General features: G+C 67.0%; 57 protein-coding genes (2 of these 57 running past the window's edge). 15 read left to right on the top strand and 42 right to left on the bottom strand.

Features of this window, described 5'->3' with window-relative positions:
• The 4 genes in view from AC1G9C_RS00825 to AC1G9C_RS00810 are tightly spaced (at most 20 nt apart) and all read right to left on the bottom strand, a layout consistent with a single transcriptional unit that may run on beyond the window.
• Positions 1-55, bottom strand: partial view of a FliG C-terminal domain-containing protein gene (locus AC1G9C_RS00825; RefSeq protein ID WP_480409199.1) — the 5' end (the start) only. Its footprint begins 1,010 nt before the window's first position; the window shows 55 of its 1,065 coding nt (coding positions 1-55); its start codon is at positions 53-55; its stop codon lies beyond the left edge, outside the window.
• On the bottom strand, positions 30-1,709 hold the full coding sequence (gene fliF / locus AC1G9C_RS00820) for a flagellar basal-body MS-ring/collar protein FliF (RefSeq protein ID WP_480409198.1): 1,680 nt from the start codon (positions 1,707-1,709) through the stop codon (positions 30-32). Before fliF ends, AC1G9C_RS00825 begins: the two co-directional genes overlap by 26 nt.
• Positions 1,710-1,729: 20 nt before the next feature.
• A complete protein-coding gene (gene fliE, locus AC1G9C_RS00815; RefSeq protein WP_021445085.1) occupies positions 1,730-2,065 on the bottom strand; it encodes a flagellar hook-basal body complex protein FliE in 336 nt (111 codons plus the stop codon).
• 11 nt (positions 2,066-2,076) lie between these two features.
• Positions 2,077-3,486 carry a sigma-54 dependent transcriptional regulator gene (locus tag AC1G9C_RS00810; RefSeq protein WP_480409197.1) on the bottom strand — a complete coding sequence of 470 codons (1,410 nt, stop codon included), beginning with the start codon at positions 3,484-3,486 and terminating at the stop codon, positions 2,077-2,079.
• A gap of 475 nt (positions 3,487-3,961) precedes the next feature.
• Here AC1G9C_RS00810 and AC1G9C_RS00805 point away from each other — a divergent pair, with 475 nt between their 5' ends.
• The 7 genes from AC1G9C_RS00805 to AC1G9C_RS00775 are packed head-to-tail and all read left to right on the top strand — an operon-like array spanning position 3,962 to position 10,237.
• Entirely contained in the window at positions 3,962-4,801 is an 840-nt protein-coding gene (locus AC1G9C_RS00805; protein ID WP_480409196.1) for a FliM/FliN family flagellar motor switch protein, read from the top strand.
• Complete coding sequence (gene fliN, locus AC1G9C_RS00800) at positions 4,798-5,169, top strand: flagellar motor switch protein FliN (protein ID WP_480409195.1); 372 nt, start codon at positions 4,798-4,800, stop codon at positions 5,167-5,169. The genes AC1G9C_RS00805 and fliN overlap by 4 nt, the downstream gene beginning before the upstream one ends.
• Entirely contained in the window at positions 5,169-5,921 is a 753-nt protein-coding gene (gene fliP / locus AC1G9C_RS00795) for a flagellar type III secretion system pore protein FliP (RefSeq protein WP_480409194.1), read from the top strand. The genes fliN and fliP overlap by 1 nt, the downstream gene beginning before the upstream one ends.
• 11 nt (positions 5,922-5,932) lie before the next feature.
• Positions 5,933-6,205, top strand: a complete 273-nt coding sequence (locus AC1G9C_RS00790; protein ID WP_021441812.1) for a flagellar biosynthetic protein FliQ — start codon at positions 5,933-5,935, stop codon at positions 6,203-6,205.
• Positions 6,206-6,210: 5 nt separating this feature from the next.
• Complete coding sequence (gene fliR, locus AC1G9C_RS00785; RefSeq protein ID WP_031302524.1) at positions 6,211-7,011, top strand: flagellar biosynthetic protein FliR; 801 nt, start codon at positions 6,211-6,213, stop codon at positions 7,009-7,011.
• Complete coding sequence (gene flhB / locus AC1G9C_RS00780) at positions 7,004-8,137, top strand: flagellar biosynthesis protein FlhB (RefSeq protein ID WP_021441814.1); 1,134 nt, start codon at positions 7,004-7,006, stop codon at positions 8,135-8,137. The genes fliR and flhB overlap by 8 nt, the downstream gene beginning before the upstream one ends.
• A gap of 3 nt (positions 8,138-8,140) precedes the next feature.
• Entirely contained in the window at positions 8,141-10,237 is a 2,097-nt protein-coding gene (locus AC1G9C_RS00775) for a flagellar biosynthesis protein FlhA (protein ID WP_021441815.1), read from the top strand.
• 94 nt (positions 10,238-10,331) lie between these two features.
• Here the strand turns inward: AC1G9C_RS00775 and AC1G9C_RS00770 are convergent, their stop codons facing one another.
• From AC1G9C_RS00770 to flgB, 13 genes are all read right to left on the bottom strand, one after another.
• A complete protein-coding gene (locus tag AC1G9C_RS00770; protein WP_480409193.1) occupies positions 10,332-10,673 on the bottom strand; it encodes a PilZ domain-containing protein in 342 nt (113 codons plus the stop codon).
• A 45-nt stretch (positions 10,674-10,718) separates the two neighbouring features.
• Positions 10,719-11,744 (bottom strand): hypothetical protein, encoded by a 1,026-nt coding sequence (locus AC1G9C_RS00765; protein ID WP_480410445.1) that lies wholly within the window; start codon positions 11,742-11,744, stop codon positions 10,719-10,721.
• Positions 11,745-11,759: 15 nt separating this feature from the next.
• A complete protein-coding gene (gene flgL / locus AC1G9C_RS00760; RefSeq protein ID WP_480410444.1) occupies positions 11,760-12,674 on the bottom strand; it encodes a flagellar hook-associated protein FlgL in 915 nt (304 codons plus the stop codon).
• A gap of 27 nt (positions 12,675-12,701) precedes the next feature.
• Positions 12,702-14,069 (bottom strand): flagellar hook-associated protein FlgK, encoded by a 1,368-nt coding sequence (flgK, locus tag AC1G9C_RS00755; protein WP_480409192.1) that lies wholly within the window; start codon positions 14,067-14,069, stop codon positions 12,702-12,704.
• Between the two features lie 3 nt (positions 14,070-14,072).
• Positions 14,073-15,197 carry a lytic transglycosylase domain-containing protein gene (locus AC1G9C_RS00750; RefSeq protein WP_480409191.1) on the bottom strand — a complete coding sequence of 375 codons (1,125 nt, stop codon included), beginning with the start codon at positions 15,195-15,197 and terminating at the stop codon, positions 14,073-14,075.
• Positions 15,198-15,200: 3 nt separating this feature from the next.
• Positions 15,201-16,295 carry a flagellar basal body P-ring protein FlgI gene (locus AC1G9C_RS00745; RefSeq protein WP_480409190.1) on the bottom strand — a complete coding sequence of 365 codons (1,095 nt, stop codon included), beginning with the start codon at positions 16,293-16,295 and terminating at the stop codon, positions 15,201-15,203.
• A gap of 9 nt (positions 16,296-16,304) precedes the next feature.
• The gene (gene flgH, locus AC1G9C_RS00740) at positions 16,305-16,967 is read right to left on the bottom strand and encodes a flagellar basal body L-ring protein FlgH (RefSeq protein ID WP_480409189.1); all 663 of its coding nucleotides are present in this window, start codon (positions 16,965-16,967) and stop codon (positions 16,305-16,307) included.
• A gap of 5 nt (positions 16,968-16,972) precedes the next feature.
• The gene (flgG, locus tag AC1G9C_RS00735) at positions 16,973-17,758 is read right to left on the bottom strand and encodes a flagellar basal-body rod protein FlgG (protein ID WP_021444229.1); all 786 of its coding nucleotides are present in this window, start codon (positions 17,756-17,758) and stop codon (positions 16,973-16,975) included.
• 78 nt (positions 17,759-17,836) lie between these two features.
• The gene (locus tag AC1G9C_RS00730; protein ID WP_021444230.1) at positions 17,837-18,568 is read right to left on the bottom strand and encodes a flagellar basal body rod protein FlgF; all 732 of its coding nucleotides are present in this window, start codon (positions 18,566-18,568) and stop codon (positions 17,837-17,839) included.
• A 9-nt stretch (positions 18,569-18,577) separates the two neighbouring features.
• The gene (flgE, locus tag AC1G9C_RS00725; RefSeq protein WP_480409188.1) at positions 18,578-19,765 is read right to left on the bottom strand and encodes a flagellar hook protein FlgE; all 1,188 of its coding nucleotides are present in this window, start codon (positions 19,763-19,765) and stop codon (positions 18,578-18,580) included.
• A gap of 36 nt (positions 19,766-19,801) precedes the next feature.
• Complete coding sequence (flgD, locus tag AC1G9C_RS00720; RefSeq protein ID WP_480409187.1) at positions 19,802-20,479, bottom strand: flagellar hook assembly protein FlgD; 678 nt, start codon at positions 20,477-20,479, stop codon at positions 19,802-19,804.
• Positions 20,479-20,907 (bottom strand): flagellar basal body rod protein FlgC, encoded by a 429-nt coding sequence (gene flgC, locus AC1G9C_RS00715; protein WP_021443573.1) that lies wholly within the window; start codon positions 20,905-20,907, stop codon positions 20,479-20,481. Before flgC ends, flgD begins: the two co-directional genes overlap by 1 nt.
• Positions 20,908-20,909: 2 nt before the next feature.
• Positions 20,910-21,263 carry a flagellar basal body rod protein FlgB gene (flgB, locus tag AC1G9C_RS00710; protein ID WP_031302991.1) on the bottom strand — a complete coding sequence of 118 codons (354 nt, stop codon included), beginning with the start codon at positions 21,261-21,263 and terminating at the stop codon, positions 20,910-20,912.
• Between the two features lie 105 nt (positions 21,264-21,368).
• Here flgB and flgA point away from each other — a divergent pair, with 105 nt between their 5' ends.
• The 4 genes from flgA (at position 21,369) to AC1G9C_RS00690 (ending at position 24,909) form a co-directional block, all read left to right on the top strand.
• A complete protein-coding gene (gene flgA, locus AC1G9C_RS00705; protein WP_480409186.1) occupies positions 21,369-22,160 on the top strand; it encodes a flagellar basal body P-ring formation chaperone FlgA in 792 nt (263 codons plus the stop codon).
• 249 nt (positions 22,161-22,409) lie between these two features.
• Positions 22,410-23,246: a lateral flagellin LafA gene (gene lafA, locus AC1G9C_RS00700; protein WP_021443576.1), complete on the top strand. Its 837-nt coding sequence runs from the start codon at positions 22,410-22,412 to the stop codon at positions 23,244-23,246.
• Between the two features lie 353 nt (positions 23,247-23,599).
• Positions 23,600-24,436 carry a winged helix-turn-helix domain-containing protein gene (locus tag AC1G9C_RS00695; RefSeq protein ID WP_480409185.1) on the top strand — a complete coding sequence of 279 codons (837 nt, stop codon included), beginning with the start codon at positions 23,600-23,602 and terminating at the stop codon, positions 24,434-24,436.
• Complete coding sequence (locus tag AC1G9C_RS00690; protein WP_021443578.1) at positions 24,433-24,909, top strand: hypothetical protein; 477 nt, start codon at positions 24,433-24,435, stop codon at positions 24,907-24,909. Before AC1G9C_RS00695 ends, AC1G9C_RS00690 begins: the two co-directional genes overlap by 4 nt.
• A 104-nt stretch (positions 24,910-25,013) precedes the next feature.
• On the opposite strand, the gene AC1G9C_RS00685 is transcribed toward AC1G9C_RS00690, so the two are convergent.
• The 17 genes from AC1G9C_RS00685 to AC1G9C_RS00605 form a co-directional block, all read right to left on the bottom strand.
• The gene (locus tag AC1G9C_RS00685; RefSeq protein ID WP_480409184.1) at positions 25,014-25,955 is read right to left on the bottom strand and encodes a flagellar motor protein MotB; all 942 of its coding nucleotides are present in this window, start codon (positions 25,953-25,955) and stop codon (positions 25,014-25,016) included.
• Positions 25,952-26,824 carry a flagellar motor stator protein MotA gene (gene motA, locus AC1G9C_RS00680; RefSeq protein WP_031303377.1) on the bottom strand — a complete coding sequence of 291 codons (873 nt, stop codon included), beginning with the start codon at positions 26,822-26,824 and terminating at the stop codon, positions 25,952-25,954. The genes AC1G9C_RS00685 and motA overlap by 4 nt, the downstream gene beginning before the upstream one ends.
• A 1-nt stretch (position 26,825) precedes the next feature.
• A complete protein-coding gene (locus AC1G9C_RS00675) occupies positions 26,826-27,560 on the bottom strand; it encodes a FliA/WhiG family RNA polymerase sigma factor (protein WP_021444860.1) in 735 nt (244 codons plus the stop codon).
• Positions 27,561-27,576: 16 nt separating this feature from the next.
• On the bottom strand, positions 27,577-28,053 hold the full coding sequence (locus tag AC1G9C_RS00670) for a flagellar basal body-associated FliL family protein (protein WP_480409183.1): 477 nt from the start codon (positions 28,051-28,053) through the stop codon (positions 27,577-27,579).
• Between the two features lie 24 nt (positions 28,054-28,077).
• On the bottom strand, positions 28,078-29,277 hold the full coding sequence (locus tag AC1G9C_RS00665; RefSeq protein WP_480409182.1) for a flagellar hook-length control protein FliK: 1,200 nt from the start codon (positions 29,275-29,277) through the stop codon (positions 28,078-28,080).
• A 3-nt stretch (positions 29,278-29,280) separates the two neighbouring features.
• Positions 29,281-29,598, bottom strand: coding sequence for a hypothetical protein (locus AC1G9C_RS00660; protein WP_480409181.1), 318 nt, complete (start codon positions 29,596-29,598; stop codon positions 29,281-29,283).
• Complete coding sequence (gene fliS, locus AC1G9C_RS00655) at positions 29,582-29,980, bottom strand: flagellar export chaperone FliS (RefSeq protein ID WP_021444414.1); 399 nt, start codon at positions 29,978-29,980, stop codon at positions 29,582-29,584. The genes AC1G9C_RS00660 and fliS overlap by 17 nt, the downstream gene beginning before the upstream one ends.
• Positions 29,980-31,275 (bottom strand): flagellar filament capping protein FliD, encoded by a 1,296-nt coding sequence (gene fliD / locus AC1G9C_RS00650; RefSeq protein WP_031303223.1) that lies wholly within the window; start codon positions 31,273-31,275, stop codon positions 29,980-29,982. Before fliD ends, fliS begins: the two co-directional genes overlap by 1 nt.
• Positions 31,276-31,542: 267 nt before the next feature.
• Positions 31,543-32,439 (bottom strand): peptidoglycan DD-metalloendopeptidase family protein, encoded by an 897-nt coding sequence (locus AC1G9C_RS00645; protein WP_480409180.1) that lies wholly within the window; start codon positions 32,437-32,439, stop codon positions 31,543-31,545.
• A gap of 185 nt (positions 32,440-32,624) precedes the next feature.
• Positions 32,625-33,527, bottom strand: a complete 903-nt coding sequence (locus AC1G9C_RS00640) for a response regulator (protein WP_397498041.1) — start codon at positions 33,525-33,527, stop codon at positions 32,625-32,627.
• 126 nt (positions 33,528-33,653) lie between these two features.
• Complete coding sequence (phoU, locus tag AC1G9C_RS00635) at positions 33,654-34,382, bottom strand: phosphate signaling complex protein PhoU (RefSeq protein ID WP_021443569.1); 729 nt, start codon at positions 34,380-34,382, stop codon at positions 33,654-33,656.
• A gap of 169 nt (positions 34,383-34,551) precedes the next feature.
• The gene (pstB, locus tag AC1G9C_RS00630; protein ID WP_021443568.1) at positions 34,552-35,385 is read right to left on the bottom strand and encodes a phosphate ABC transporter ATP-binding protein PstB; all 834 of its coding nucleotides are present in this window, start codon (positions 35,383-35,385) and stop codon (positions 34,552-34,554) included.
• An 89-nt stretch (positions 35,386-35,474) separates the two neighbouring features.
• Positions 35,475-37,151, bottom strand: coding sequence for a phosphate ABC transporter permease PstA (gene pstA / locus AC1G9C_RS00625; RefSeq protein WP_480409179.1), 1,677 nt, complete (start codon positions 37,149-37,151; stop codon positions 35,475-35,477).
• A 15-nt stretch (positions 37,152-37,166) separates the two neighbouring features.
• On the bottom strand, positions 37,167-39,467 hold the full coding sequence (locus AC1G9C_RS00620; RefSeq protein WP_122109484.1) for an ABC transporter permease subunit: 2,301 nt from the start codon (positions 39,465-39,467) through the stop codon (positions 37,167-37,169).
• A gap of 166 nt (positions 39,468-39,633) precedes the next feature.
• Positions 39,634-40,602, bottom strand: coding sequence for a PstS family phosphate ABC transporter substrate-binding protein (locus AC1G9C_RS00615; RefSeq protein WP_021444184.1), 969 nt, complete (start codon positions 40,600-40,602; stop codon positions 39,634-39,636).
• A gap of 176 nt (positions 40,603-40,778) precedes the next feature.
• Entirely contained in the window at positions 40,779-41,213 is a 435-nt protein-coding gene (locus AC1G9C_RS00610) for a ferritin-like domain-containing protein (RefSeq protein ID WP_021444183.1), read from the bottom strand.
• A 46-nt stretch (positions 41,214-41,259) separates the two neighbouring features.
• Positions 41,260-42,090 (bottom strand): BON domain-containing protein, encoded by an 831-nt coding sequence (locus tag AC1G9C_RS00605; protein WP_480409178.1) that lies wholly within the window; start codon positions 42,088-42,090, stop codon positions 41,260-41,262.
• A gap of 213 nt (positions 42,091-42,303) precedes the next feature.
• On the opposite strand from AC1G9C_RS00605, the gene algB reads away from it, so the two are divergent.
• Positions 42,304-43,647: a sigma-54-dependent response regulator transcription factor AlgB gene (gene algB, locus AC1G9C_RS00600; protein WP_457788361.1), complete on the top strand. Its 1,344-nt coding sequence runs from the start codon at positions 42,304-42,306 to the stop codon at positions 43,645-43,647.
• A complete protein-coding gene (locus tag AC1G9C_RS00595; protein ID WP_480409177.1) occupies positions 43,644-45,419 on the top strand; it encodes an ATP-binding protein in 1,776 nt (591 codons plus the stop codon). The genes algB and AC1G9C_RS00595 overlap by 4 nt, the downstream gene beginning before the upstream one ends.
• Positions 45,420-45,474: 55 nt before the next feature.
• Here AC1G9C_RS00595 and AC1G9C_RS00590 read toward each other — a convergent pair whose 3' ends face one another.
• Positions 45,475-46,257, bottom strand: a complete 783-nt coding sequence (locus AC1G9C_RS00590) for an N-acetylmuramoyl-L-alanine amidase (protein WP_457788363.1) — start codon at positions 46,255-46,257, stop codon at positions 45,475-45,477.
• Positions 46,254-46,844 carry a MarC family protein gene (locus tag AC1G9C_RS00585; protein WP_480409176.1) on the bottom strand — a complete coding sequence of 197 codons (591 nt, stop codon included), beginning with the start codon at positions 46,842-46,844 and terminating at the stop codon, positions 46,254-46,256. The genes AC1G9C_RS00590 and AC1G9C_RS00585 overlap by 4 nt, the downstream gene beginning before the upstream one ends.
• 229 nt (positions 46,845-47,073) lie before the next feature.
• On the opposite strand from AC1G9C_RS00585, the gene AC1G9C_RS00580 reads away from it, so the two are divergent.
• Complete coding sequence (locus AC1G9C_RS00580) at positions 47,074-48,600, top strand: nucleobase:cation symporter-2 family protein (RefSeq protein WP_457788364.1); 1,527 nt, start codon at positions 47,074-47,076, stop codon at positions 48,598-48,600.
• A gap of 13 nt (positions 48,601-48,613) precedes the next feature.
• On the opposite strand, the gene AC1G9C_RS00575 is transcribed toward AC1G9C_RS00580, so the two are convergent.
• The 5 genes from AC1G9C_RS00575 to AC1G9C_RS00555 all read right to left on the bottom strand — a co-directional run bounded on the left by AC1G9C_RS00575 (position 48,614) and on the right by AC1G9C_RS00555 (position 53,017).
• Positions 48,614-50,389 carry a diguanylate cyclase gene (locus AC1G9C_RS00575; protein ID WP_480409175.1) on the bottom strand — a complete coding sequence of 592 codons (1,776 nt, stop codon included), beginning with the start codon at positions 50,387-50,389 and terminating at the stop codon, positions 48,614-48,616.
• A gap of 9 nt (positions 50,390-50,398) precedes the next feature.
• Positions 50,399-51,271 (bottom strand): endonuclease/exonuclease/phosphatase family protein, encoded by an 873-nt coding sequence (locus AC1G9C_RS00570; protein ID WP_480409174.1) that lies wholly within the window; start codon positions 51,269-51,271, stop codon positions 50,399-50,401.
• A 19-nt stretch (positions 51,272-51,290) separates the two neighbouring features.
• Positions 51,291-51,917: a thiol:disulfide interchange protein DsbA/DsbL gene (locus AC1G9C_RS00565; protein ID WP_480409173.1), complete on the bottom strand. Its 627-nt coding sequence runs from the start codon at positions 51,915-51,917 to the stop codon at positions 51,291-51,293.
• Positions 51,918-52,069: 152 nt separating this feature from the next.
• Positions 52,070-52,675, bottom strand: coding sequence for a c-type cytochrome (locus tag AC1G9C_RS00560; protein WP_021443641.1), 606 nt, complete (start codon positions 52,673-52,675; stop codon positions 52,070-52,072).
• 51 nt (positions 52,676-52,726) lie between these two features.
• Positions 52,727-53,017, bottom strand: a complete 291-nt coding sequence (locus tag AC1G9C_RS00555) for a c-type cytochrome (protein WP_021443640.1) — start codon at positions 53,015-53,017, stop codon at positions 52,727-52,729.
• Between the two features lie 245 nt (positions 53,018-53,262).
• On the opposite strand from AC1G9C_RS00555, the gene yihA reads away from it, so the two are divergent.
• Entirely contained in the window at positions 53,263-53,913 is a 651-nt protein-coding gene (yihA, locus tag AC1G9C_RS00550; RefSeq protein WP_021443639.1) for a ribosome biogenesis GTP-binding protein YihA/YsxC, read from the top strand.
• Positions 53,914-54,368: 455 nt separating this feature from the next.
• Here the strand turns inward: yihA and polA are convergent, their stop codons facing one another.
• On the bottom strand, positions 54,369-54,549 hold the final stretch of the coding sequence (gene polA / locus AC1G9C_RS00545; RefSeq protein ID WP_480409172.1) for a DNA polymerase I. It continues 2,615 nt past the right edge of the window; 181 of the gene's 2,796 nt are visible here — the last part of the coding sequence; its start codon lies beyond the right edge, outside the window — the gene reads right to left on this strand; its stop codon occupies positions 54,369-54,371.

Genomic DNA, 54,549 nt, shown 5'->3' with positions numbered 1-54,549 from the left:
TTTCCTTGGCGGTGGAACCACCGCGGCCGTCAGGCTGGGTTGAGGTCTCGTTCATTGCGCCCTATCCATTGTTTGATGACTTCCGAGACGCGCTCGGGATCGTTCTTGGCCAGCATCTGCAGATGCTCGATCTGCAGTTCCAGGCCCGAGCCGGGCGCCGGCAGGCGAATTTCCGACAGCGGATTGAGCTCGCCGAGCACCGTGGCGCCACCGTGCGGCGCGTCGCCGACGCGAGCCAGCAGGCGTTCGGCGGCGCGCTCGGCGTGCAGGGCCAGCGGCTCGTCGCCGTCGACCGGCACCGCGCTCGGCTGGCTGCGCTGGCTCAGGCCGCGCACAGCAGGGCGTACCACCAGCAGCAACAGCAGCAGGCTGATCAGGGTAAACACGCCGAGCTTGGCCAGCTCGTGCACCTTGGAGTTTTCCCACCAGGGCAACGGCTCGCCCTGCGCCGCATCGGCGCTGGCGGTGGTGAAGGGGAAGACGCTGAGGGTCAGCAGGTCGCCGCGCGCCTGGTTGAAGCCCACCGCGCTCTTGACCATGGCCGCCAGCTCGGCGCGTGCCTCGTCCGTCCAGCCGCCTTCCGGCGCCGCCGCAGCATTGAGCACCACGGCGATGCTCTGCTGACGCAGGCTGAACGGCGCATGCCTGACGTGGGTGACGCTCTGGTCGTAATCGAGCTGGCGGTTGGACTCCTTGCGCAGCGAGGTGGCGGCCTGGCTGGCCGCCTCGCCTTCGGCCGGCGGCTGCTCTTCGGCCGGCTCGGGCGCAGGCTGCGGCGGACGGTTGGCCAGCGAGCCAGGCACGCCGAGGGCCAGCTGATCGAGCACGCTCTCGTCGCGCAGCACTTCGTTGCGCAGCCGTGGCGTCTCGCCGTAGGCCTGGAAGGTTTCTTCCTTCTGGCTGAAATCGATATCGGCGGCCACGCTGATGCGGAAGTTGCCACCGCCGAGCACCGGCGCCAGCACCGCCTCGGCATTGGCCACCGCCTTGTGCTGGTAGTCGTCGACCACCTGCCAGTTCTGCGCCGGCCCGCCCCAGCCGTCGAGGCCGCGCGACAGCAGCGCGCCGTACTGGTCGACCACCTGCACGTTGGCGGCATCGAGCTGCGGCACGCTGCCGGCCACCAGGTTGACGATGGCGCTGACCTGCTCCGGCGCCAGCTTGTAACCGGGCGCCAGCTGCAGCATCACCGAGGCCTTGCCCGGTTCGCGCTTGCCGACCACGAAACTGCTGCTCTCCTGCAGCGCCAGGTGCACGCGGGCACCCTCGACGCCCTTGAGCGCCATCACCGTGCGCGCCAGCTCGCCCTCAAGGCTGCGTTTGAGGCGCACGTCCTGGACGAACTGGCTGGTGCCCAGCGGCTCGTCCTTGTCGAACAGCTCGTAGCCGGCCGGCACCTTGACCTGCACGCCCTTGGCCGCCAGCAACATGCGCGCGCGGCCGAGCTGATCCTCGCGCACCAGCACCTGGCCGCTCTGCGGATGCAGCCGGTAGGCGATGGCGTCGCCGTCGAGCACCTGCATCACCTCGGCGGCCGGATAGGCCTCGCCGGCGCCGTAGAGCGGGCGGAAGGCGCCCTGGTCGCGCCACAGGTAATACACCACGCCAACGGCCAGCAGCGCGGCGACCAGCGCCAGGGCGGCCAGGCTCAGGCGCGGGTCGAGTTTCAGGCCGCCTTCGGGCAGCTTGCTTTTCAGGGTCTGCAGCACGCGTCAGGCTCCCGGTCCGCTTACAGCGGCATCTTCATGATGTCGTCGAAGGCCGTGGCCAGCTTGTTGCGCACCTGCAGCAGGGCGCTGAAGGACACGCTGGCCTTCTGGCTCTCGATCATGGCGCCGACCAGATCGTCGCTCTGGCCGCTGTCGACCGCGGCCATGGCGGCGCCGGAGTGGTGCTGCTGGGCGTCCACCGCGCGTATCGCGTCGTCGAAGGCGGCGGCGAAACCGGCCTCGCCGGGCTGTCCGGCGAAGACCTGCGCCGGCTGGATCGGCGCGGCTTCGCCGAGGTTCTTCAACTGCTCCATGCGGCCCAGCAGGTCCTGCTGCACCTGGGTAATAGCGTTCATCCTGCGGTCTCCTAGACGGGAATCTGTACGCCCTGCTCGCGCATGGCGTTGAGGCGGTAGCGCAACGCGCGCGGGGTCATGCCGAGGCTCTCGGCGGCCTTGGTCTTGTGCCCGCCGAAACGGCGGATGGTGTCGATCACGTGCTGGTACTCGGCCCACTTGCCGCTGGCGCGCAGCGCCGCCTTGCCGCCCTCCAGCAGCTGCGGCTGCAGGCGTGGCGCCGGCTCGGCAGGCGCGCTCGGCGGCACCGCCAGGCCGAGGTCCTGGGCCTGGATATACAGGCCGTTGCGCAGCACCAGGGCGCGCTGCAGGCAGTTCTCCAGCTCACGCACGTTGCCCGGCCAGTCGTGGGCCAGCAGCGCGCGGCAGGCGTCCTCGGTGAGCAGCTCGTGGCGCGCGTCCTGCGCCGCGTACTGGCGAATGAAGCGGCGCGCCAGCGGCAGCACGTCGTCCTTGCGCTCGCGCAGCGGGCTGATGTGCAGCGGCAGCACGTCGAGGCGGAACATCAGGTCGGCGCGGAAACGGCCCTCGGCCACCTCCTGCTGCAGGTCGCGGTTGGTGGCGGCGACGATGCGCACGTCGAGGGGGATTTCCTTGCGCCCGCCGAGGCGCTCGACGCACTGCTCCTGCAGCACGCGCAGCAGCTTGGCCTGCAGGCCCAGGGGCAGCTCGCCGATCTCGTCGAGCAGCAGGGTGCCGCCGTTGGCCAGCTCGAACTTACCCGGCTGGGCGCTGACCGCGCCGGTGAAGGCGCCCTTCTCGTGGCCGAAGAGGATGGATTCGAGCATCTGCTCGGGAATCGCCGCGCAGTTCACCGCGATAAAGGGCGCGTCACCGGCGGCCGAGAAGCGGTGGATGTAGCGCGCCATCAGCTCCTTGCCGGTGCCGGTCTCGCCGGTGATGAGGATGGGCGCGCGGGTCATGGCCACGCGCTGGGCCATGGCCAGCAGGCGGCGACCGGCCTGCGAGCAGGAGACGAAGCCTTCCTCGCCGGCGCTGGCCGATTCCTGGCGGCGCAGCAGCGCACTCAGCTGAGCCTCGCTGAACGGCGCCAGCAGGTAGTCGACGCAACCCAGCTCGAGCAGCGCGGCGGCCTTCTCCTGGTCGGCGTACTCCACCACCGGCACCACGCCGACGCGGCTGGCCTGGCGCAGCATGGCGCCAACCTGGGCATACAGGCTGGGCCCGGCCAGGCTGCTGACGAACACCAGCACCAGGCTGGCGCTCTGCAGGACCTGCGGGTCGAGCTCCAGGCAACTGGCGAAACGCCGCACCCGGTAGCCCTGACGGCGCAGGCTGCCGCTCAGCAGGCCGTCGCTGGCGGCATCGGCCTGGCCGACCACCACTATATGTTGCTGCCCCGGCAGTTCGTCGAACAGCCCGTCGCAGGCGTAACTTACCGTTTGAGTTGAACGCTTCAAGGTAAATCACCCGTTGTCTTTATCTGCCCGCTGGCAAGTTGCGTCCCGAGTTTCAATCTGCCAAGCAGATGACAGTTTTTTTGCACTCGGCCACTTAATCTTTTCGAACTTTCCGTCGCCCTTATCGATCAACGCGGTCAACTACCGACGTCTTCCTCTATAGGCCTCGACGGCATCACGGCGGCGACGTTAACAAGCGCACAGAAATTCGCGAGTTACTTAGTATCAATTGCCATCAATGCTGGCCATCCGCCATCAAAGACAGCATTTGATATCTATTGATTTAATTTCCCGCCCCCCGCTACCTAGACTCCCCCTCGTCATCACTGGCCTGCAGCGCAGCGCCGGGATGGAATCGACGCCATGGCCAACGCAATGCGCAACGGCCTGCCGGCACCCCAAACTGTCTCCTGCAATGCCCGCCTGGCTAACCGGCGGCGCCCACGCAGTTACAACCAGGAATACAGCACACAACATGAGTGGCATTAAAAAAGTCCATCATGGCGTGCCCGCCGACAGTCTGATCCGGTTGAAACCGCAGAAACTTGGCCGGCACTACCACAAGATTCCGCACTATATTCGCGAGCTCTCCAGCAAGTACCCGCGGATCATCAGCGACTACTTTCTGCGCAACTACCGGATCAACCTGGAGTTGCTCAAGGTGGAGGTCCATGAACAGGTGGTGCAGGACGCCGAGTGCCTGTATCGCTCGACGCTGGGCAAGGTCGGCTTCGCCATCGACCGCGCGCTGCTGACCGAGGCGCTGGAGTGCTACTACGGCGGCACCTGCCTGCCCAGCCACGAGGCGCCGCCGATCAGCAGCTCCGAGCAGCGCATGCGCACGCGCCTGGGGCTGGACGTCAGTCAGCTGTTCGCCCGCTCGATCCTCGCCGGCGACACCTTCGGCAAGCTCGAACCCCACGACAACGCCTACGACGAGGCGGTGTGGGAATACGTCGCCGAGTTCCACTTCACCAGCCATATCACCGGCAGCCAGGCGTCGATCTTCATCTACCTGGACACCCAGCTGGTCGACGAGCTCACCAGCCGCCTGAGCAGCCGGGCGCCGACGGCCCAGGGCGGCAATTCGCTGAACCAGATCCGCCAGCTGCCGGTGCGCCTGGACTGCGTGGTGGCCAGCCTGCAGATGCCCCTGTCCCAGGTGCTGGGCCTGCGCCCCGGCGACATCCTGCCGATGCGCCTGCTGGAACGCTGCGAGGTGCAGATCAACCAGCACAAGCTGTTTCGCGGCGCCATCTTCGAAGACGACGGCTCCCTGTTCCTGACTTCTCTTGAGAGCGTGAAGACCCCATGAGCAGCCCCATTTCCGATAACGATTTCGACAACCTGATCAACGACGCCGGGCTCAACCTGGACGAGCTGGAGCCGCAAGCTGCGCCCGTCGACGGCCCGGCGACCCTGCCGCAGCAGGACCTGAGCTTCTTCGGCAAGATCCCGGTCAACGTCACCCTGGAAGTGGCCTCCACCGAGATCTCGCTGAAGGAGCTGATGGACGTCGACGCCGGCAGCGTGATCGCCCTCGACAAGCTGGCCGGCGAGCCGCTGGACGTGAAGGTCAACGGCGCGCTGTTCGCCAAGGCCGAAGTGGTGGTGCTCAACGGCAACTACGGCCTGCGCATCGTCGAGCTGTCCGGCAGCGCCCTCAGCGGGCTGGGCGCCTGATGCCGCGCCGCCTGCTGCACCTCGGCCTGCTGCTGGCGGCCCTGGGCTGCCCGCTGCTGGCCCAGGCCGCCGGCGGCGACATCACCCTGCTCAACTTCAACGACAGCGAGAACGGCCAGACCCTCAGCGTCAAGCTGCAGATCCTGCTGATCATGACCTTGCTGGGCTTCCTCCCGGCCATGCTGCTGATGATGACCTGCTTCACCCGCTTCATCATCGTCCTGGCCATCCTGCGCCAGGCCATCGGCCTGCAGCAGAGCCCGCCCAACCCGGTGCTGATCGGCATCGCCCTGTGCCTCACCCTGCTGGTGATGCGCCCGGTGTGGCAGGAGGTCTACACCCAGGCCTACGTGCCGTTCGAGGCGGACCAGATCAGCCTCGAGCAGGGCCTGGGCGAAGGCAAGCGCATCATCAGCCAGTTCATGCTGGCGCAGACCAGCAAGAACTCGCTGGAGACCCTGGTCGCCCTGGCTGGCGAGGAGCTGCCGGAGGATCTGGCCGAGCTGGACTTCTCCCTGCTGCTGCCGGCGTTCGTGCTCAGCGAGCTGAAGACCGCCTTCCAGCTCGGTTTCATGATCTTCGTGCCTTTTCTGGTGATCGACTTGGTGGTGGCCAGCGTGCTGATGGCGATGGGCATGATGATGCTGTCGCCGATGATGATCTCGCTGCCGTTCAAACTGATGATCTTCGTCCTGGTCGACGGCTGGACCCTGCTGGTCGGCACCCTCACCAGCAGCGTTCAGCCGTATTAGCGAGGTCGCCCATGCTCACCCCCGAATACGCCGCCGGACTGGTGGCCCATGCGGTCTACATCACCGGCCTGATCGTCTGCGTGCTGGTGGTGCCGAGCCTGCTCGGCGGCCTCTTGGTGAGCATTTTCCAGGCCGCCACGCAGATCAACGAACAGATGCTCAGCTTCCTGCCGCGCCTGCTGATCACCCTGGCCATGCTGGTGTTCGCCGGCCACTGGATCCTGCGCACCCTGGGCGATCTGTTCATCGAAACCTTCAAGCAGGCCGGCCACCTGGTCGGCTGATGCCCATGCCCCTAGACGAGCCCCTGCTGCACGCCGGCAGCTACCTGTCCAGCCTGCAGGCTTACTGGTGGCCGTTCTGCCGCATCCTGGCGCTGATGAGCATGGCGCCGCTGTTCAACCACAAGGCGGTGTCGGTGCGCGTGCGCATCCTCCTCGCCCTGGCGCTGACGCTGGCGCTGGGCGCCGCCCTGCCGGACATGCCGCCGATCGATCCGCTATCGCTGCAAGGACTGTTCACCGCCCTGGAGCAGGTCGCCTTCGGCGTGCTGCTGGGGCTGACCCTGCAGCTGGTGTTCACCATCTTCATGCTGGTCGGCGAGGTGGTGTCGACCCAGATGGGCATGAGCATGGCGCGCTACAACGACCCGGTAAACGGCGTGTCGTCGTCGTCGATCATCTATCAGCTGTACTTCATCCTGCTGGTGCTGCTGTTCTTCGCCATCGACGGCCATCTGGTCACGGTCAGCGTGCTGTACCAGAGTTTCCTGTTCTGGCCGGTGGGCAGCGGCCTGCATTACCTCGGCGCGCAGAGTTTCATTCAGGCCTTCGCCTGGGTGTTGGCCGCCGCCGTGCTGGTGACCCTGCCGCTGGTGTTCTGCCTGACCCTGGTGCAGTTCTGCTTCGGCCTGCTCAACCGTATTTCGCCAGCGATGAACCTGTTCTCCCTGGGCTTTCCCATCAGCATCCTGATGGGCCTGTTGTGCATCTACCTGACCCTGCCCAACCTGCCGGACAGCTACCTGCACCTGACCCGCGAGCTGCTCGACGATATCGGCGTGATCCTGCGCGAGGGCGGCCATGTCTGAGCAAAACAGCGGTCAGGAAAAGACGGAAGAGGCCTCCGCGCACAAGCTGAAGAAGAGCAAGGAGGACGGCCAGGTCGCGCGTTCCAAGGACCTGTCGACCACCATCTCGCTGCTCGCCACCCTGTTCATCCTCAAGTTCAGCGCCGGGCTGTTCCTCGAGGGGCTGAGCGACAGCTTCCGCCTGTCCTATATCCAGTTCGGCCACAGCGAGATCGGCCTGGACGATCTCGACACCCTGCTCGGCTACAACATCCTGGTGTTCATCAAGCTGCTGGCGCCGCTGCTGCTCACCTCGCTGCTGGTGGTGGCGCTGTCGCTGGTGCCGGGCGGCTGGGTGTTCTCGGCGAAGAACTTCACGCCCAAGCTGAGCAAGCTCAACCCCATCACCGGCCTCGGGCGAATCTTCTCCGCGCAGAACTGGAGCGAGCTGCTCAAGTCGGTGCTCAAGGTGCTGGTGCTGCTCGGCGTCGGCTATGTGCTGGTGCGCGCCGCGCTACCGGAACTGATCGCCCTGCAGCGCAGCAGCGTGCTGCAGGCCATCTCCGCGGCGCTGAGCCTGACCTTCAACCTGACCCTGTGCCTGCTGCTGGTGTTCGTGCTGTTTTCCTTTATCGACATCCCGCTGCAGCGCTACTTCTTCCTCAAGAAGATGCGCATGACCAAGCAGGAGCGCAAGGAAGAGCACAAGAACCAGGAGGGCCGCCCCGAGGTCAAGGCGCGCATCAAGCAGTTGCAGCGGCAGATGCTGCAACGACAGATCAGCAAGGTGATCAAGAACGCCGACGTGATCATCGTCAACCCGGTGCACTTCGCCGTGGCGCTCAAGTACGACGCGAAGAAGGCCGCCGCGCCCTTCGTGCTGGCCAAGGGCGTCGACGAGACCGCGCTGTACATGCGCCAGATGGCCAAAAAGCACGAACTCGAGGTGCTGGAGATTCCGCCGCTGGCGCGCGCCATCTACCACAGCACCCAGGTCAACCAGCAGATCCCGGCGCCGCTGTACACCGCGGTGGCCCACGTACTGACCTACATCCTGCAGCTCAAGGCCTGGCGCCAGGGCCGCAGAAGCAAGCCACACCTGGCGAGCAACCTTCCGATTCCCGACAGCTTGGCCAACAGGGGCTGATCCATGAACCTACTGCAGCAACTCGCGCCCACCTTCCGCAGCGGCCGCATCGGCATCCCGGTGCTGATCCTGTCGATCCTGGCCATGGTCATCCTGCCGCTGCCGCCGGTGCTGCTCGATGCCCTGTTCACCTTCAACATCGCCATGGCCATCCTGGTGCTGCTGGTCAGCGTGTCGTCGAAGAGCCCGCTGGACTTCTCCCTGTTCCCCACGGTGATCCTGATCACCACATTGCTGCGCCTGTGCCTGAACGTCGCCTCCACCCGCGTGGTGCTGCTCGAGGGGCATACCGGCACCGGCGCGGCGGGCAAGGTGATCGAATCGTTCGGCGAGGTGGTGATCGGCGGCAACTTCATCGTCGGCCTGGTGGTGTTCGTAATCCTGATGATCATCAACTTCATCGTCATCACCAAGGGCGGCGAGCGCATCTCCGAAGTCACCGCGCGCTTCACCCTGGATGCCCTGCCCGGCAAGCAGATGGCCATCGACGCCGACCTCAACGCCGGCCTGATCGACCAGCACGAGGCCAAGCGCCGGCGCGCCGAGGTGGCCAAGGAAGCCGACTTCTACGGAGCGATGGACGGCGCCTCGAAGTTCGTCCGCGGCGACGCCGTCGCCGGCATCCTGATCCTGTTGATCAACCTGTTCGGCGGCTTCGCCATCGGCCTGTTCATCTACGACCTGGGCGCCGGCGAAGCCTTCAAGCTGTACGCCCTGCTCACCATTGGCGACGGCCTGGTGGCGCAGATTCCGGCACTGCTGCTGTCCACCGCGGCGGCCATCATCGTCACGCGGATCAACGAATCCTCGGAAATCACCCAGCAGGTACACCGCCAGTTGCTGGCCCAGCCGGCGCTGCTCTACACCGTGGCCGGCATTCTGTTCACCCTGGCGCTGGTGCCGGGCATGCCGCATCTGGCCTTTATCAGCTTCGCCGCGCTGGTGGCCTTTATCGCCTGGATGGTCTCGCGCAACGCGCCGCCAAGCGAGGCGGACAGCCTGCAGCAGGTGGAAGCGCTGGGCAAGGCGATGGAGCAGGAGCGCGCGCAGAACCTGGCCTGGGAGGATATTCCGCTGGTCGAGCGTCTGTCGGTGTCGCTGGGTTACAAGCTGGTCGGTTTGGTCAACGAGGCTGCCGGCGCGCCGCTCACCCAGCGCGTGCGCGGCGTGCGCCAGACCCTCTCGGAGAGCCTGGGCTTTCTCCTACCCGAGGTGCAGATCCGCGACAGCCTGCGCCTGAAGGCCTCGCAGTACAGCATCCAGATCAACGGCGAGAAGCTCGACGGCGCCGAGCTGCATGCCGACCGCATGATGGCCATCCCCTCGCCGGAGCTGTACGGCGAGATCGACGGCATCCTCGGTGTCGATCCGGCCTATCGCATGCAAGTGGTATGGATCCAGCCGGAAGACAAGGCCCGTGCGCTGAACCTCGGCTACCAGGTGATCGACTGCGCCAGCGTGATCGCCACCCACCTGAACAAGGTGATCCGCGAACACCTGCCGGATGTGTTCAAGCACGACGATGTCGACCAACTGATGCAGCGCCTGCAGCTGCAGGCGCCGAAGCTGGCCGAGAGCTTGAAGAACCAGCTCAGCTATACCCAGCAGCACCGCGTCTACCGCCAGCTGCTGCAGGAGCAGGTGCCGCTCAAGGACATCGTCACCATTGCCACCACCCTGCTGGAAGCCAGCGAATCGACCAAGGACCCAGTGCTGCTGGCCTCCGACGTGCGCTACGCGCTGCGCCGCAGCATCGTCGGCATGATCGCCGGCGAGCGGCAGGAGCTGTCGGTGTTCATCCTCGAGAATGCCCTGGAAAACACCCTGCTGGGGGCCCTGGCCATCGCCCAGCAAGCCGGCCCGGTGAGCCTGGACAACATCCCGGTCGAGCCCAGCCTGCTCAATCAGTTGCAGACCAGCATGCCGGTGGTGAAGGAGAAGTTGCGCAAGGACGGCCATCCGCCGATCCTCACCGTGATGCCGCAGCTGCGCCCGCTGCTGGCGCGCTACGCGCGGGTGTTCAGCCCCGGCCTGCACGTGCTGTCGCAGAACGAGATTCCCGACCGGGTCGGCGTCAATATCCTCGGCACCCTGGGCTAACCGGGGCCCGTTCATCGCCGGGTGGATGTCGCTCTTCACCTCCAGCACAGCGAAGCGCGCGCCCTCGGCTAGGGGCGCCGCGCGCACCGCCCGCCTATACCTGCTCCTGGCGCCTGTTGCGCATCCCCTCGATCAAGCGCACATAGGCCGGCGCCTCGCCGACCACCGCCAGGCCCGCCTCGAAGAAGCCGGTGCGGCTGTTCTCCTGCGACCACTGGCAGACCATGTCCACCTCCACCTGGCGCAACTCACCCTCGCGATCGCGCATGCGCAGACGCAACTGCAACTGGCTGCCCGGCTCCACCGGGCTATCGCTGAGCAGCCTCATGCCGCACTCGGACACATCGCCGGCATAGCCGATCAACTCGTCGCGCTCGCGCTGACTGACCTTGATGCGGAAGGTGGAGCGAAAGGTGATACGACTGGATCGGCGCATAGGAGAATGCCTTGGTACTCACTACGTCTAGTTATATGGCGAAGATCAGGACAGCAGACTGACCACGCTGGAGCGGCTGATATTGGCCTGGGCCACCACGGTCTGGGTCACCGCGGCGTAGCTGCTGGGGCTGCGGCGCATCAGGCTGAACACCTCGCCGGCGAACTCGCGCGCCCATTCGCGTTCGTTCTGCTCGGCGTGCCGGGCGAGAAATTCGCGGATCTCCTGCTGGCGATGGCTGAGCTGCTCGCGCAGCGCACCGATCTTGTCCAGCGCCGCCACCACCTCGTCCAGCGCCCGCCGCAGTTCGCGCGCGCCGTCCAGCCGCGCGGCCTCGGGCAGGCGCAGCAGTTGCTCTTCCTGGCTGGCGACGGGTGCCGCGGCCTTGGCCGCCAGCTTGCCTTCGCCCTGCACGCGCAGCTCGCCCTTGAGCTGCTGCCAGTCGTTCTCGCGGGCGCTGAATTTCAGCGCGCCGCCGCTATCGAGTTCGGCGCGGATGCCGGCCGGGCCGAGGCCGGCGTTGAAGCGGCGGAGGATCTGCTGCTCGCTCAGGCCCTCATCGAGCACCACCGCCAGCGGCTCGGCCAGCTTGCGCCCGGCGCTGAACAGCAGGGTCTCCTTGCCGGCCTGCTGGATCGCCGCCATGGACTCCAGGCCCTGCAGACCGAAGCGGCTGCGCACCGGTTCGGTCAGGCGCAGCTTGAAGCCGGCGTCGAGCGACTGCGCCGAACGCTGGCTGCGCTGGGCGAGCAGCTGGCGCACCTGCTCCAGCTCCTGCTTGAGGCCCTCGCGCTCGCCGGCTTGGGCGTTGCTCAGCTCGCGGCTGAGGCTGAGCTTGAGCTGGCCGAGGCGCCCGGCCAGCTCGCCGAGGTAGCTGTCGGCGGCCTGCATCGAGGTCAGCTGCTGGTTGAGCTGCAGGTTGAAGCTGGCGTGCTTGCCACGCGGCTGCGCCGCCTGCTCGGCGGTGGGCGCCTGCTTGCGCGGGCGTTGCATGGCCTGTTCGCCCTGCACCGGACGGCGCGCCTGCGGATCGAGGGCGGTGACCACCGGCAGCTGCTTGTCGACCTTGATCACGGGCGGGGTTCCTTACAGCAGCGCGAACAGCGACAGCTGGTTGATCTTCAGGTAGGTCTTCTGCGTCGCGCCGAGGGCCAGCTGGTAGTTGTTCAGGTCGATGGTGGCGCCGGCGTAGTCCAGCTGCGACAGCTCGCCCTCGATCTTCTGGTTGACCAGCGAAACCTCCTCGTTGCTGCCCTTGAGCAGGGTCAGGGTGTTCTGCCGGCCGCCCAGTTCGGTGATGGCGCCGAGCACCTGGGCGTGGCTGTCGTCGAGGCTGTTCAGGGTGTCGAGAATCTGCTGGCGCACGGCCGGGTCGCTGGCGTCCAGCGCCGGGTCCTGGAGGGTGGCGACCAGCCCGTGCAGCTGGTTGAGCATGTCGGCGCCGGCGCCGAACACGCCCAGGGCGGTGACGTTCTCCTCCACCAGCACGCCGTTGGCCACCGCGGCCTGGCGGTGCTTGTCGTTGCCGGTGACGCTGTAGCTCTGGGTGGCGGCATCGAAGCTCAGCGCCTGGGTGTCGCTGAGGGTGCCGGAGAACAGGTAGCGGCCCTCTTCGTCGCGCACGTTGGCGAAACTGAGGATGGTGTCTTCGATGATCGCCAGTTCGCCGGCCATGGCGGCCAGGTCTTCGCTGGTGTTGGAGCCGTTGGCCGCCCACAGCAGCAGGTCGCGCACGTTGAGCATGGCGTCGGAGGTGGACTTGAGGTTGGCCTCCTGGGTCGACAGGCTGCCGGAGACGTTGGCGATGTTCTTCGCGTATTGCTCCAGGCTGGCCTCCTCGCGCTGCACGCGCAGCACCCGCACGCTGGCGATGGGGTCGTCGGACGGCAGCATGATGCGCTGGCCGGTGGCCATCTGCTGCATCAGCTTGCCCAGCTCGGCGGAACTGGCGTTCATCGAGTTGTGCATCATCGCGGTGATCTGCGAGTTGGTGATCCGCATCATGATCTGGCTCTCTCGATCGGCGCGTCAGAACGCGGCGAGCATGTCGTCGAACAGCTGGTTGGCGGTGCTGATCACCTTCATGTTGGCCTGGTAGGCCTGCTGGTAGGTCATCAGGTTGACCGCCTCCTCGTCCAGGCTCACGGCGCTGACGCTGTCGCGCTGGGCCTGGGCCTGCTGGGTCACGGCGGTGGCGGACTTGAGATCGGCCTGATTCTGCCGGCTGTCGCTGGCCACCTGACCGAGCAGCCCGGCGTAGGCGTCGTTGAGGGTGACCTGGCTGCCGTTCAGGGTAATGGTCTGGTTCTTCAGCCCGAGCAGGTCCAGCAGTACCTCGTTGTTGCCGCTCTCGCCGGCCGCCGCGGAGAAGGCCAGCTCCTCGGCGCGCAGCGGATTGACGCTGAGCATCGCCGTGGTGCTGTTCGGGTCGTAGGCGAACAGCGCCTGGCCGGGATTGCCGTCCAGGTCGAAGCCGGTGGCCAGCACGTCGTTGACCATCTGCGCCAGCTCGCTGGCGATGTCGTGCAGCGCCTGCTGGTTGGGGCGCAGGCTGGCGTACTCGACGTCGTGCAGGCCGCCGAAGGCGCCACCGAAACCGTCCTGGCGCAGCGGGAAGCTGGTGCCGGCGAAGGCCAGGCTGACCTCCTGCTCGCCGCTGGCGGTCATGCTCACCTTGAGCTGGCCGGCGGTGGGCCCGGCCACCAGCGGCTGGCCGTTGGCCAGGGCGACGCTGACGGCGCCGTCCGCGGTCTCGTTGACGCGCAGCTTGGCGAACTGGCTGAGCTCACCGATCAGGCTTTCGCGGTGGTCGCGCAGCGCGGTGCTGTCACCCTTGACCGACTCGGTCTCGACGATCTTCTTGTTGAGCAGGGCGATGTTCTCGGTCAGGCCGTTGATCTCGCTGGCCATCGCCGTGCGCTGCTCCTGCAGGGCCTTGATCTGCGCGTCGATATTGCTGTTCAGGCCGTTGAAGCGCTGCGCCAGGTTGCCCGCCTCGCCGAGGACCTGCTGGCGCAAGGCGATCGAGCTGGGGGTGGCGCTGGCCTCGCTCAAGGCGGCGAAGAACTGGTCGAGGCCGACGCTGATGCTCGACCCCTCGCCGGCCATCAGGCCTTCCAGGGCGGTCAGGTACTGCTGCGCGGCGCCGTAGTACTGCTGCTCGGTGGTGGCGCGCCACAGTTGCTGGTTGTGGAATTCGTTGGTCATGCGGCGAATGCTGATCACCTCGACACCACCACCGACGCTCAGCCCGCCCTGCCCGGCGAGCGAGCCGGTGACGGTCTGCAGGCGGCTGAAACCGGGGGTGTTGACGTTGGCGATGTTCTGCCCGGTGCTGGCCAGGGCGACCTGGCTGGCGCGCACACCACTGTAGGCGATCTGATTGAGGATGCTCACGAATTAACTCTCCTGCCGCTCGAAGCGCATCGGCTGAGCGAATGCCGCCAGACGCGGCGTGGCGCCGCCCTCGACGGAAATGTCCTGGGTTACCGGAGAAAGGGCGACGCAATCGCCGGCGGACTTAAGCTCGCCGCGCGCCAATAGCTGCTGGCCGGCGACAGCGCCCAGCAGCAGGCCGCTGTCGGCGCTCAGCGCGCTGGCCAGCTGCTGGCGGGTCTGCGCGCTCAGCGCGGTCTGCGGCGGCGCAGTCTCCTGGACCGGCGTTTCACCGCTGGCCAGGTCGCCGAGAATCTTGCGCGTGTAGTCGCGGGTTTCCTGGAAGGGGATGCGCTCGATCCAGGCGCCGGTGCCGATCTCGCCGCGACGCGGGTCACCGTGTGCCTTGAGCCACTCGTCGACCCGGCCCGGGCCGGCGTTGTAGGCCGCCAGCGCCAGCGCCTGGTGGCCGTCGTAGCGCTGCAGCAGCTTGTCCAGGTAGGCGCTGCCGAGGCGCTTGTTGTAGGTGGCGTCCGTGGTCAGGCGCGCCTCGCTGAACGGCAGGCCGAGTTCGGCGGCCATCTCCCGCGCGGTATCGGGCATCAGCTGCATCAGGCCGCGGGCGCCCTTAGGCGACACGGCGTCGACACGGCCGGCCGATTCCTGCTGGATGACCCGCTCGACCAGGGCGAGAAAGCCCGCCGAACCCTTGCTCCAGACCTGGCCGAGGCTGTCGATGCCGCGCTGCCAGGTGCTGCGCAGCGGCTCCAGCAGGCTGCTCGACGAGCGCGGCGGCAGCTCGGCCGCGCGCGCCGTGGCCGCGGCTGCGTCCAGGTCCGGCGCGCTGCCGGCGGCGCCGGACAGCTGCTTGACCAGCATATCGGCGATGCCGGTCTGCTTGCGCCCGGCCAGGGTCTCGGCCAGCACCTCGTCGTAGAAGTCGCGCATGGTGTCCAGCTCGCGGCTGCGCATCGGGTTGCCCTCGGCCAGCACGTCGCTGGCCTTGCGCATCTGCTTGAGGATCTGCTGCAGGAACAGCGCCTCGAACTGCTCGGCGGCGGCCTGCAGCTGCTGCTCGCGGGCGGTGCCGATGCCGTCGGCGCTGCCGCGGTGGCTGTTCATGTGTTGGGCGAGGGAAACGATGCTCATGGCTCAGATCACGATCAGTTCGGCATTGAGGGCACCGGCCTGTTCCAGCGCCTGGAGGATGCTCATCACATCGTCCGGGGTGGCGCCGAGGCTGTTCACGGTGTTGATGATGCTGTCCAGGCTGGCGCCTTCGGGCCACTTGAACATGGCGTTCTGGTCCTGGCTGACCTCGATGTCGGAGCGCGGCACCACCGCGGTCTGGCCGCCGGAGAAGGCATTGGGCTGGCTGACCTGGGGGTTCTCGCTGATGGTCACGGTCAGGGTGCCGTGGGCCACCGCGGCGGCCTTGACGCGCACGCCCTGGCCGACCACCACGGTGCCGGTGCGGCTGTTGAACACCACCTTGGGTCGCTCGCGACCTTCCTCCACCTCGAGGCCCTCGAGCATGGCCATGAAGCCGATGCGCTGAGTGCTGGTGAGCGGCGCGCGAATGGCAATCTTGGTGGCGTTGAGGGCGCTGGCGGTGCCGCTGCCGAAACGGCCGTTGACCGCCTCGACCACCTTGGCGGCGGTCTGGAAGCTGGGCTGGCGCAGGTTGAGCATGACCTCGTCGCGTTCGCTGAAATCGCTGGGGATCGTCCGTTCCACCGTGGCACCGTTGGGCACCCGGCCGCTATTGGCCGAGTTGATCGCCACGCTGGAGCCGCTCTGGCCGCTGGCGTTGAGCCCGCCGACCACCAGCGCGCCCTGGGCCAGGGCGTAGATCTCACCGTCGACGCCGTGCAGCGGGGTCATCAGCAGCTGGCCGCCGCGCAGGCTCTTGGCGTCGCCCAGCGAGGCGACGGTGACGTCCACCGTCTGCCCCGGGCTGTAGGACGGCGGGATCTCGGCGGTGACGGTGACCGCGGCGACGTTCTTCAGCTTGGGATCGACGTTCGGCGGCAGGTTGATGCCGAACTGCTTGATCATGTTGGCCACCGACTGGCTGGTGAACTTGACCTGGTTCTTGTCGCCGGTGCCGTCGAGGCCGACCACCAGGCCGTAGCCGATCAGCTGGTTGCCGCGGATGCCCTCGACGTCTACCAGGTCCATCAGCGGCACGGCATGGGTCGACAGCGGCCAGGTCAAAAGCGGGGCGACGAGTAAGCGTTTGAGCATGACCAGGCCTCAGAGCGGGAACAGCGGATGGATGAAGAAGCGCGTCAGCCAGCCCGCCGAGTTGCTGTCGTTGAGCGCGCCGCGGCCGGCGTAGGAGATGCGTGCGTTGGCCACGTTCTGCGAGGACACCTGGTTGCTGCGGTTGATGTCGTCCATGCGCACCAGACCGACCAGGCGGATGTACTCGTCGCCCTGGTTCAGGCGCAGGGCCTTCTCGCCCTTGATCAGCAGGGTGCCGTTGGGCAGCACCTGGTGCACGGTGACCGCGATGGAGCCGCGCAGGGTGTTCTGCTGCGAGCTCTTGGCCGAGCCGGCGAAATCGCGCTCGGCCTCGGCCGCGCTTTCCAGCTGGTCGTACTGCTTGCCGAGCACGGTGGGAATGCCCACCGAGAGGCTGGAGTTCTTGCCGAAGCTGGTGCCGGCGCTCTTGCTCGACTGGGTGGATTCGTCGAGCACCACGGTGAGGATGTCGCCGACCCGCACCGCGCGCTTGTCGCCGGTCAGCGAGCCGCTGTAGCCGCTGCGAAACAGCCCGCCGCTGGTGGCGGGCGGCTGGCTGTAATCCAGCTGCAGCGGCTCGTAGTGGCTGGAGTCCTCGTCCGGCAGCATTTCCTCGAAGCTGGCGCAGCCGCCGAGGGCGAGGAGCAGGCCGAGGGCAATCAGGCGTTTCATGGCGATCACACGGTCTGGTTGAGGAACTGCTGCATGCCGGAGGCGGCGTCCAGCACCTTGGCGTTGGCCTCGTAGGCACGCTGGATGGCGATCATGTTGACCATGGCCTCGACCACCTGCACGTTGGAGCCCTCCAGCACGCCCTGCTTGAGGTTGCCCAGGCCCTCCTCGCCCGGCACGCCTTCCACCGGCTCGCCGCTGGCCACGGTCTCGCGGTAGAGGTTGCCGCCCAGGGCTTCGAGACCGGCCGGGTTGGTGAAGTTGGCCAGGGTGATCTGGCCCAGCTCCACCGGCTGGGTGTCGCCCGGCAGCACCGCGGTGACGATGCCGTCGCTGCCCACGGTGAAGCGGCTGCTGCCGGCCGGCACTTCGATACCCGGCACCAGCGGCAGGCCCTGGGCATTGACCATCACGCCCTCGGCGTTGAGCTGGAACTGGCCGCTCTCGGTGTAGTAGATCTCGCCGGCCGGCGATTCCACCTGGAAGAAGCCGCTGCCGATGATCGCCAGGTCCATCGGCTGGCCGGTGGTCTGGATGCTGCCTTCGGTGAACACCTTCTGCGTGCCGGCGACCCGCACGCCGCTGCCCAGCTGGATGCCCGAGGGCACGGTATTGACCTGGTCGGCCTGGGCGCCGGGCTGCAGTTCGATGGCGTAGAACAGGTCCTCGAACACCACGCGGTCGCTCTTGAAGCCGGTGGTGTTGACGTTGGCCAGGTTGTTGGCCACCGCGCCCATGGCCTTGTCCTGGGCGGCCAGGCCGGTCTTGCTGACCCAAAGTGCGGAACTCATGTGCTTTACCTCATCTGTCAGTAGCCCGGATGCAATCCGGGAGCGATTTCCCCGGATGGCATCCGGGCTACGTAGTCATCAACTGCCGCGGATCATGCGGTTGCCGGCCTCGGACAGGTCCTCGGCGGCTTTCATCATCTTCACCTGGGTCTCGAACAGGCGGTTCAGACTCATGGTCGCCACCAACTGGTCGATGGCGGCGACGTTGCTCGCCTCCAGGTAACCCGAGGCCAGCCGCGGCGCTTCCAGGTCCTCGGCCGGCTCGCCATCGCTGCGCGCCAGCAGGCCGCTGGCGTCCTTGACCAGGTCGCCGGCGGCGACCTCGACCACACGGATGCGGTCGACCTCGGCGCTGAGAAAGTCGCCGCGCGGGATCACCGAGACGGTGCCGTCGCGGCCGATGCTCAGGCTGTCGTACTCGGGCAACACGATGGGCCCGCCCTCGCCGAGCACGGCGCGGCCGTTCAGGGTCAGGCGCAGCTCGGCGTCGACCTGCAGCGCGCCGTTGCGGGTGTAGCGCTCGGCGCCGTTCTCGCCCTCGACGACGAACAGCCCAGGGCCCTGGATCGCCACGTCCAGATCGCGACCGGTGGCCATCAGCGCGCCGGGGGTGAGGCTCACGCCGTTGTTCTTCACCTGCGCCAGGTGCCGGCTGTCGTAGCCGTAGCCCTCCACGGCCACGGCCTGGGCCTGTTCCAGGTCGGCGCGAAAGCCGGGCGTGTTGACGTTGGCCAGGTTGTTGGCGCGCACCGTGAGCGAACTCATGGTGCGGCTGGCGGCGGTCATTGCGGTGTAACCGAGACGGTCCATGGGTCAGCCTCAGATCGCGCCGAACAGCACTTGGGTGAGTTCCTTGTTGGTGGTCAGCACCTTGGTGTTGGCCTGGTAGTTGCGCTGGCCCTCCATCAGGCCGACCAGCTGCTGGGTCAGGTCGACGTTGGAGTTCTCCAGCGAACCGGCCACCAGTTCGCCGAACGGGCCGACGCCGGGCACGCCGATCAGCGCCGCGCCGGACTCGGCGCTCTCCACCCAGGCGGTGCCGCTGACGTTCTTCAGGCCGCCGGCATTGGCGAAGGTCGCCAGCGCCACCTGGCCCTGCAGCATGCGCTGGCCGTTGCTGTAGTTGGCGTAGACCATGCCGTCCTTCTCCACCGACAGGCCGGTCTGCTCGCCCGCCGCATAGCCGCTGGCGCGGTTGCTGGTGACCACGAAGTCGGAGCCGTACTGGCTGGAGTTGCTGTAGTCGATGGCGATGTTCATCGGATCGACGCCCGCCAGCGGGAAGCCGACGGCCACCGGGCCGACCGGCGCGGTGAGGCTGCCGTTGGTGCCGAAGGTCAGCGCCTGCGGGCCGCCGACCGCGGCGCCGTCGGCGTAGTAGTGGGCTTCCCAGGCGTTGTCGGCGGTCTTGACGAAGTACTGGGTCAGGGTGTGTTCCTTGCCCTGGGAGTCGAACACCTTGGTGGTGTAGGTGGAGTTGTAGGTGTTGACGTCCGCCGGGTCGAAGGGCGCGGTGGCCGGCACGGCCTGGTTGGAATCCAGGTTCATGACGAAGGCCAGGCTGTCGGTGGCGCGCGCCGGCAGGTTGGCGTTCTGCAGCTGCAGATCGCCCACGGCGCCCACTAACAGGTTGCCGGCGGCGTCTACCGGGTAGCCCTGCAGCACCTGGCCGGTGGCGCTGACGATGTTGTTGTTCTTGTCGGCGCCGAACACCCCGGCGCGGGTGTAGCTGACGTCGCCGTTGCCGCCGCGGGTAACGAAGAAGCCGCCGCCGGAAATGGCCAGGTCCAGGCTACGCCCGGTGGTCACCAGGGAGCCGCCCTGGCTGATGCTCTGGGTGCTGGCCAGCACTTCCACGCCCATCGCCTGGCTGTCGGCGTAGATGCTGCCGAACTCGGTGCGCGACGACTTGAAGCCGGTGGTGCCGGCGTTGGCGATGTTGTGGCTGATGGTGTTGAGTTGTTCGTTGACGGCGCTGAGGCCGGTCATGGCGATATTGAAACTCATGGCGACTGGACCTTTGAATTAAGCGAAGAAATGGAATCAGAGCAGGCCGGCGGTGTGCGCCTGGCCGAACTCGGTGATGTTGTAGAAGGGCACGGAGCCGACGCCGACCACGTCCAGCACCGGGCCTTCGGCGCTGACGCGCACCTGGGTGACGCGACCGGCCACCTCGACCTTGGGGTACTCGCCGCTGTCGCTGACCACCTCGACCTGGTAGCGGCCGGGTGGCAGGCCCAGCGCCTTGGGGTCCAGCTCGAAGGGCACCGCGCCCGGCGCCTGGCTGCCCAGCGCGACGGTCTTCTTCACCCCGTTGCCGTCGGTAAGCACCAGGCTCAGCTGGCCGGCGGCATGTTCCAGGTTGAACGCGCCACTGATCTTGTCTTCGCCCAGCTGCAGCTGCTCGGTGGCCACCTTGACCTCCTGGCCGACCAGGCCGGCGGCGGTGAGGGTCTGCAGGTTGTCCAGCAGCACCAGGTTGCTCTTGCTCAGCGAGGCCATGTTTTCCAGGCTCTTGACCTGGCTCATGGCGGCGAACTGGTTGAGGAACTCAGTGCTGTCCACCGGCTTGGTCGGGTCCTGGTTCTGGATCTGCGCGACCATCAGGCTGAGGAAGTTGTTCTCCAGCTGGGTCGCGTCGCTGACGTTGACCGCCTGCGTCACCGCCTCCTCGATGCCGTAGACGTGATTGCTCTGGCTGTTGTTGCTGACCGTGGTCATCAGGATTCTCCGAGCTTGAGCAGGCCCTGCTGCATGCTTTTCAGGCGGTTGAGCACTTCCACGCTGGTCTCGAAGCTGCGCGTGGCCGACATCATGTCGGTCATCTCCTCGATCTGATCGATATCGGCGTAGAACACGTAGCCCTGGTCGTCGGCCAGGGGGTTGTCCGGCTCGTAGCGGCGCACCGGCTCGCGGCCGGCGCCGACCACGTCGAGCACCTGCACATGGGCACCGCCCATGCCCAGGCCGCGGGTCAGCTGGTCGTTGCCGTACACCGCGGCGAACACCGGCTTGCGCGCCTGGTACACGTCCTCGGCCTTGGCCGCGGCGGAGTCGGCGTTGGCCAGGTTGCTGGCCACGGTGTTGAGGCGCACGGTCTGTGCGTTCATCGACGAGCCGGCGATGCGGTAGATGGAGTCGAAAGCCATGATCAGCGCCCCTCGATGGCCTGTTTCAGGCCCCTGAATTTCATGCTGAGAAAGGTCAGGCTGGTCTGGAAGTCCATGCTGTTCTTGGAGAACGCCGCCTGCTCCACACTCAGCTCGACGCTGTTGCCATCCTGCGACGGCTGGGTCGGGATGCGGTACTTGAGTTCCGCGCTGCTGGCGGCGAAACGCTGCTGCGGGTCGAGCCGCTGCATCTCGCCGGCGAAGTCGATATCGCGGGCGAGAAAGCCCGGGGTGTCCTCGTTGGCCAGGTTGGCGGCAAGAATCTCGCTGCGCTGCATGCGCAGTTCGAGAGCGCGCGTATGCAGGCCCACCACCTCATCAATCCGTATACTCATTCACCGCTACCCTTAACCCAAGGTTGTGCTGCAGTGCCTTGAGCACAAAGCGTGCCCAACCTTTATGAGAGCAACATACCTTTGATTTATAAGGGATTTTCCAGGATGCACGAGGCTTTCCGCGTCGCCCGGCTTCCGCATCGACAAGGTGCCGGGAGGAAAAGCGGAAAGGCCTTTTCCGCCTGCGCCCGCGCGCTTTTCCTCCTCGCCCTGTTGCCATTCGGCGCCGCGCGCGCCGAGCCGGATGCCGCCGGCCAGATCGACCAGGCGATTGCCGCGCATATGCAGCAGCAGCTCGCCGCCGAGGCCAAGCGCCAGGCCTGGCAGGGCATGCGCCACAGCCTGAGCACCACCCTGCTGAGCGGCGCCGAGCGGCTGCCGGCCTGCAGCCAGACGCTGGAGCTGAGGGTCGCCGGCGATGACCCCTCGCCCCTGGCGCGTCAGCGCCTGCAGCTGAGCTGCGCCGACACCCCGGGCTGGACGCGAGTGGCATTGGTGCAGGCCAGCGTGTTGGTGCCCGCGGTGCACGCCGCACGGGCGATCGAACGCGGCCAGACCATCGCCGCCGAACAGCTGCAACTGCAGGAGGTGAACGTCGCCAAGGCCTCACGCGGCTTCTACAACAGCGCGGACGAGGTGATAGGTCAGGGCGCCAAACGGCGCATCCGCGCCGGCGCGCTGATCGCCCCGAGCCTGCTGACCACCCCGCTGCTGGTGCGCCGCGGCCAGCAGGTGACCATAGTCGCCAGCCAGGGCGGCATCGCCGCCTCGGCCACCGGCGAAGCCCTGGGCAACGGCCGCGCAGGCCAGGTGATCCGCGTGCGCAACCTCGGCAGCCAGAAGGTGATCGAGGCGCAGGTGGTGGAAGAAGGGGTGGTGACCAGCACCTTCAGATAACGCCGATGCGTAGGGTGGAAAAACCGCGCAGCGTTTTCCACCGGCAAAACAGCGGCGCCAGCACTTGATGAAGCGTGCGCGGGCGGTGGATACACCAGACGACATCTCTCCACGACGAGCCGGCCTGCCGAGCTGTCGCAGAAAAATTCCTCAGCGCCATTTAAGCAGCGTCAGAAGCCGGTCGCCTTACCCCCATAGCAGGCAATCAGCCAGCTTCACTCAAGCGCTCACGCAAGAAGGAATACGCACATGGCTCTGTCGATTCATACCAACTACTCCTCGCTGGTCACCCAGACCAACCTGACCAAGACCAACAACGCCCTGGGCGCCAACCAGCAGCGCCTGGGCACCGGCCTGCGCATCAACTCGGCCGCCGACGACGCCGCCGGCCTGCAGATCGCCACCCGCCTCAACGCCCAGTCGCGCGGCATGGACATGGCCATGCGCAACACCGGCGACGCCGTATCGCTGCTGCAGACCGCCGAAGGCGCGTTCAACGAAACCACTGACATCCTGCAACGCATGAAGGATCTGGCCACCCAGGCGGCGAACGATACCAACTCCGTCGATGACCGCGCCTCTCTGCAAGCCGAGTACGACGAACTGGCCAAGGAAGTGACCAACATCTTCAACAACACCAAGTACGCTGGCGAAGCGCTATTCACCACCAAGCTCGCAGCTCCGGTCAACTTCCAGATCGGTTCCAGTTCGGCTGAAACCCTTGCATTTGACGTCAGCGCAGATCTGACTGCTCTGGATACCACTCTCAACACCACCATTGCTGCCTTTACACTCGATAGCGCCGCCAACGCAGGCACTGCAATCGATGGACTGGAAACTGCGCTGAACGAAGTCGGCTCGATGCGTGCCCAGTTCGGCGCCAACATCAACCGCCTGAACCACACCGCCAACAACCTGAGCAACATGAAGGACAACACCGACATGGCCAAGGGTCGCATCATGGATGCCGACTTCGCCAAGGAAAGCGCCAACATGACCAAGAACTCGATGCTGATGCAGTCGGGCATCTCCATGCTCAAGCAAGCCGGCCAGATGCCGGGCATGGTCATGTCCCTGCTGGGCTGATCCCGCGTCATCCGGGCGCAACGGATTGCGCCCATCCCCCCGAACGCCCTGCCTCGAGGAGGCGTTTCTCATGGCCCCGCCGCCGCCCGTCGCTCTCTCGCCTTATCAGCCAAACCGATCAAGCGTCATCCAGCCACGGCCTGCTCGAGCAAGCGCCGGCGATTCTCGCCGATAGCGTCGACTTCGCCCGCGCACCGGCTGGTATTGGGTCAATGCCTGCAGCAACCGGCAGCCTGCCCGCGCAGAGGGCGGCTGGTACAAGACTTGCCACTGCATTTTCCTGACGCCAGAATGCCGACAGTCCATCGCCGGGAACCATCCCGCATGGAACCGCCGCTCGCCTCAAGGAACGCATGAACACCAGCCCCGAAACGCCGGTAGCCGAGCCGGGAAGCAATATCGCCTGCCTGATCATCAAGACCGGGCGGCGCGACTGCTATGCGCACTTCTACCCGGCGCTGTATCAGCTGACCCTGGTGAAAAGCGGCATCGAGGAGAAGATCGACCTCGGCTACTCCGGCAGCCGCCTGCTCGAACGCCTGCTGCAGGAACCCGGCGAGGTGGTGTCGCGCGACGAGCTGATGAACCACGCCTGGGCCGACCGGGTGGTCGGCCAGGGCAGCCTCAACCAGCAGATCTACACCCTGCGCCAGGTGCTCGGCGACGAGAAGAGCCGCGAAATCATCCAGACCCTGCCGCGTCGCGGCTACCTGCTCAACCCCAGCCACCTGGTCTACCCGCCGAGCATCGAGGATATCGGCGCGGTCGACGAGCCGATCGCTGCGAGCCCCCCCGGCCAGGCCTTCCTGCAGCGCCACAGCCGCCGACGCGGCTCCTGGCTGGCGCTGCTCGGTTCCCTCGGCCTGGTCGCCGCCGGCCTGTTCGTCGGTCTCTACCTGTTCAGCCTGCCGGCTCGCCTGCACAGCAGCGAGCTGAATCTGGGCCAGGTCAGCGTGCTCTACGTCGACCAGGACGAGCAGCGCCTGCAGCAACTGATCCTGGACACCCACGGCCTGGCCAGGCGCCTGGCGGAGCTGAGCGACAAGCCGGCCGAGCTGATCCTCGGCAACAGCGGCGGCTTCTTCGAGCTGCTGTGCATGCAGCCGGGCGGCGGCGCGCGCTCGCTGATGGTCCACGACAGCCAGCTGAGCCAGCTGGCCGACGCGCAACTGACCCGGTGCCTGCCATGAGCCAGCAAGAACAACGTGGCCTGAGCCGGCGCTGGTTGCTGGCGGCGCTGGGCAGCCTGCTGCTGCTGCTGCTCGGCATCCTCACCCTGTGGCTGAATTTCAAGTCCAGCGCCGAGCTGGACGGGCGCTTCCACTCCAGCGGCCAGGTGCAGCTGAGCAACGGCAAGGTGCTCGACCTCAGCCACAACCTGCAGGTTCGGGGTGGGCGCTTCTACGCCATGACCCGCCAGGGCGACAGCATCCTCGAGACCTCGGGGGTGGTGGAGTACGGCTTTCTCGGCAACTACCGCCTGCGCGTCGAGGACGGCCAGGTCAGCGGCCTGTCCAGCGACGCCGACGACGAGCTGGTGTTCAACCTGCTGTACGGCCGGCACAAGGGCTCGACCATCCGCCTGGTGAGCTTTCGCAACTGCCTCTACGGCCTGGAAACCCGCCAGGTCTACTGCCCGGCGCGGGTGCCGCGCAGCCTGTAGGTTGGCGCTGAGCGCAGCGAAGCTCGACAGCGAACCACGTTGGGCTTCGCCGCTGCGCGGCTCAACCTAACCTACCGCCTAATTGCCCGGTGACCATGGTCATCCTACGAGCCCGGCGCGCTGAACCGCGCGCCCTCGGCGCGATACTCCACGCGCGCCTGCGCCTCGCCGAACAGCTCGCGGTACAGTCCCTCGGCCTGACGGGTCAGCAGCAGCAGCTCGATGCGCCGGTTGGCGCCGTTCTCCGGGTCGTCCGCCAGCAGCGGCATGCCGTCGGCCTGGGCGGTGACCTGCAGCACGGTGGCAGCCGGCAGGCCGGCCTCGACCAGCACGTTGCGCGCGCGCAAGGCGCGGTCACCGGACAGGTTCCAGTTGTTGTAGCCGCCGACCGCGCCGCGGTAGGGCGTGGAGTCGGTATGGCCGCTGATGATCAGGTGGTTGTCGACCTTGACCAGGATGCCGGCCAGGCGCTGCAGCAGGGTGGCGAAATGCGCATCCAGGCGGGCGCTGCCGCGGCTGAACATGAAGCGCTGGGCGTCGTCCTTGATCAGGATGCGCAGGCCCTGCGGCACCACCTGCACCTCGATATTGGCCGCGGCGTCCAGTTGCAGCGCCAGCTGCTCCATCAGCTCGGCCAGCTCCTGCAGCTGCGCCGGCTCGGCATAGTGCGGCCGGCGCGCCTCGCCCGGCTGGCCGTCGCCCAACTCGGCGCCGGGGTCTTCCTGCGGCGTGCGCGCCTGGTTGTCGCGATCCTTGCGCGGGCTGACCTGCACCGGCACGCCGTCGAGATCCAGCGGCGTGCGGCTGCTGCCATCGAAGATGCCGGCGCCGCCCTCGACCAGCGGGTTGGTCAACATGTCGGCGTCGGCGCGACTCTGCTGCGGGTTCTGCGGCTGGATGATCCACAGCACCATGAACAGCGCCATCATAGCCAAGGTGAAGTCGGCGAAGGCCACCTTCCAGGCGCCGCCGTGGGTATCGTCGTGGCCCTTCTTGCTGCGCCGCTTGACGATGACCTCGTGCTGTTGATCGCCGCGCTTCTTCATGCCGCGTCCCTTTCATCCTCGTAGCGGTTGACCCAGGTCTCCAGCTGCTTGAATGCCGGCTTGACGTCCTGCTCGATCAGCTTGCGCCCGGCGTCCACCGCCAGCAGGGTGGGCTTGCCGGCGACGTGGGCGACCAGGGTGGTGCGCACGCACTCCAGCGCCGACAGCTCGGTCTTGATCCGCTGGCTCATGGCGTTGGACAGCGGCTCCATCACGCAGTAGCACATGAAGATGCCGAGGAAGGTGCCGACCAGCGCCGCGGCGACGTGGGCGCCGATCTCGGCCACCGAACCGCCGATATTGCCCATGGTGATGATGATGCCCATGATCGCCGCGAGGATGCCGAAACCGGGCATCGCCTCGCCGATCTTGTGCAGCGAGCGCGCCGGCTGCAGCAGGATGTGCTCCATGGCCTCCAGCTCCTGTTCGAGGAAGCCTTCCAGCTCGTGGGCGCTGATCTTGCCCATGGCCATCAGGCGAAAATTGTCGGCGATGAAGGCCATCAGGTTCTTCTCCTGACAGATCAGCGGGTACTTGGCGAACAGCTCGCTCTGTTCCGGTTCCTCGATATGCGCGTCGAGCACCTTGAGGCCGCCGACGTCGACCATCTCCAGCAGCTCGTAGAGCAGCATCAACAACTGGCGCTGGAACTCCTCGCCGCGGCGCTTGTAGACGAACACGCCCTTGATCTGCTGGCACATCTCCACCAGCACTTCCTTGGGGTTGCCCACCACCAGCGCGCCGAGACCGGCGCCGACGATGATCACCACCTCGGCCGGCTGCCAGAGCATGGCCAGCTCACCATGGGCCATGACGTAACCGCCGAGCACGCAGGCGACGATGATCAATGCACCTAATAACTTCTGCACCCTAGCCTCTCTCGTTCAGGTAGCGGCTGGCCTTGGCGATCGCCTGCTTGCTCAACTGGCAGACGCGCGCGTCGCTCAGTTCCAGCACCAGGGCGATTTCCTTGAGGCTCAGCTCGTGTTGGTAGTAAAGGGTCAGCACCAGCCGCTCGCGCTCGCTGAGCTGGCTCAGCGCCTGGGCCAGCAGGCGCTCCTTGAGCACCCGATCCTCGACCGCGCTGGCGCCGCAGGCGAAGCCTTCATGGCCGTTCTGCAGCAGCTCGTCGAGACTCTCGATGGCTTCGCAGGCGTCGGCCTGGAGAAAGTCCTGGTAGTCCTTGGCGCTGATCCCGGCGGCGGCGAGGATCTCCTCCTCCTGCGGCACCCGACCGAGCTGGCGCGCCAGCTGGCGGATGGCGTCGCGAATCCTGTGGGTCTGCTGACGCACCTGACGCGGTCGCCAGTCCTGGCGGCGCAGCTCGTCGAGAATCGCGCCACGGATGCGCAGCGCAGCGAAACGACCGAACTGTTCGTCCGGCGTGCCGTAGCGACGCAGGCATTCGAGCAGACCCATCAGGCCGATCTGCTCCATGTCCTCGCGATCGAGCACCTGATTGGCCTGCAACGCCAGCTGACTGACGATGCGTTTGACCAGCGGCAGGTACTGCAGCAGCCACTTCTGCTCGGCCCCGGGGGCGAACAGCGCGGCTCCGCCCTGTTCGGCGGCGTAGCGGTAGTCGATGGCACAGGTGGCGTTCATGGCTAGGCTCTGCTCTTTACTGAACGATCAGCTTGCTGACCAGCACGTTGGCGAACGGCATCGCCAGTTTCTTGCTGGCGAAGTCGTCGAACAGCACCCGCTCCAGGGCACTCTGCAATTCGGGGATGGGCATGCCACGCAGCTTCTCGAAGGTCATCGAGGAGAGGTGCGCCACCACCGAGTTGCGCACCATGGGGTCGATCTGCTCGAGCTTCTTCGGGTCGGTCTCCAGGTCGGCCTGCAGCACCAGGTCCAAGACGAAGTAGTGTTCGCGGCTCTCGCCCTGCAGGCTGACGATGACCTTCTCGATGGGGAAGAAGCGGTATTCGCTCTTGGCTTCCTCGGCTTCGCTGTCGGCGCTGCCGACGGAAATGCCGAGCACCGCCTGGCCGGTTTGCATGGACTTGAGCGTGGCGTAGTTGAAGACGCTGGCGCCGGCCACCACCAGGGTGTTGAAGATAAGCAGCAGCAGGATGATCCGCGGCATTGTCATGGTTGAGTCTCGATTGATTGGCGGTTAAACGGTGACCAGCACATCGCTGGCCGACTCCCGGGCACGCGGCGCGACGCTCACCGCACTGTCGCCGGCGGCCTGCACCGGCTCATCGCCGCGCCAGGCCTGACGCGGTGCCTGCTGGTGCTGGCGACCGCCCTGGGCATCGGCCGAGACCTGCACGCTGACCTGCACGAAATGCTGGCCGAGCAGCTCCTGGCGCAGGCGCTCGCTGCTCTGCTGCAGCAGCCGCGCGACCTCGCCGTTGGCCGCCGACAGCTGCACGTTGAGGCGGCCCGACTCGTGGCTCAGGTAGATCTCCAGGCTGCCCAGCTCCGGCGGATCGAGGCGGATGGTGGCGTTCTGGATGCGCTGGTTGATCTGCAGTTCGACCTGCTCGCGCAAGCTGTGCAGCATCTGCTCGCCCCACGGCGCCTGCGCCGCCGGCAGCTTGAGGCTGCGCTCGCTCGCCAGCGGCTGCGGCGCCGGCTGGCTGGCTGCGGCGCTGCTCGGAGCGGCCGGCTCGCCCTCGCCCGCGGCACTCGGCAGGCGGTCGAGCAGGCCTGCGTCGAGGCTGTTCTCGCCGCCGAGCGCCAGGCTCGCCGCCGGCGCCAGTGGCTCGCCCGCCAGCGCTGGTGGCAGTGCGGCGGGCTGCACCGGCAACGGCTGCACCTGACGCCCGGCCAGCGGCAGCTCGAGCGCCGGCATCGGCAAACCGGCCGGCGTCTCGCGCAGTGGCAGCGGCAGCTGGACCTGGGCCGGCAACGGCTCCTCGGACATCTGCGCCGTCTCGCGCGCCTCGACGCGCACCGCCTGCTGGCCGAGCATGTTGGCCGGCCACTGTTCGGCATCGGCCTCGCCAACCGGCGCCGGCTCGACAGCGGCCGGCAGTAGCAGCGGCGCCATCGGCTCGACTCGCTCCGCAGCCGCTTCGGCCGCCTCCGGCGTCTGCGCCGTCTCGCGCGCCTCGACGCGCACCGCCTGCTGGCCGAGCACGTTGGCCAGCCACTGTTCGGCATCGGCCTCGCCAACCGACGCCGACTCGACCGCGGCCGACTCCGGCGCAGTCGGCGCGGCGGCGACGAAGCCGTGCAGGGCCAGTTGCAGATCGAACGCCGGCGTCTCGCCGGCGCCGGCCTGGGCCTGGGCGAAACCGGCCGGCAGCGCTTCGCCGAGCGGGCCGCTCAGGGGCGCCCGGGTATTCGGATTGATCGGCTGCAACACGCGTTATCTCCCACCTTGAAACTGATCGACGCGCAGGTAGGCGCTACGCCCCTCGGCGTATTCCAGGTGCCTGAGCAGCATCTGTCGCACCCGCTCGCATTCGTCGGCGCAGGCCACGCGTGCCTGGCCGTGCAGCTGTTGCAGACGCCGCCGCGCCTCGCGCACCTCGTCGCTGAGTGTCGGCAAGCCGGCCAGCAGTTGCAGGCAGGAGCGGATCAACCCGTCGATCTCGCCGATCCGCGTCCAGTCGCCCTGCGCCAGCGCCTCGGCCAGTTGGCCGTGCAGCTGCTGCAGCGCGCGCAGTTCACTTGCGCGCGGCATTCACGCCTTCCCAGCCTTCGCGCAGCACGCCGAGCAGGCCGACCACCTCGTCCAGGCCGTCCAGCGACAGGCTGACGCTAACGTCGGAGAGGCGGTAGATGCAGTAGTCGTAGAGGCGCGCCAGGCCCTGTACGGTCTCGCCGCCGTTCTCGTAGTCGAGGGCGCCGTTGAGCCCATTGAGGATGTTCAGGCACTTCTCCAGCGACTGGCCCTTCTGCTGGTAGCGCTTGGCCTCGATATGGCCGCGGGCGCGGGCCAGCTCGTCGAGCAGGCCGTCGAACAGCACCAGCACCAGCTCGTAGGGCGAGGCCGCGGCGGCACGCGCCTCGAGGTCGACGGTGCGGTAGCTGTCGTAGCTTTCGTTGAGGTTGTAGGCAGTCATCAGAACATTCCGTAGGTCTGCTCCATCGCCGCCATGGTCTGCATCAAGCTGGTGTACTGGCGGAGATAGCGGTTGTAGTAGGAGTCGTACTGCTTCTGGATGTTGTCGAACTGCTGGTCGACCCGGCGCAGCTGAGTGTTGAGGGTGTCCTTGCGATTGGTCAGCAGGCCGCCGGCGCTGCTGGTGTACACCGCCAGGTTCTTGTCCAGGGTGTCGAGCAGGTTGCCCTTGTCGGTGAACAGTTTCTCGAAGCCTTCCGGATTGGCCGCCACGGCCTTCTCGAAACGGGCGTTGTCGATGGTCAGCTTGCCGTTGCGGTCGGCGACTATGCCGAACTCGGTGAGGCTGGCGCCGCCGAACGAGGTGCGCACCAGCTGGTTGAGCATGGTTTCGATGGCGCGCACGCTGGCGTCGCCGGCCAGGGCACCGCGGCCGCCGCTCTCGCCGCCGCTGGCGGTGAGCGAGTCGAAGCTGCTCATCAGCGCGTTGAAGGCGCTGACGAAGGACTGCGCCTTGTCCTTGGTGGCCTTCTGGTCCTGGCCGATATCGATGGTCAGCGGGGTGTCACCGCTCTTGTGCGCCTTGCTGAAGGTCAGGCTGACGCCGTCGATGATGTTGTCGAAGGTGTTGCTGGTGCTGGTCAGCTCGATGCCGCTCTCGCCGCCCAGGCGCACGATGGCGTCCTTGGCCACGGACAGCTCCTGCTTGCCCGCCACCGCGCCTGCAACCGCGACGTTGCCACTGGCGCTCAGGCTGATGGCCTGGTCGGCGCCGGTCTTCTCGCTGGTCAGCACCAGGTTGACCTGGCCGTTGCTGCGCACCAGGGTGGCCTTGACCCCGCTGTTGTCGCCGGCGTTGTTGATCGCCGCGGCCAGCTCGTCGAGGGTGCCGACGCTGCTCAGGTCGATGGCGAAGGCGTCGCCGCCTTGGCCGATGCTCAGGCTGCCGCTGCCCAGGTCGCCGTCCTGCAGGCCCTGCAGGGCGATCTGGCTCTTGCTGGCGAGCTGCTGGACGAAGAAGTCGTAACTGCCGGCCACCGCCTTGCTGCCCACCGTGGCGCTGGCATAGCCCTCCTGGCTGAAGCTGGCGCTGTTGACCAGCATGCTGCTGCCGGCGAGCTTGAGCCCGCTGGCCGCGGTCTTGAAGGTCTTCAGCGCGGTATCCAGGGTGGTCAGGGCGGACAGCTGCGCCTTGTAGGCCGCCTGGTTGCGGTTGGTCTTGGCCAGCTGGCCCTGCACTTCATATTGGGCCAGCTGGGTCGCCATGCTTTGAACGTAATCTGAATCGATAGCCATAGTCGGACACCCGTTTTCCTGTGAGGTAGCAATAGCGGTGCCAACAGCTGAAACCCTTGATTTAGAGGGCTTTAGGCGTTCCGCCAGGTGAAAGATCCTTTCCGCTCGCGGGGCCGCGGACGACGGGCGGAAGGCCGCCTTCCGCCTGCGCCGCGCAATGGGCGGACGTGCCCCTTACACAGGCGACGCAGCGGCGACCCGCCTTAAGGAAAAGGTGGGGATAGGTTATGAGCGGCCGGGTAGGAGCCGGCTGGGGGAGGGGCGGCGCTATTCGCCGCCGACGGCGAAGTTGGGCAGGCTGTCCACCGGCTGGCGGAAGCTGAAGGGAATCGACTCCACCGCCAGGCCGACGTTGCGCTGCACCACGAAGTGCAGGTGCGGGCCGGTGCTGTTGCCGGTGTTGCCGGAGCGCGCCAGCAGGCTGCCGGTCTCCACCCGCTGGCCCTCGCGCACGGCCACCGAGCCCTTCATCAGGTGCAGGTAGACGCCCATGGTGCCGTCGTCGTGGAGGATGCGCACGAAGTTGCCGGCCGGGTTGTTGCCGCGCCCGCTCTGCTGGTTCTCGGTCTTCACCACCACGCCGCCGCGCGCGGCGACGATCGGCGTGCCTTCGGGCATGGCGATGTCCATGGCGTAGCGGCCCTTGGGAGTGAAATGGCTGTACTTGCCGCCGGCGCCCTGGGTCAGGCGGAACGGGCCGCCGCGCCAGGGCAGCGGGTAGCGGTGGATGCTCGGTTGCAGGCGCGGGTCGCCGAGGGCATAGCGCAGCCTGGGCTTGTAGCGCAGCGGCTGGCCGGCCTCGCGCGGCGCCAGGGTGGCCAGGCGGATCTTGCTGCGCGGCGGCAGCACCCAGCGGATCGGCTTGTCCGGCGCGCCGATGGCGTTTTCCACCTGTTCCAGGCGCAGCTCGATCTCCACCGGGGCGTACAGGTCGTTGCGCACCAGCAGGGTCTCGCCGGCCTCGTGCTGCTTGGTCTCCAGCTTCACCTGGTTGTCCAGGCGCTCGACCATGCGGTCGCGGAACACGAACACCTGGGCGCCGGGCGCCGCCTGGTCGCTATAGGTCACCACGCCGTTCTGGTCGACGTACTTGTAGATGGTCAGGGCAGCGGCCTGGCCGCTGAGGACCAGCAGGCTGCAGAGGAAAATCAGACGCCCTAGCATAACGACTCGGATCTTATGGCTTTTCGATATCCGGGCTAGCAAGGCTAGCAGCGCCTGCGCGGCCGTGCCAGGCGCCGAGCCTCGGGCTGTGAACCGGCTCACCGCCGTCGGTCGGCCGGGGGCGGGGTGTTTCGGGGCAAGCGCTGCATCTTTCCCCGGATCGCATCCGGGCTAGGGCGGCGGGTTCAGGCGCCGGGGACGAAATGCTTCTGCGCGGTGCCGCGGGCGATCAGGCGCGACAGGTAGTCGAGTTTCTGCGGGTCGCGGTCGACGAAGCGGAAGCTCAGTTGCAGCCACTCGCTGGCAGGCGAAGGCTCCAGCGCCGCCACGGCGTGCAGGTAGCCGTTGAGCCGGGCGGTCTCGGCCGCCTCGCCCTGCTCCAGGTCGAGCACCGCGCTCTCCAGCACCTGCGGCAGCTGTTCGGTGCGCTTGACCACCAGCAGCGCCTCCTTGAGGCTCAGCGCCTTGATCACGCAGGCCATGCTGCCGCCCGGCAGGCGCAGCTGGCCCTGGCCGCGGCCGGCCGGCGCCTTGCTCGCGGCCACAGGCGAGGCGGCCGGGGCAGCCGCCGCAAGCGGTGCGGCAGCCGGCGCGCTGGGCTTGACCACCTCGGCCTTGCCGCCGGTCAGGGCGGCCAGCGAGTCGTTGGCGAAGGCGCCGCTGCTGAGCATCTTCGGCGGGGCGCTGGCGGCGAGGGCCTGCAGCTTGCCGGCGCGGCTCAGCGCCTTCTTCACCTTGGTCACCAGCTGCTCGTTGGAGAAGGGCTTGCCGATGTAGTCGGAGACGCCGGCCTGGATCGCCTGCACCACGTTTTCCTTGTCGCCGCGGCTGGTGACCATGATGAAGGGGGTGGTCTTCAGGCTGTCCTGCTCGCGGCACCAGGTCAGCAGCTCGAGGCCGGACATCTCCGGCATTTCCCAGTCGCAGAGGATCAGGTCGACAGGCTGGCGGCCCAGCAGCTGCTGGGCCTTGCGCCCGTTGACCGCCTCTTCGATCTGTACGCCGGGGAAGTGATCGCGCAGCCCTTTCTTGACCAGATCACGGATAAAGGTCGCGTCGTCCACCACCAGCACACTGACTTTGCTCATCGGCCTCTCCTGTACGAATGGCGTTAAGCATAGTCATGGCCAGTGGCCAAAGGCCAACGGAAAAGCGCATAACCCCCGGCGCTAGGGCGCACCGGGACGCCCTGCCGTGCGACAACCAGCGCCGGCTCAGGCGCCGGGCTTGCCCTCGACCTCTTCGCGCATGCGCGTCAGGCCGATATGCCGTACGTCGGTGCCGCGCACCAGGTAGATCACCAGTTCGGCGATGTTGCGCGCGTGGTCGCCGATGCGCTCCAGCGAACGCAGCGCCCAGATCACGTTAAGCACGCGGGAGATCGAGCGCGGGTCTTCCATCATGTAGGTGACCAGTTCGCGCAGCGCGGTCTTGTACTCGCGGTCGACGGTCTTGTCGTACTGCGCCACCGACAGCGCCAGGTCGGCATCGAAGCGGGCGAAGGCGTCGAGCGCCTCCTGCACCATGCGTCGCACCTGGTCGCCGATATGCCGCACCTCGACGTAGCCCTTGGGCGACTCGCCTTCCTCGCACAGCTGGATGGCGCGCTTGGCGATCTTGGTCGACTCGTCGCCGATGCGCTCGAGGTCGATCACCGACTTGGAGATGCTGATGATCAGGCGCAGGTCGGAGGCCGCCGGCTGGCGCCGGGCGAGGATGCGCACGCACTCCTCGTCGATGTTGCGCTCCATCTGGTTGATCTGGTCGTCGATGTCGCGCACCTGCTGGGCCAGGCCGGAGTCGGCCTCGATCAGCGCGGTGACGGCGTCATTGACCTGCTTCTCCACCAGGCCGCCCATGGCCAGCAGGTGGCTGCGCACTTCTTCCAGTTCGGCGTTGAACTGCTGGGAGATGTGCTGGGTGAGGTTGTCTTTGTTGATCATGTTTCGCTCCGCGAAAGCTGCCGGCTTGGGTGACCATGGTGCGCGCGGCGCACCCTGCATTAAGTATCAAGGCCCTTGGAAAATGCTCTCTGGCGCGAAGGGCGTGCGCTGACAGTACGATGAGTACGGCAAGCGCGCCCGACAAAGCCAGGGAGTATTTGCCATGGCCTTAGCCGTAACGACCGGTGATGTAGTCCTCGGTCTGCTTCTTGGCCGGGTTGGTGAACAGGGTGTCGGTGTCGCCGAACTCGATCAGCTTGCCCATGTACATGAACGCCGTGTAATCGGACACCCGCGCCGCCTGCTGCATGTTGTGGGTGACGATGACGATGGTGTACTTGCTCTTGAGTTCGTAGATCAGTTCTTCGACCTTGAGCGTGGAGATCGGGTCGAGCGCCGAGCAGGGTTCGTCTAGCAGCAGCACTTCCGGCTGCACCGCCACGGTACGGGCGATCACCAGGCGCTGCTGCTGACCGCCGGACAGGCCGAGGGCCGATTCGTGCAGGCGATCCTTGACCTCGTCCCACAGCGCCGCGCTCTTCAGCGCCCACTCCACCGCCTCGTCGAGCACGCGCTTCTGGTTGATGCCCTGGATGCGCAGGCCGTACACCACGTTCTCGTAGATGCTCTTGGGGAAGGGGTTGGGCTTCTGGAACACCATGCCGACGCGGCGACGCAGCTCGGCGACGTCCTCGCCCTTGCGGTAGATGTTGCGCCCGTCGAGGTTGATCTCGCCTTCCACGCGGCAGCCGTCGACCAGGTCATTCATCCGGTTGAAGGTGCGCAGCAGGGTCGACTTGCCGCAACCCGACGGGCCGATGAAGGCGGTGACACGCTGGCGCGGGATCTCCATCTTGACGTCGAACAGCGCCTGCTTCTCGCCGTAGTAGAGGTTCAGCCCCGGCACGGCGATGGCCGTGGTCTCGCTGGCCAGGTTGAGGCTCTGCTTGTCGCGGCCGAGGGCGGCCAGGTCAATACCGTGGGTATGGGCTTCGTGTTGCATAACAGTCTCCTTCGGAGGCTATAGGCTTCAAGCTACAGGCCGCAGGCCGGCTCTCGCCCGGTGCCTGCAGCTTGCCGCCTGCCGCAGAATTAGTGATCCAGCGCCTTGTACTTCTCGCGCAGGTGGTTGCGGATATACACCGCACTGAAGTTCAGCAGGATGATGACCAGCACCAGCAGCAACGCGGTGGCGTACACCAGCGGCCGCGCGGCCTCGACGTTGGGGCTCTGGAAGCCGACGTCGTAGATGTGGAAGCCCAGGTGCATGATCTTCTGGTCCAGGTGCAGGTAGGGGTAGTTGCCGTCTACCGGCAGCGACGGCGCCAGCTTGACCACGCCCACCAGCATCAGCGGCGCCACCTCGCCGGCGGCGCGGGCCACGGCGAGAATCAGGCCGGTCATCATCGCCGGGCTGGCCATCGGCAGCACCACGCGCCAGAGGGTCTCCACCTTGGTCGCGCCGAGGGCCAGGGAGCCTTCGCGCACCGCCCGCGGAATCCGTGCCAGGCCTTCCTCGGTGGCGACGATGACCACCGGCAGGGTGAGGATCGCCAGGGTCAGCGAGGCCCACAGCAGGCCCGGGGTGCCGAAGGTCGGCGCCGGGGCGGCTTCCGGGAAGAACAGGCGGTCCAGCGAGCCGCCCAGCACGTAGACGAAGAAGCCCAGGCCGAACACGCCGTAGACGATCGCCGGTACGCCGGCCAGGTTGTTCACCGCGATGCGGATCACCCGAGTCAGCGGGCCCTGCTTGGCGTACTCGCGCAGGTAGATGGCCGCCACCACGCCGAACGGGGTGACGATCACGGCCATGATCAGGGTCATCATGATGGTGCCGAAGATCGCCGGGAAGATGCCGCCTTCGGTGTTGGCCTCGCGCGGGTCGTCGCTGACGAATTCCCACAGCTTGGCCAAGTAGAAGGCGATTTTCTCGCCCAGGCCCATGGCATTGGGCTGGAAGGCCCGCACCACCTTGCCCAGGCTGATGGTGACTTCGCGGCCATCGACGGTCTTGAGCGTGACGCTGTCGCGGTTGAACGCCTGGTTGAGGGCGATCAGCTCGGTTTCCAGCACCTTGTACTCGGCATCCCACTGCGCCCGCTCGGCGTCCAGCTCGGCGCGGGCGACGTCATCCAGCCGGCCTTGCAACTCCAGCTTGCGGGTTTGCAGCCGCACGCGCTCGAGCCCGGCGTTGATCCGTCCGATGTCCTTCTTCTCCAGGCGCACCAGCTGCTTGTGCAGCTTCTCGACGCGGGCGATGCGTTCCTGCAGCGCGGGCCAGCTGGCATCGCCTTCGGCCACCAGCTCGCCGGCTTCCTTGACGTTGACCAGGTAGCCGTAGAAGTTGCCCCACTCGCGGCGCTCCAGCGCCGTGAGGTTTTCCGGGGTGCGCGGATTGCTCAGCCATTCGCCGACCACCCAGGTGAAGTCCGCGCCATACACGTCGCGGTTACCCACCTTGAACAGCTCGCGGGTCATGAACTCGCCGCCCTCGACATCCACCGGCAAGCCGGAGGCGGCCAGACGCGCGCGCGGCACTTCCTCGATCTGGGTGATTTCGCCGGCCATCACCCGGGCTTCCTGACCCGGCACCTGGTAGTCGGCTTCGACTATATTCGCCGGCCAGAAGTGGCCGAGGCCGCGTACGGCGATCACCAGCAGCAGGCCGAGGGTCATGATCACCGCGATCGATACGGCGCCGGCATTCATCCAGATCCACGGCGTACCGCTCTTGAACCAGGTTTTCAGGTTGTTCTGTTTCACGGACATATACCTTCCCAAACCTTAGAGCGAGGCGTACTTGACGCGCAGACGCTGGCGCACCAGCTCCGCCAGGGTGTTCATGACAAAGGTGAAGCCGAGCAGCACCAACGCCGAGAGGAACAGCACGCGGTAGTGGGTACCGCCGACTTCCGATTCGGGCATTTCCACCGCCACGTTGGCGGCCAGAGTGCGCAGGCCCTCGAAGATGTTCATGTCCATGATCGCGGTGTTGCCGGTGGCCATCAGCACGATCATGGTTTCGCCGACGGCGCGGCCCATGCCGATCATCACCGCCGAGAAGATGCCCGGGCTGGCGGTGAGGATCACCACCCGGGTCAGGGTCTGCCAGGGCGTGGCGCCCAGGGCCAGGGAGCCGAAGGTCAGGCTCTTGGGTACGCTGAACACGGCGTCTTCGGCGATCGAGTAGATGTTCGGGATCACCGCGAAGCCCATGGCCAGTCCGACCACCAGGGCGTTGCGCTGGTCGAACGGGATGCCCAGGTCGTTGCTCAGCCACATGCGCATGTCGCCGTCGAACAGCCAGTTCTCCAGGTGCCCGCTCATGGCCAGCGAGACGTAGCCCACCAGCAGGATCACCGGGATCAGCAGCGCCGATTCCCAGCCATCCGGCACGCTCAGGCGAATCGACTCCGGCAGGCGGCTCCACAGGTAGCCGGCCAGCAGGATGCCTATCGGGGTAAAGATCAGCAGGCTGAAGATGCCCGGCAGATGGCCTTCCACGTAGGGCGCGAGGAACAGGCCGGCGAAGAAGCCGAGAATCACCGTCGGCAGCGCCTCCATCAGCTCGATCACCGGCTTGACCTTGCGGCGCATCGCCGGGGCCATGAAGTAGGCGGTGTAGATCGCGGCGGCAATCGCCAGCGGCGCGGCCAGGAGCATGGCATAGAACGCCGCCTTGAGCGTACCGAAGGCCAGCGGGGCGAGGCTCAGCTTGGGTTCGGCGTCGGTGCTGGCGGAGGTCGATTGCCAGACGTAGCCGGGCGCGTCGTAGTTCTCGTACCACACCTTGCCCCACAGCGAACTCCAGGAAATCTCCGGGTGCGGGTTGTCGATGATCCAACGTTGCAGCTGGCCCTCGCGCTCCACCAGCACGCGGTTGGCGCGCGGCGACAGGGCGGCCAGCACCTGACCTTCGGCGACCTGGTCGACCAGCAGGGTCCGGTGCGCGGTGCTGTGGAAGATGCCCAGGTTGCCCTGCTCGTCCAGCGCCAGGAAGCCCTTGCGGCGCTCTTCCGGGAGAATCTGCACGATCGGGCTGTCGCCCAGCTGGAAGCTGCGGATCGACTTCAACACGGCCTTGCCGTCTGCTTCGCGCACCATGAACCACTGGGCGATAGCGCCGCTGCTGTCGCCGATCAGCAGCGAGATGCCGCCGAGCAGCGAGGTGGCCTGACTGACCTCCAGCTTGCCGTTCTCCAGCAGCTTGTAGCGGCCGTTGAGACTGTTGCTGCGCAGGTCGAAGACATCGGCGGTGGCGCGGCCGTTGACCACGTAAAGCCACAGGTGGCGCGGGTCGATGATCAGTGCCTTGATCGGCTCGGCGATCTGCGGCAGGGCGACGCGCTCCTCACTGAGGGTGACCTCGCCGGTCATCAGGTTCTCTTCGCGGCCCAGGTTCAGCACGTGCAGTTCGGTACCGGTGGAACCGGCCAGCATCAGGGTGCCGCCGTTCAGGCTCAGGCCGACGTGATCCAGCTCGCGGCCCTGGGCATCGAGCTCGATCGGCGCGGCGCCGAAGGGGTATTCGATGCTCGGCGTGATGGTCTGCACATCGTTGGGGTAGCTGAGCTTGTAGACATGCCGGAACACCAGCACCTGGCCGTTGGACAGGCCCAGGGCCACGCGGTTGCTGCCCGGCTGATCCTGGCCGACCGAAACGATGCGCGCATCCGCCGGAATCGGCAGCTGCACGCGGCTCAGCGGCTGCATCTGCTTGGCATCGAAGAACTGCACCTGACCGCTCTGGTCCAGGCGCATGGCCATCTGGTTCTGCTCTTCCAGGGTCAGCAGCAGCGGCGCGCCGGCTTCGCCCAGCCAGGCGGCCTGGACCGGCTTGCGGCTGTCCAGGTCGGCGCCCTGGAACATCGGCAGCACCACATAGGCCAGGTAGAAGAAGATCAGGGTGATGGCACCGAGCACCGCCATGCCGCCGACGGAAACCGCCCAGCGGGCGAAGCGATCCTTCAGCGCGCGCAGGCGGCGCTTGCGCTGCAGGGAGGGGGTATTGAAGTCGATCCCCAGGGGATTCTCGACCCCCTGATTCGGTGAGCGGTTCACGGTGTCGTTTGCCAAGTCATTCATGCGAGAAATCTCTGCGCGAGCTTGTTTGCAGCGCATGCGGCTGCCCAGGCTTGCCAATCTAGCGGGCTTGTATGACAGAAAGGTTACAGTCAGCTGACATGACGAAGCCCGCCACTCCGAAGAGTGGCGGGCCGCGCCGCTTACAGCGCCTAGCGCGAGGCCAGGATTACAGACCCAGTTCCTTCATGGTCTTCTCGACCACCTTGGCCGGCAGCGGGATGTAGCCGTCCTTGACCACGACTTCCTGGCCTTGCTTGGACAGCACCAGCTTGACGAACTCGGCATCCAGCGGGCTCAGCGGCTTGTTCGGCGCCTTGTTGACGTAGACGTAGAAGAAGCGGGCCAGCGGGAACTTGCCAGCCAGGGCGTTTTCTTCGTTGGCGTCAAAGGCTTCGCCGCCTTTCTTCGACAGCGGTACGGTCTTCACGCTGGAAGTCTTGTAGCCGATGCCCGAGTAACCGATGGCGTTGAGGGTGCTGGAGATCGACTGCACCACCGAGGCCGAACCCGGCTGCTCGTTGACGTTGGCCTTGAAGTCGCCTTTGCACAGGGCTTCTTCCTTGAAGTAGCCGTAGGTGCCGGAGACCGAGTTACGGCCGAACAGCTGGATCGGCTTGGTCGCCCACTCGCCGGTCAGGCCGACGTCGCCCCAGGTTTTGATATCGGTCGCACCACCGCACAGGCGGGTGCTGGAGAAGATCGCGTCGACCTGAGCGATGTCCAGGCTCTTGATCGGGTTGTCCTTGTGCACGAACACGGCCAGGGCGTCGATGGCCACCGGCACGGCGGTCGGCTTGTAGCCGTACTTCTCTTCGAACGCCTGGATCTCGGCATCCTTCATCGCACGGCTCATCGGGCCCATGCTGGCGGTGCCTTCGGTCAAAGCGGGCGGCGCGGTGGAGGAACCGGCGGCCTGGATCTGGATGTTGACGTTGGGGTACTGCTTCTTGAACTCTTCGGCCCACAGGGTCATCAGGTTGGCCAGCGAGTCGGAACCGACGCTGGACAGGTTGCCCGATACGCCGGAAGTCTTTTCGTAGGTCGGCAGAGCCGGGTCGACGGCGGCTACAGCAGATACGGCGCTTACGCCAGCGGCGGCGAAAGTCAGGGCCGCCATCAAACGCTTCAGTTTCATGCCTTGCTCCTAGCAGGATTAGTGTTGGATGGAACGGGCCCAAGTATCTGCAGGCCACGTGAACACTCTATGAAGCGAATATGACAGTTGCGTGAACGTCGCCGAATTTGTGCGCGCCACCGCCCAGGCCCCCGCACGCAGCGCGCACGGGGGCCTGGCAGGACGCAGCGACGCGCCTACTGCAGGCTGTGCTTGAGTGCGCGCATGCGCTCGTGACAGGCGCGCACCTTGGGCATCTCCATCGCCAGCAGTACGCGCAGATCCTGGTCCGCGCCCTCCAGGGCGTCCTCGAAGGCTTGCAGGATGCGGTCCTCGCTCTCCTCCAGCTGCGCCACGTAGGTGGCGTCCTCATCCTTGGCCAGGGTGGCGCGGGTATCGGCGTAGAGCTGGCGCAGCTTGCCCAGCAGGGTGCCGCCGCTGGCCGGCTGGCTGTGGTTGGCCGCCACGCTGCGCGCCAGGGCGTCGATCACCTCGGTCTTGGCCCGCGCCATGTCGCGAAACAGCGCCTGCAGACGGATGTCCTTGACCTCGTCGTGGGCGTGCTCGTAGAAGCGCTGGCCGTCGCGGGTGATCTCGATCAGTTCGTTGAGTTGTGCGGTCTTGCTGCTCATGGCGGTTCTCCTCGGCTATGGGACTGGCGAATGCGGCGTCCGGTGTTCAGCCGTCGATGCGCAGGGCATCGGCGTCGACGCCGCGCACGCCGCGGATATTGCGGGCGATGTCCACCGCCAGGCGCTTCTCGGCGCTGCTCAGCACGCTGCCGCGCAGGCTGACGAAACCGTCCTCGGTGCTCACCGCGATGTTCAGCGCATCCAGGTTGCGGCTGTAGACGAAGCTGGCCTTGACCTTGCTGGTAATCCAGCCGTCGCTGATCGCCTCGCGCGCCTCCTCGGCGGCCACTTCGATCTCGCTGGCGCTGCTGTCGGCGGTGCTGATGCTGAGGTGGTTGAACACCTCGCGCACGCCGTCGGTATTGCCCGCCAGCTGGCCGGCCAGCTCCTTGGCCGCCGGGGTCTGCGCGTGGCCGCTGAGGGTGATCGCGCCGTTCTGGCTCTTGACCTGGATGTCCAGGCCGCGGGTATTGCTGTTCCACAACAGCTTGGACTTCACCGTGGCCGCCAGGCTGGCGTCCTCCAGGCGCTGCACCAGGCCCGGCGGCTCGCCCTCGGCGGTAGCGGCGTCGACCTCGATGCGGTTGTCCACCGCCTCGATTCCCTCGACGCTCAGCGCCACCTGCTCGGCCAGTTCCTTCTGCACCGCGCTCTCCACCCGACCCTCGAGGCGGGCCCGACCGTCTTCCACGGCGATGTCGAGGCGGAACGGGTTGAGGTGACGATTGAGGGCGAAGGCGGTCCAGATCGAGCCTTCCTGGCGCGCCGCCGCGAGCTGCTGGCTCAGCTCGGTCTCGGCGGCATGGCTGGCCAGCGGCGTCAGGCTCAGCAGCAGGGTGGTACTGCCGGCCAGCATCAGAGTCTTGAACGGGGGCATGGCGGGGGTCCTCGGCAAGTCGATAGTTACCTGGACTTTCGCAAGCCCTATGCCAGCGTTCTCACTCCAAACAAAATCAATAAAAACAAATACTTATGCAATATCGAGAAATCTCCTCGGCATGCAGGCTGCAGGGTCGCGGCGAAATCGCCGTGCAACTTGCATGATTTTTCCCTGACTAATGCCACACACCCAGTCAGATGGAGCACGACGATGGCAGATTCAGGACACAGCGGGCGCATCCTCCTGGTCGACGACGAGGCGGCGATCCTGCGCACCTTCCGCTACTGCCTGGAGGACCAGGGCTACGAGGTCGCCGGCGCCAGCAGCGCGGCGCAGGCCGAGGCGCTGCTGCAGCGCCAGGTGTTCGACCTGTGCTTCCTCGACCTGCGCCTGGGCGACGACAACGGCCTCGACCTGCTGGCGCAGATGCGCGTGCAGGCGCCCTGGATGCGCGTGGTGATAGTCACCGCGCACTCGGCGGTGGACACCGCGGTGGATGCCATGCAGGCCGGCGCCGCCGATTATCTGGTCAAGCCGTGCAGCCCGGAACAGCTGCGCCTGGCTGCCGCCAAGCAGCTGGAGGTGCGCCAGCTGGCGGCGCGCCTGGAAGCCCTGGAAGACCAGGTGCGCCAACCCGGCGCCCACTTGGACAGCCGCAGCCCGGCGCTGATGGCGGTGCTGGAAACCGCGCGGCAGGTGGCCGGCACCGACGCCAATATCCTCATCCTCGGCGAATCCGGCACCGGCAAGGGCGAGCTGGCGCGCGCCATCCACGGCTGGAGCAAACGGGCGAAGAAGGCCTGCGTGACCATCAACTGCCCCTCGCTGACCGCCGAGCTGATGGAAAGCGAGCTGTTCGGCCACAGCCGCGGCGCCTTCACCGGCGCCAGCGAGAGCACCCTGGGCCGGGTCAACCAGGCCGACGGTGGCAGCCTGTTTCTCGACGAGATCGGCGACTTCCCGCTGCCGCTGCAACCCAAGCTGCTGCGCTTCATCCAGGACAAGGAGTACGAGCGGGTCGGCGACCCGGTGACGCGCCGCGCCGACGTGCGCATCCTCGCCGCGACCAACCTCGACCTCGAACAGATGGTGGGCGAGGGGCGCTTTCGCGAAGACCTGCTGTATCGCCTCAACGTCATCACCCTGACCCTGCCGCCGCTGCGCGAGCGCAGCGAGGACGTGCTGCAGCTGGCCGAAGGCTTCCTCGCCCGCTTCGTCAGGGAATACGCCCGCCCCGTGCACGGCTTCAGCGACGCCGCGCGTGAGGCGCTGCAGGGCTACGCCTGGCCCGGCAACATCCGCGAGCTGCGCAACGTCATCGAACGCGCCAGCATCATCTGCAACGCCGAGCTGATCGAACCCGAGCACCTCGGCCTGGGCGAGCCGGTCGAGAACGGCGCGCCGCGCATCGGCGCCGCGCTGAGCCTGGAACAGCTGGAGAAGGCCCATATCACCGCGGTGCTGGCGACCAGCGAGACCCTCGACCAGGCCGCGCGCACCCTCGGCATCGACGCCTCGACGCTGTACCGCAAGCGCAAGCAGTTCGGCCTGTGAAGCTGCGCACCCGGCTGTTCCTCAGCGGCAGCGCGCTGCTCACCGTGGCCCTGCTCGGCCTGCTGCTGGGCATGTTCAGCGTGCTGCAGCTGACCCAGCAGCAGAGCCAGGCGATGACCCGCAACCTGCAGATCATCGACGCCAGCCTGGGCATGCGCCAGGAGCTGGGCAAGCAGGTCGGCCTGCTGCTCGCCGAGCAGCTCGACCGCGAGGCGCTGCAGGCCGCCGACGCGCGTTTGCGCCAATGGCTGCAGCAGGCCAACGCCAGCGCCCGCGCCGCCGGCGACCACCAGGCCCTGGCCGAGGTGGAGCGCGCCTACGCGCGCTTCGACGCGCTGCTGGCCAAGCCGCTGACGGTGCGCCGCGAGCTGCTCAAGAGCGACGCCCTCGGCCAGGCCGAGGAAGCCCTGCGCGAACGCATCAATGCCCTGCAGAACCGCTACGTCGCCGCCGTCGACGAGGCCGAGGCGAGCACCCGCCAGCGCGCCTGGCTGATCGCCGGTCTGCTCGGTCTGATCGGCCTGGCCGTGCTGCTGATCGGCTTCGTCACCGCGCACAGCCTGGCGCAGCGCTTCGGCCGGCCGATCGAGGCGCTGGCGCGCGCCGCCGACCAGATCGGCCAGGGCGACTTCCAGGTCACCCTGCCGCTCTCGCCGCTGCCGGAAATGGCCGCCCTGAGCCGTCGCTTCGGCCTGATGGCCGAGGCCCTGCGCCAGTTCCAGGCGACCAACGTCGAGGCCCTGGTCGGCCAGCAGCGGCGCCTGCAGGCGGTGCTCGACAGCATCGATGACGGCCTGCTGATCCTCGACCGCCAGGGCCGCCTGGAGCACGGCAACCCGGTGGCGCAGCGTCAGCTGGGCTGGGACGCGGTGCCCAGGGGCCAGTCGCTCGGCCAGGCGCTGCAGCGGGCGGACCTGGACGAGCAGCTGCAGCTGGTGCTGGCCGGGGTCAGCCCGCAGCGGGCGCCGGACGACCTGGCCATCGAGGCCGCCGGCGAGACCCGCCTGCTGGCCTACAGCCTGACCCCGGTGTGCCACGAGCAGGGGCCGCTGCTCGGCGCGGTGATGGTGCTGCGCGACGTCACCGAACAGCGCGCCTTCGAGCGCGTGCGCCGCGAGTTCGTCCTGCGCGCCTCGCACGAGCTGCGCACCCCGGTCACCGGCATGCACATGGCCTTCGCCCTGCTGCAGGAGCGCCTGCACTTCGCCGCAGGCAGCCGCGAGGCCGACCTGCTGCGCACCGTCGACGAGGAGATGCAGCGCCTGCTGCGCCTGATCAACGACCTACTGAATTTCTCGCGCTACCGGAACGGCCTGCAGCAGCTCGAACTGGCGCCCTGCGACGCCGCCGAACTGCTGCGCCAGGCGCAGCAGCGCTTCGCCGCCCAGGCCGCCGAACGCGAGATCGACCTGGGCCTGGAGCTGCACGAGCCGCTGCCGCGCCTGCGCGCCGACCGCCTGCAGCTGGAGCGGGTGCTGGACAACCTGCTCGGCAACGCCCTGCGCCACAGCCACCCGGGCGGGCAGATCCGCCTGCAGGCGCGGCGCCAGGACGAACGCCTGATTCTCGGCGTCGAGGACGACGGCGAAGGCATCGCCTACGGCCAGCAGACGCGCATCTTCGAGCCCTTCGTCCAGGTCGGCCGGCGCAAGGGCGGCGCCGGCCTGGGCCTGGCGCTGTGCAAGGAGATCGTCCAGCTGCACGGCGGGCAGATCGCCGTGCAGTCGCAACCGGGGCGCGGCAGCCGCTTCTACCTGGCCCTGCCGCTGTAGCCGCCCTCGCCGCAGGGGGCGCCGCGCACACCGGCAGCGCCGTGCATGGCGCCCGCTACCCGGCCGTCTGCTGGTTGAGCACCAGCAGGCGCGCGGCGGTTTCCGCATCCGGCTGGCCGGCGTAGTCGGCCGGGCGGTACTTCATCTGGAAGGCGGCGATGACGTTGCGCGTGGCCTGGTCCAGCTCGCCGTGCTGCGGCACCGCGTAGCCCTGGCGCGCCAGCTGTTCCTGGAACCACTGCACGCTGGGCGGGCTGGCGGCGAACAGCGCCTGCTGACGCGCCACCGCCGCCTCGTCCGGCCAGGGCAGCAGGCCCTCGTCGGCCAGGCGCTTCCAGGGGAAAAGCGGACCCGGGTCGACCTTGCGCTGCGGCGCCACGTCGCTGTGGGCGATGATCGCGCCCGGCGGCAGCTGGTGACGCTGCACGATGTCCTTGAGCAGCACGATCAGCCTGTCGATCTGCTGCGGGGCGAAGGGCTGCCAATAGCGACCGGCCGGGGTCTCGTAGTAGCCCTGGTTGACCAGCTCGATGCCGATGGTCGAGGCGTTGAGCCAGGTGCGCCCCTGCCACTCGCTGACGCCGACGTGCCAGGCCCGGCGATTCTCATCCACCAGACGGTAGACGGTCGGCGGCGCGTCGCCGATCAGGTAATGGCTGCTCACCTCGGTCTCGGTGAGCAGCTTGAGCGAGCGCGCCAGGTCGGTGGAGGTGTAGTGCAGCACTACGTACTGCACGCGGCTGTTCTGCCCCGTTGCAGTGTGGCTGTCGTCGATGCGCAGCCCAGCGCTGCAACCGGCGAGCAAGGCTAGAACGAGGCTAAGGCAGAGAGACTTCATGGGTGACCGAATACGCTTTGCAGGTTGTCCAGCAACATGTCGACGCTGAGCATGATCAGCAGCATGCCCATCAGTCGTTCCACCGCCGTCAACCCGCGGGTTCCGAGAAACCGCTGCAGGAACGAGGCCTGCAGCAGAATGAATGCCGTCGCCGCCCAGGCCAGCAGCAGCGCCAGGTAGAGCTCCCAGAGCGGCCCGGTATGGGTGTTGCGCAGGGTCATCAACACCGCCAGGGCCGAGGGCCCGGCCACCGCCGGGGTGGCCAGCGGCACCAGCATCGGCTCGCCATCCGGCACGTCGCCGAGCAGGCCCTGCGGACTGGGGAAGATCAGGCGCATGGCGATGACGAACAGGATGATACCGCCGGCGATGGCGGTTGCCTCGCGCGACAGGCCCAGGCTGCTGAGGACTTTGTCACCAAAGGTGAGAAACAGCAGCAGCAGGGCCAGGGCGAACAGCAGCTCGCGCGCGGCGATCCAGATCCGGCGGCGCGGCTCGACGTTCTTCAGCGCGGCGATGTAGATGGCGATATTGCCGAAGGGGTCGGTGACCAGAAAGATCAGCACGGCGATGCTGAAGATATCCATGGGCGTCTCCAGTGGGTCAGGCAGATAGTCTAGGGCCTGGCTGGGCTTCGCCGCGAGCCGGCGCGGCAGTCAGATTGCAGCGAAGAGGCCGCAGGCGATGCCTTTGTGACCGGAATTATCGAAATCGTATCGAGAAACACCACTCGTAAGAATGTATACAAAGTAGTAGCCAAAATAATAAAAATTTGTCTACATTGACCGGACAAGAACAACAGCGAGTAGCCTCACCATGACGTCCACCCCCACCAGCGCTCCTGCCCCGCGTCCCGAGGACGAGAATCTCGGCATCGGCGCCAATCTCCTCTATGGCTTGCAACACGTGCTGACCATGTATGGCGGCATAGTCGCGGTGCCGCTGATCGTCGGCCAGGCGGCCGGGCTGTCGCCCGCCGACATCGGCCTGCTGATCGCCGCCTCACTGTTCGTCGGCGGCGCCGCCACCCTGCTGCAGACCCTCGGCCTGCCGTTCTTCGGCTGTCAGCTGCCGCTGGTGCAGGGCGTGTCCTTCGCCAGCGTCGCCACCATAGTCGCCATAGTCGGCGCCAATGGCGGCGAAGGCGGCCTGCCGGTGGTGTTCGGCGCGGTGATAGGCGCGGCGCTGATCGGCCTGCTGATCACGCCGATCTTCTCCAAGATCACCAAGTTCTTCCCGCCACTGGTGACCGGCATCGTCATCACCACCATCGGCCTGACCCTGATGCCGGTGGCCGCGCGCTGGGCCATGGGCGGCAACAGCCAGGCCGCGGACTTCGGCAGCATGGCCAATATCGGCCTGGCTGCCTTCACCCTGGCCACCGTGCTGCTGCTGAGCAAGGTCGGCAGCGCCACCATCTCGCGCCTGTCGATCCTGCTGGCCATGGTGATCGGCACCCTGGTGGCCCTGGCCTTCGGCATGGCCGACTTCTCCAAGGTCGGCGCCGGCCCGGTACTGGCCTTCCCCACGCCGCTGCATTTCGGCATGCCGGTGTTCGAGCTGGCGGCGATCATTTCGATGTTGATCGTGGTGATGGTGATCCTGGTGGAAACCTCGGCCGACATCCTCGCCGTCGGCGACATCATCGACACCAAGGTCGACTCCAAGCGCCTCGGCAACGGCCTGCGTGCGGACATGATCGCCAGCGCGGTGGCGCCGCTGTTCGGCTCCTTCACCCAGAGCGCCTTCGCCCAAAACGTCGGCCTGGTCGCCGTCACCGGGGTCAAGAGCCGCTACGTGGTGGCCACCGGCGGGCTGATCCTGGTCACCCTCGGCCTACTGCCGATCATGGGCCGGATCATCGCCGCAGTGCCCACCTCGGTGCTCGGCGGCGCCGGCGTGGTGCTGTTCGGCACCGTGGCCGCCAGCGGCATCCGCACCCTGGCCAAGGTCGACTACCGCAACAACATGAACCTGGTGATAGTCGCCACCTCGATCGGCTTCGGCATGATCCCGATCGCCATGCCGAGCTTCTACCACCACTTCCCGGCCTGGTTCGAGACCATCTTCCACTCCGGCATCAGCTCGGCGGCGATCATGGCGATCCTGCTCAACCTGCTGTTCAACCACTTCACCGCCGGCAACTCCGACCAGCAGTCGGTGTTCGTCGCCGGCACCGAGCGTAGCCTGCGCTACCGCGACATCGCCGCCCTGCACGACGGCGACCATTTCGTCGGCGGCAAGCTGTACGACGCGCAGGGCCAGGAAGTGCCGCTGCTGGAAGAAGAGGACGCGCACGGCCAGCCGCAGCCCCGGCGCCAGGCGGCGTTGGCGGAGCACTGAGGGACAACGCGGCTCAGCCCAGTTCGATGCGGTTGCGCCCGCCGGCCTTGGCTCGATACAGGGCCTGGTCGGCGCGCTCGAACGCCGCCTCGGCGGCTTCCTCGCCACGGAATTCGGCGAGCCCGGCGGAGAGGGTGATGGTCACCGGCTCGCCCTTGAAGTGGAAGGGGCAGGCCTCGATGGCCGTGCGCAGGGTCTCCAGCAGCTGCACGCCGCCGTCCAGCGGCGTCGCCGGGATCAGCAGGACGAACTCCTCGCCGCCGTAACGGGCGATGAAGTCGGTCTTGCGCAGGCGCTTGTGCAGTTCGCCGGCGATGATCTTCAGCACCCGGTCGCCGGCCAGGTGACCGTAGCTGTCGTTGATCCGCTTGAAATGGTCGACGTCGAGCACCGCCAGCAGCAGCTCGCCGCCGTAGCGCAGGCGGCGCGCCGTCTCCAGCTCCAGGCGCTCGCTCCAGGCGGCGCGGTTGGGCAGGCCGGTCAGCGGATCGAGCAGGGACTTCTGCCGCTGCTCCTCGATATGCTCGCGAAACTGCTGGGCCTCGCGCTCCATCTCGGCGACCCGCTGCACCAGGCTCTGCAGGCGCTGGGCCACCTCGGCCTCGCGGCCGTCACGCTGGCGCTGGTGGCTGCTGACGGTCTGCAGCAGACCGTCCAGACGCTGCTCCAGGGCCTGCTTGAGCGCATCCAGATCCGCCGCGCTCTGCACGCTGTGCTGCAGGCCGCTGACCTGCTCGCGCAATTGCCGGTCGAAGTCGCGCGCGCTCTCGACCGATTCGCTGTAGCCCTCGTGCGCCTCGCTCAGGGTGCCGATAAAGGCCGCCAGGCGCTCGTTGAGCTGCTTGAGGTAACCGGCGAATTCGCGCTGGCCACTGTCGCTCACCGCCAACACCAGCACCGCCAGGTCGTCCAGCACCGGCACCAGTTCGTACCAGTTGAGCCCGCCCTGCACCCGTTGGCGCAGTGCCTCGCCCTGCGGCTGGTGACGCGCCGGCAGCTCCAGCTCGGCGAGCAGGCCCAGCAGGCTCTCGGCGATATGCGGCGCCACCGCGCTGTAGCCGGGCTCGCTGCCGGGCAGGGCGAAACGCTGCGTCTCGTCCTCGCCCTGCGCCAGCAGCCCCGGCGGCAGCGGCAGGCTGTCCAGCGCCGGCAGCGGCGCTGCGGTCGACGGCGCAGAAGGCGCGCTGGCGCCAGGCACCCGCGCCACCTCGACCAGCGGCGACGTCGCATGCGCCGGCTCGCTCGCCTCACCGGCGCCGCCCGCCTCGCCGCGGCTGCCGAACAGCCGCTGCAGCAGGCCGGGTTGCTCGGCCGCCGGCGTGCGCAGCACCTCCAGCGCCTGCCCCTGCAGGCGGCTCAGCTGGCCGAGCAGCGCCGGCAGCTGATGCGTCTGGCCGCTGGCCTCGTGCAACTGCTTGGCCAGCGTCTTCAGCGCCTTGCGCACCTCGCGCGGCGGTTGCAGCTGCTGCAACTGTTCGACCAGCCGGGTCAGCGCCGCGGTGGCCTCGCCGGCGCGCTGCTGGCGACGCAGCTCGGAATCCAGCACGGCCTTTTCCAGGCGCGGGATCAGGCCGCCGAGCGCCGCGTCCATGTCGTCGCGGCGGAGGATATCGCGCATCTCCTGCATGCACTGGTCGACCGCCTTGTCCGCCCCCTCGGCGGCCAGGCTGCTGCGCACCAGGCCGCGGCGCAGCAGGTCGAGGCGCAGCTCCCAGCGCCGCTCGAGCCTTTCCTGTTGCTCCAGGCTGCTCAGGTACTTGTCTTTCCAGCGTTGCGCGTCATCGCTCATACGGCCTGCTTATCCACGGGAGGGCGCCTTCAGCATAGGCGTTTGGCCACTACTCTGAGCGCGCGGCAAACGGATTTCCACGGCCACCGGCAGGTGGTCGGAGATCGGCTGGCTGAGCACGTCGACCCGCCCCAGTTCGAGCCCCGGGCTGAGCAGGATATGGTCGAGGCAGCGCTGCGGCCGCCAGCTGGGGAAGGTCGCCTGAACCTGCGGCGCGATCAGGCCAAGGTCGCGCAGCGGCGAGTTCTCCAGCAGATCGCTGGCGTGGGTGTTCATGTCGCCCATCAGCACCAGGTGGCGGAACTCGCCGACCCGCTCGCGGATGTAGGCCAGTTGCCGGGTACGGGTGCGCGGGCCGAGGGCCAGGTGCATCATCACCACCCCCAGCGCCTGCTCGCCCTCGCCCAGGCGCAGGAAGATCGCCCCGCGCCCCGGCGGGCCGGGCAGCGGATGATCCTCCAGCAGGGTCGGACGCAGACGGCTGAGCACGCCGTTGCTGTGCTGGGCGAGACGCCCGAGGTTGCGGTTGAGCTGCTGGTACCAGTAGGGAAACGCGCCCTGCTGGGCCAGGTACTCGACCTGATTGACGTAGCCGGAACGCAGGCTGCCGCCGTCGACCTCCTGCAGCGCCACCAGGTCGAAATCGGCGAGCAGGTCGCCGATGCGCTGCAGGTTGCCGCTGCGCCCGGCATGCGGCAGCAGATGCTGCCAGCTGCGGGTCAGGTAGTGATGGTAACGCTGGGTGTTGATACCGACCTGGACGTTGAAGCTGAGCAGGCGCAACAGACCGTCGGCGGGCCACTGGGCGCCAGCGGCGCAATGCGGGTTGACCTGTGGGTCGCACAGGCCAACCGCGCGGGTCTGTCGCCAGCGGCGCAGCATGGTCGGCGCCAGCGGCCGCTCAGAGCGCGGCGCGCTCCTTGGCGATCAGGTGGTCGGCGACCTCCAGGGTCTGCTGCGGACCGCCGGCGGAGGTGATGTCGAAGCGGTACTTGCCGTTGACCACCAGCACCGGTACGCCGGTGATCTGGTAGGCCATGGCCAGTTTCTTGGCCTTTTCCATCTGGCCTTTGACGGCGAAGGACTTGTAGGTCTTGAGGAAGGCATCCTGATCCACGCCCTGGGTGGCGAGGAACTCGGCCATTTCCTCGGGGCTGGCCAGCTTCTTCTTGTCCTGGTGGATGGCGGCGAACACGGCGTCGTGCACCTTCTGCTCCACCTTCATGCTTTCCAGGGTGATGAACATCTGCCCGTGCTTGTCCCATACGCCGCCGAACAGGGCCGGGATGCGCACGAAGTTGACGTCGTCGGGCAGCTGCTCGACCCAGGGATTGAGGGTCGGCTCGAACTGGTAGCAGTGCGGGCAGCCGTACCAGAACAGCTCCACCACCTCGATCTGGCCGGGCTTGGACACCGGTACCGGGCTCTTCAGCTCGACATAGTGCTGGCCGGCGACGGGCTCGGCATGGGCGGCGACGCCGAACAGGCTGCTGAGGGCCAGAGCGGCGCCGAAAATCAGGTTACGCATGGAGTACTCCTTGGCTGGTAAGCGTCGCCCAATGGCGAATCGATACTAGGACTCGTCGCCCGGGGGCAGGTTCCGGCCATTGTAGCCGCGGCGCAGACGAAAAAGGGTGGCCACAGCCACCCTTTGTCTTATCAACTACGACGGTAGTCGGCTTAGTGCAGACCCTGGATAAAGCTGGAAACCGCCTCGATATCCTTGTTGCTCAGCTTGGCCGCGATGGCGCGCATGATCATCGCGTCGCCGTCGTTGGTGCGGTTGCCTTCGCGGAAGTCGGTCAGCTGCTTGGCCACGTAGGTGGCGTGCTGGCCGCCCAGCTGCGGGAAACCCGCGGCATCCAGGCCGGCGCCATTCGGCGAGTGGCAACCGGTGCAGGCCGGCATGCCTTCTTCCAGCTTGCCGCCGCGGAACAGCGCTTCGCCGCGCTCGACCAGCTTGGGATCGGCGGCGCCGACGCTCATCTGCTGGCTGGCGAAGTAGGCGGCGATGTCGGCCATGTCCTGGTCGCTGAGGTTATCCAGCATGCCGGTCATCTCGACCACCTGGCGGTTGCCGGACTTGATGTCGTGCAGCTGCTTGAGCAAGTAGCGCTCGCCCTGACCGGCCAGCTTGGGGAAGTTTGGCGCGGGGCTGTTGCCATCGGCGCCATGGCAGGCGCCACAGACGGCGACTTTGCCCTGACCGGCTGCGGCATCGCCGGCAGCCTGTGCCAGGCCGGTGAGGCCCAGGGTCAACAGCAGACTCACGAGTACTTTGTTCATCAGCTAATCCAACTACGGCTAAGAGAGATAAGGGTTATCGGCCGGGTCCACTCATTCGGTCATCAGCTTGATGACCGCCTGGTAGTCCTCCGCCGTGCAGTCCATGCACAACCCGCGGGGCGGCATGGCATTCAAACCATTGGTGACGCTCTGTACCAGTGCGTCCATGCCCTTGGCCAGACGCGGTTCCCAGGCAGCCTTGTCGCCTTTCTGCGGGGCCGTGGGAATCTGCCCGTTATGGCAAACGCCACAGGCACGGTCGTATACAGCTTGCGGATCTTGGGCAGCGTAGCCGTTGAAGGACAGCAGAGTTACGGCAGCCGCGAGCAGCATTTTCTTCATCAGATCTACCTCATCAGGGAGGGGAACGTTCTGCTTTCTAGCGAGCAGCCTGGTTAATCGTTCCCGGCAATCGGGTTCCTGCGGGTGGGACAAAGCGCACACAAAATCTGCGGCATTATATACTGGCAACGCTGAAACGGAAACGACGCCGCTTGCCGCGCCACCTGGCGTGCCGCAGGTGCGCGGAAATGTCGCAAGTCCCCGAACGCCAGCTGGCGAGTGCGGGGCGCCCACCGGATACCCCCATGCTCCCGAAGAACCCCATCATCGGTCTGTGCCAGCAGGCCAGCTTCCTCATCAGTGCCGCCAAGGTCGACCAGTGCCCCGAGGACAGTGGCCTGGAAGTGGCCTTCGCCGGCCGCTCCAACGCCGGCAAGTCGAGCGCGCTGAACACCCTGACCCACGCCAGCCTGGCGCGCACCTCGAAGACCCCGGGGCGCACCCAGCTGCTCAACTTCTTCCGCCTGGACGACGAGCGCCGCCTGGTCGACCTGCCCGGCTACGGCTACGCCAAGGTGCCGATCCCGCTCAAGCAGCACTGGCAAAAGCACCTGGAGGCCTACCTGGGCAGCCGCGAGAGCCTCTGCGGCCTGGTGCTGATGATGGACATCCGCCACCCGCTGACCGAATTCGACCGCATGATGCTGGACTGGTCGGTGGCAAGCGGCATGCCCCTGCACATCCTGTTGACCAAGGCCGACAAGCTGGCCTTCGGCGCGGCGAAGAACGCCCTGCTTAAGGTGCAGCAGGAAATCCGCAAGCAGTGGGGCGATGGCATCGGCATCCAGCTGTTCTCGGCGCCCAAGCGCATGGGCGTGGAAGAGGCGCAGCTGGTGCTGGCCGGCTGGCTGGATCTGCTGCCGGAAGAGGATGAAGAAGGCGCCGAGGAGGCCTGACGCTTAGGGTGCGCAAGGCGCACCGAGAGACGAGTAGTCATGAGCGCAAGCTCCCTCTCCCGCCCTTCGGGCACCCTCGGCTTGGGCATCCTGCGTCGCTCCAACTCCTGCCTCCCTGCAGTCGTCTCCCGGAGAGCAGGCCGCAAGCGCGCACTTTTCTACAGGCAAAAAAAACCCCGAGCTTCGTATGGGGAGGGAGAAGTTCGGGGTTTAAGGTCTGAACCGCTAGGGCGGGGTTCAGATGTCTGCCAACACTTAACACAACATAGGAGCATTGAAAGGCTTAACGGCCATTCAAGAACTCTGACCGGGCGCCTTCGCGGAAAGTTCATCCCTATTTTAAAAACCATTCGCAATAACCAGCGACCTGCTGATTCCCTGGAGCCTTGTTCGTGGGAGCGCCGACCGCCCCTCGCCGGTGCGCAGCGCCCCCCACGCCCGGTCGGAGGCGCCCCTCAGTGCGCCTCGTCCCAGTTGGCGCCGACACCCACTTCCACCAGCAGCGGCACGTCCAGTTCCGCCGCGCCGCCCATCAGCGCCTTGATCTGCGCGCCGACCTCCTCGACCAGTTCCTCGCGCACTTCCAGCACCAGCTCGTCGTGCACCTGGAGGATGATCCGCGCGTCGATGCCGCTG

This window comes from Pseudomonas sp. ABa2 (genome assembly GCF_056676075.1).
This window is presented reverse-complemented; position numbering and strand designations above follow the sequence as displayed.

Coding starts and splice junctions, on each gene's coding strand:
- fliE (WP_021445085.1), bottom strand. CDS start 2,065: ATGAACGCTATTACCCAGGTGCAGCAGGACCTGCTGGGCCGCATGGAG.
- AC1G9C_RS00805 (WP_480409196.1), top strand. CDS start 3,962: ATGAGTGGCATTAAAAAAGTCCATCATGGCGTGCCCGCCGACAGTCTG.
- fliN (WP_480409195.1), top strand. CDS start 4,798: ATGAGCAGCCCCATTTCCGATAACGATTTCGACAACCTGATCAACGAC.
- fliP (WP_480409194.1), top strand. CDS start 5,169: ATGCCGCGCCGCCTGCTGCACCTCGGCCTGCTGCTGGCGGCCCTGGGC.
- AC1G9C_RS00790 (WP_021441812.1), top strand. CDS start 5,933: ATGCTCACCCCCGAATACGCCGCCGGACTGGTGGCCCATGCGGTCTAC.
- fliR (WP_031302524.1), top strand. CDS start 6,211: ATGCCCCTAGACGAGCCCCTGCTGCACGCCGGCAGCTACCTGTCCAGC.
- flhB (WP_021441814.1), top strand. CDS start 7,004: ATGTCTGAGCAAAACAGCGGTCAGGAAAAGACGGAAGAGGCCTCCGCG.
- AC1G9C_RS00775 (WP_021441815.1), top strand. CDS start 8,141: ATGAACCTACTGCAGCAACTCGCGCCCACCTTCCGCAGCGGCCGCATC.
- AC1G9C_RS00770 (WP_480409193.1), bottom strand. CDS start 10,673: ATGCGCCGATCCAGTCGTATCACCTTTCGCTCCACCTTCCGCATCAAG.
- flgL (WP_480410444.1), bottom strand. CDS start 12,674: ATGCGGATCACCAACTCGCAGATCACCGCGATGATGCACAACTCGATG.
- AC1G9C_RS00750 (WP_480409191.1), bottom strand. CDS start 15,197: ATGAGCATCGTTTCCCTCGCCCAACACATGAACAGCCACCGCGGCAGC.
- AC1G9C_RS00745 (WP_480409190.1), bottom strand. CDS start 16,295: ATGCTCAAACGCTTACTCGTCGCCCCGCTTTTGACCTGGCCGCTGTCG.
- flgH (WP_480409189.1), bottom strand. CDS start 16,967: ATGAAACGCCTGATTGCCCTCGGCCTGCTCCTCGCCCTCGGCGGCTGC.
- flgG (WP_021444229.1), bottom strand. CDS start 17,758: ATGAGTTCCGCACTTTGGGTCAGCAAGACCGGCCTGGCCGCCCAGGAC.
- AC1G9C_RS00730 (WP_021444230.1), bottom strand. CDS start 18,568: ATGGACCGTCTCGGTTACACCGCAATGACCGCCGCCAGCCGCACCATG.
- flgE (WP_480409188.1), bottom strand. CDS start 19,765: ATGAGTTTCAATATCGCCATGACCGGCCTCAGCGCCGTCAACGAACAA.
- flgD (WP_480409187.1), bottom strand. CDS start 20,479: ATGACCACGGTCAGCAACAACAGCCAGAGCAATCACGTCTACGGCATC.
- flgC (WP_021443573.1), bottom strand. CDS start 20,907: ATGGCTTTCGACTCCATCTACCGCATCGCCGGCTCGTCGATGAACGCA.
- flgB (WP_031302991.1), bottom strand. CDS start 21,263: ATGAGTATACGGATTGATGAGGTGGTGGGCCTGCATACGCGCGCTCTC.
- flgA (WP_480409186.1), top strand. CDS start 21,369: ATGCACGAGGCTTTCCGCGTCGCCCGGCTTCCGCATCGACAAGGTGCC.
- lafA (WP_021443576.1), top strand. CDS start 22,410: ATGGCTCTGTCGATTCATACCAACTACTCCTCGCTGGTCACCCAGACC.
- AC1G9C_RS00695 (WP_480409185.1), top strand. CDS start 23,600: ATGAACACCAGCCCCGAAACGCCGGTAGCCGAGCCGGGAAGCAATATC.
- AC1G9C_RS00690 (WP_021443578.1), top strand. CDS start 24,433: ATGAGCCAGCAAGAACAACGTGGCCTGAGCCGGCGCTGGTTGCTGGCG.
- AC1G9C_RS00685 (WP_480409184.1), bottom strand. CDS start 25,955: ATGAAGAAGCGCGGCGATCAACAGCACGAGGTCATCGTCAAGCGGCGC.
- AC1G9C_RS00675 (WP_021444860.1), bottom strand. CDS start 27,560: ATGAACGCCACCTGTGCCATCGACTACCGCTACGCCGCCGAACAGGGC.
- AC1G9C_RS00670 (WP_480409183.1), bottom strand. CDS start 28,053: ATGACAATGCCGCGGATCATCCTGCTGCTGCTTATCTTCAACACCCTG.
- AC1G9C_RS00660 (WP_480409181.1), bottom strand. CDS start 29,598: ATGCCGCGCGCAAGTGAACTGCGCGCGCTGCAGCAGCTGCACGGCCAA.
- fliS (WP_021444414.1), bottom strand. CDS start 29,980: ATGACTGCCTACAACCTCAACGAAAGCTACGACAGCTACCGCACCGTC.
- fliD (WP_031303223.1), bottom strand. CDS start 31,275: ATGGCTATCGATTCAGATTACGTTCAAAGCATGGCGACCCAGCTGGCC.
- AC1G9C_RS00645 (WP_480409180.1), bottom strand. CDS start 32,439: ATGCTAGGGCGTCTGATTTTCCTCTGCAGCCTGCTGGTCCTCAGCGGC.
- AC1G9C_RS00640 (WP_397498041.1), bottom strand. CDS start 33,527: ATGAGCAAAGTCAGTGTGCTGGTGGTGGACGACGCGACCTTTATCCGT.
- phoU (WP_021443569.1), bottom strand. CDS start 34,382: ATGATCAACAAAGACAACCTCACCCAGCACATCTCCCAGCAGTTCAAC.
- pstB (WP_021443568.1), bottom strand. CDS start 35,385: ATGCAACACGAAGCCCATACCCACGGTATTGACCTGGCCGCCCTCGGC.
- pstA (WP_480409179.1), bottom strand. CDS start 37,151: ATGTCCGTGAAACAGAACAACCTGAAAACCTGGTTCAAGAGCGGTACG.
- AC1G9C_RS00620 (WP_122109484.1), bottom strand. CDS start 39,467: ATGAATGACTTGGCAAACGACACCGTGAACCGCTCACCGAATCAGGGG.
- AC1G9C_RS00615 (WP_021444184.1), bottom strand. CDS start 40,602: ATGAAACTGAAGCGTTTGATGGCGGCCCTGACTTTCGCCGCCGCTGGC.
- AC1G9C_RS00610 (WP_021444183.1), bottom strand. CDS start 41,213: ATGAGCAGCAAGACCGCACAACTCAACGAACTGATCGAGATCACCCGC.
- AC1G9C_RS00605 (WP_480409178.1), bottom strand. CDS start 42,090: ATGCCCCCGTTCAAGACTCTGATGCTGGCCGGCAGTACCACCCTGCTG.
- algB (WP_457788361.1), top strand. CDS start 42,304: ATGGCAGATTCAGGACACAGCGGGCGCATCCTCCTGGTCGACGACGAG.
- AC1G9C_RS00590 (WP_457788363.1), bottom strand. CDS start 46,257: ATGAAGTCTCTCTGCCTTAGCCTCGTTCTAGCCTTGCTCGCCGGTTGC.
- AC1G9C_RS00585 (WP_480409176.1), bottom strand. CDS start 46,844: ATGGATATCTTCAGCATCGCCGTGCTGATCTTTCTGGTCACCGACCCC.
- AC1G9C_RS00580 (WP_457788364.1), top strand. CDS start 47,074: ATGACGTCCACCCCCACCAGCGCTCCTGCCCCGCGTCCCGAGGACGAG.
- AC1G9C_RS00575 (WP_480409175.1), bottom strand. CDS start 50,389: ATGAGCGATGACGCGCAACGCTGGAAAGACAAGTACCTGAGCAGCCTG.
- AC1G9C_RS00570 (WP_480409174.1), bottom strand. CDS start 51,271: ATGCTGCGCCGCTGGCGACAGACCCGCGCGGTTGGCCTGTGCGACCCA.
- AC1G9C_RS00565 (WP_480409173.1), bottom strand. CDS start 51,917: ATGCGTAACCTGATTTTCGGCGCCGCTCTGGCCCTCAGCAGCCTGTTC.
- AC1G9C_RS00560 (WP_021443641.1), bottom strand. CDS start 52,675: ATGAACAAAGTACTCGTGAGTCTGCTGTTGACCCTGGGCCTCACCGGC.
- AC1G9C_RS00555 (WP_021443640.1), bottom strand. CDS start 53,017: ATGAAGAAAATGCTGCTCGCGGCTGCCGTAACTCTGCTGTCCTTCAAC.
- yihA (WP_021443639.1), top strand. CDS start 53,263: ATGCTCCCGAAGAACCCCATCATCGGTCTGTGCCAGCAGGCCAGCTTC.